The 57671-nt window shown below is 40.7% G+C and carries 58 protein-coding genes and 2 pseudogenes; 22 read left to right on the top strand and 38 right to left on the bottom strand.

The window, feature by feature from the left end; all coding sequences use genetic code 11:
- Nucleotides 1–279: 279 nt before the first annotated feature.
- The 6 genes from D2910_RS16970 (at nt 280) to D2910_RS16965 (ending at nt 2904) form a co-directional block, all read left to right on the top strand.
- A complete protein-coding gene (locus D2910_RS16970) occupies nt 280–438 on the top strand; it encodes a hypothetical protein (protein WP_165850195.1) in 159 nt (52 codons plus the stop codon).
- 705 nt (nt 439–1143) lie between these two features.
- Nucleotides 1144–1596 carry a JAB domain-containing protein gene (locus D2910_RS14885; RefSeq protein WP_117314069.1) on the top strand — a complete coding sequence of 151 codons (453 nt, stop codon included), beginning with the start codon at nt 1144–1146 and terminating at the stop codon, nt 1594–1596.
- 248 nt (nt 1597–1844) lie between these two features.
- Nucleotides 1845–2129: a hypothetical protein gene (locus D2910_RS14880; RefSeq protein ID WP_117314068.1), complete on the top strand. Its 285-nt coding sequence runs from the start codon at nt 1845–1847 to the stop codon at nt 2127–2129.
- A gap of 31 nt (nt 2130–2160) precedes the next feature.
- Nucleotides 2161–2349 (top strand): hypothetical protein, encoded by a 189-nt coding sequence (locus D2910_RS14875; protein WP_117314067.1) that lies wholly within the window; start codon nt 2161–2163, stop codon nt 2347–2349.
- On the top strand, nt 2350–2712 hold the full coding sequence (locus D2910_RS14870) for a hypothetical protein (RefSeq protein ID WP_117314066.1): 363 nt from the start codon (nt 2350–2352) through the stop codon (nt 2710–2712).
- A gap of 33 nt (nt 2713–2745) precedes the next feature.
- Nucleotides 2746–2904: a hypothetical protein gene (locus D2910_RS16965; RefSeq protein WP_165850194.1), complete on the top strand. Its 159-nt coding sequence runs from the start codon at nt 2746–2748 to the stop codon at nt 2902–2904.
- An 87-nt stretch (nt 2905–2991) separates the two neighbouring features.
- On the opposite strand, the gene D2910_RS14865 is transcribed toward D2910_RS16965, so the two are convergent.
- Both D2910_RS14865 and D2910_RS14860 read right to left on the bottom strand, forming a co-directional pair.
- Complete coding sequence (locus D2910_RS14865) at nt 2992–3579, bottom strand: hypothetical protein (protein WP_117314065.1); 588 nt, start codon at nt 3577–3579, stop codon at nt 2992–2994.
- 170 nt (nt 3580–3749) lie between these two features.
- Nucleotides 3750–4347 (bottom strand): annotated as a pseudogene (locus tag D2910_RS14860) (LuxR C-terminal-related transcriptional regulator).
- 148 nt (nt 4348–4495) lie between these two features.
- Between D2910_RS14860 and ctaG the strand changes: the two are divergent.
- Complete coding sequence (gene ctaG, locus D2910_RS14855) at nt 4496–5419, top strand: cytochrome c oxidase assembly factor CtaG (protein ID WP_117314064.1); 924 nt, start codon at nt 4496–4498, stop codon at nt 5417–5419.
- Between the two features lie 547 nt (nt 5420–5966).
- Here the strand turns inward: ctaG and D2910_RS14850 are convergent.
- Nucleotides 5967–6539 (bottom strand): class F sortase, encoded by a 573-nt coding sequence (locus D2910_RS14850; protein ID WP_240633631.1) that lies wholly within the window; start codon nt 6537–6539, stop codon nt 5967–5969.
- Nucleotides 6540–7282: 743 nt separating this feature from the next.
- On the opposite strand from D2910_RS14850, the gene D2910_RS14845 reads away from it, so the two are divergent.
- Complete coding sequence (locus D2910_RS14845; RefSeq protein WP_117314063.1) at nt 7283–9169, top strand: LTA synthase family protein; 1887 nt, start codon at nt 7283–7285, stop codon at nt 9167–9169.
- 97 nt (nt 9170–9266) lie between these two features.
- Here the strand turns inward: D2910_RS14845 and D2910_RS14840 are convergent, their stop codons facing one another.
- The 12 genes from D2910_RS14840 to D2910_RS14785 all read right to left on the bottom strand — a co-directional run bounded on the left by D2910_RS14840 (nt 9267) and on the right by D2910_RS14785 (nt 19731).
- Entirely contained in the window at nt 9267–9902 is a 636-nt protein-coding gene (locus D2910_RS14840; protein ID WP_101803423.1) for a lytic transglycosylase domain-containing protein, read from the bottom strand.
- Between the two features lie 114 nt (nt 9903–10016).
- Nucleotides 10017–10313: a redoxin domain-containing protein gene (locus tag D2910_RS14835; RefSeq protein ID WP_233208657.1), complete on the bottom strand. Its 297-nt coding sequence runs from the start codon at nt 10311–10313 to the stop codon at nt 10017–10019.
- Nucleotides 10314–10512: 199 nt separating this feature from the next.
- Nucleotides 10513–11424: a hypothetical protein gene (locus D2910_RS14830; protein ID WP_240633630.1), complete on the bottom strand. Its 912-nt coding sequence runs from the start codon at nt 11422–11424 to the stop codon at nt 10513–10515.
- A gap of 207 nt (nt 11425–11631) precedes the next feature.
- Nucleotides 11632–12816, bottom strand: a complete 1185-nt coding sequence (gene ccsB / locus D2910_RS14825; protein WP_101803394.1) for a c-type cytochrome biogenesis protein CcsB — start codon at nt 12814–12816, stop codon at nt 11632–11634.
- Nucleotides 12813–14453, bottom strand: coding sequence for a cytochrome c biogenesis protein ResB (resB, locus tag D2910_RS14820; RefSeq protein WP_101803393.1), 1641 nt, complete (start codon nt 14451–14453; stop codon nt 12813–12815). Before resB ends, ccsB begins: the two co-directional genes overlap by 4 nt.
- A gap of 13 nt (nt 14454–14466) precedes the next feature.
- Complete coding sequence (gene resA / locus D2910_RS14815; RefSeq protein ID WP_101803392.1) at nt 14467–15003, bottom strand: thiol-disulfide oxidoreductase ResA; 537 nt, start codon at nt 15001–15003, stop codon at nt 14467–14469.
- Between the two features lie 42 nt (nt 15004–15045).
- The gene (locus D2910_RS14810; protein WP_101803391.1) at nt 15046–15753 is read right to left on the bottom strand and encodes a cytochrome c biogenesis CcdA family protein; all 708 of its coding nucleotides are present in this window, start codon (nt 15751–15753) and stop codon (nt 15046–15048) included.
- Nucleotides 15754–15872: 119 nt separating this feature from the next.
- Nucleotides 15873–16787: a COX15/CtaA family protein gene (locus tag D2910_RS14805; protein WP_101803390.1), complete on the bottom strand. Its 915-nt coding sequence runs from the start codon at nt 16785–16787 to the stop codon at nt 15873–15875.
- Between the two features lie 139 nt (nt 16788–16926).
- Nucleotides 16927–17367, bottom strand: a complete 441-nt coding sequence (locus D2910_RS14800; RefSeq protein ID WP_101803389.1) for a disulfide oxidoreductase — start codon at nt 17365–17367, stop codon at nt 16927–16929.
- Nucleotides 17367–18050, bottom strand: a complete 684-nt coding sequence (locus tag D2910_RS14795; RefSeq protein WP_101803388.1) for a DsbA family protein — start codon at nt 18048–18050, stop codon at nt 17367–17369. Before D2910_RS14795 ends, D2910_RS14800 begins: the two co-directional genes overlap by 1 nt.
- 28 nt (nt 18051–18078) lie before the next feature.
- Nucleotides 18079–19173: a copper resistance D family protein gene (locus D2910_RS14790; protein WP_101803387.1), complete on the bottom strand. Its 1095-nt coding sequence runs from the start codon at nt 19171–19173 to the stop codon at nt 18079–18081.
- Nucleotides 19174–19731, bottom strand: coding sequence for a copper resistance CopC family protein (locus D2910_RS14785; RefSeq protein ID WP_117314062.1), 558 nt, complete (start codon nt 19729–19731; stop codon nt 19174–19176).
- A 196-nt stretch (nt 19732–19927) separates the two neighbouring features.
- Here D2910_RS14785 and D2910_RS14780 point away from each other — a divergent pair, with 196 nt between their 5' ends.
- Entirely contained in the window at nt 19928–20305 is a 378-nt protein-coding gene (locus D2910_RS14780) for an ArsR/SmtB family transcription factor (protein WP_101803385.1), read from the top strand.
- Complete coding sequence (locus D2910_RS14775; RefSeq protein WP_117314061.1) at nt 20302–22410, top strand: heavy metal translocating P-type ATPase; 2109 nt, start codon at nt 20302–20304, stop codon at nt 22408–22410. The genes D2910_RS14780 and D2910_RS14775 overlap by 4 nt, the downstream gene beginning before the upstream one ends.
- Nucleotides 22411–22498: 88 nt before the next feature.
- Here the strand turns inward: D2910_RS14775 and D2910_RS14770 are convergent, their stop codons facing one another.
- The 5 genes from D2910_RS14770 to D2910_RS14745 all read right to left on the bottom strand — a co-directional run bounded on the left by D2910_RS14770 (nt 22499) and on the right by D2910_RS14745 (nt 29095).
- Nucleotides 22499–23089, bottom strand: a complete 591-nt coding sequence (locus D2910_RS14770; RefSeq protein WP_338088708.1) for an SCO family protein — start codon at nt 23087–23089, stop codon at nt 22499–22501.
- 255 nt (nt 23090–23344) lie between these two features.
- The gene (locus D2910_RS14765; protein WP_117314060.1) at nt 23345–24772 is read right to left on the bottom strand and encodes a murein hydrolase activator EnvC family protein; all 1428 of its coding nucleotides are present in this window, start codon (nt 24770–24772) and stop codon (nt 23345–23347) included.
- A gap of 414 nt (nt 24773–25186) precedes the next feature.
- Nucleotides 25187–26632: an alpha-amylase family glycosyl hydrolase gene (locus D2910_RS14760; RefSeq protein ID WP_117314073.1), complete on the bottom strand. Its 1446-nt coding sequence runs from the start codon at nt 26630–26632 to the stop codon at nt 25187–25189.
- Nucleotides 26633–27287: 655 nt separating this feature from the next.
- Nucleotides 27288–28232, bottom strand: coding sequence for a cation diffusion facilitator family transporter (locus tag D2910_RS14750; RefSeq protein ID WP_117314058.1), 945 nt, complete (start codon nt 28230–28232; stop codon nt 27288–27290).
- Nucleotides 28233–28258: 26 nt separating this feature from the next.
- Entirely contained in the window at nt 28259–29095 is an 837-nt protein-coding gene (locus D2910_RS14745; protein WP_117314057.1) for a cation diffusion facilitator family transporter, read from the bottom strand.
- Between the two features lie 223 nt (nt 29096–29318).
- Here D2910_RS14745 and D2910_RS14740 point away from each other — a divergent pair, with 223 nt between their 5' ends.
- Both D2910_RS14740 and D2910_RS14735 read left to right on the top strand, forming a co-directional pair.
- Entirely contained in the window at nt 29319–29939 is a 621-nt protein-coding gene (locus tag D2910_RS14740; protein WP_117314056.1) for a class I SAM-dependent methyltransferase, read from the top strand.
- Between the two features lie 111 nt (nt 29940–30050).
- Nucleotides 30051–30470 carry a VanZ family protein gene (locus tag D2910_RS14735; RefSeq protein ID WP_101803378.1) on the top strand — a complete coding sequence of 140 codons (420 nt, stop codon included), beginning with the start codon at nt 30051–30053 and terminating at the stop codon, nt 30468–30470.
- A 212-nt stretch (nt 30471–30682) separates the two neighbouring features.
- On the opposite strand, the pseudogene D2910_RS14730 reads toward D2910_RS14735, so the two are convergent.
- Nucleotides 30683–31507: pseudogene (locus D2910_RS14730) on the bottom strand (arsenic resistance protein).
- Between the two features lie 459 nt (nt 31508–31966).
- Between D2910_RS14730 and D2910_RS14725 the strand changes: the two are divergent.
- From D2910_RS14725 to D2910_RS14715, 3 genes are all read left to right on the top strand, one after another.
- On the top strand, nt 31967–32905 hold the full coding sequence (locus D2910_RS14725) for an S-layer homology domain-containing protein (protein WP_117314055.1): 939 nt from the start codon (nt 31967–31969) through the stop codon (nt 32903–32905).
- Nucleotides 32906–32918: 13 nt separating this feature from the next.
- Entirely contained in the window at nt 32919–33776 is an 858-nt protein-coding gene (locus D2910_RS14720; protein WP_165850193.1) for a cation diffusion facilitator family transporter, read from the top strand.
- Between the two features lie 207 nt (nt 33777–33983).
- Nucleotides 33984–34730: a ZIP family metal transporter gene (locus D2910_RS14715; RefSeq protein ID WP_372869561.1), complete on the top strand. Its 747-nt coding sequence runs from the start codon at nt 33984–33986 to the stop codon at nt 34728–34730.
- 134 nt (nt 34731–34864) lie between these two features.
- Here the strand turns inward: D2910_RS14715 and D2910_RS14710 are convergent, their stop codons facing one another.
- The 4 genes from D2910_RS14710 to D2910_RS14695 form a co-directional block, all read right to left on the bottom strand.
- Nucleotides 34865–35827 carry an arsenic resistance protein gene (locus tag D2910_RS14710; RefSeq protein ID WP_117314052.1) on the bottom strand — a complete coding sequence of 321 codons (963 nt, stop codon included), beginning with the start codon at nt 35825–35827 and terminating at the stop codon, nt 34865–34867.
- A 292-nt stretch (nt 35828–36119) separates the two neighbouring features.
- Complete coding sequence (gene merA / locus D2910_RS14705; RefSeq protein WP_117314051.1) at nt 36120–37760, bottom strand: mercury(II) reductase; 1641 nt, start codon at nt 37758–37760, stop codon at nt 36120–36122.
- 3 nt (nt 37761–37763) lie between these two features.
- Nucleotides 37764–38165, bottom strand: coding sequence for an Hg(II)-responsive transcriptional regulator (merR, locus tag D2910_RS14700; RefSeq protein ID WP_117314050.1), 402 nt, complete (start codon nt 38163–38165; stop codon nt 37764–37766).
- Between the two features lie 383 nt (nt 38166–38548).
- Nucleotides 38549–39064: a hypothetical protein gene (locus D2910_RS14695; protein WP_117314049.1), complete on the bottom strand. Its 516-nt coding sequence runs from the start codon at nt 39062–39064 to the stop codon at nt 38549–38551.
- A gap of 408 nt (nt 39065–39472) precedes the next feature.
- Here D2910_RS14695 and D2910_RS14690 point away from each other — a divergent pair, with 408 nt between their 5' ends.
- Nucleotides 39473–39838 carry a hypothetical protein gene (locus D2910_RS14690; protein WP_117314048.1) on the top strand — a complete coding sequence of 122 codons (366 nt, stop codon included), beginning with the start codon at nt 39473–39475 and terminating at the stop codon, nt 39836–39838.
- 197 nt (nt 39839–40035) lie between these two features.
- Nucleotides 40036–40677 carry a recombinase family protein gene (locus D2910_RS14685; RefSeq protein ID WP_117314047.1) on the top strand — a complete coding sequence of 214 codons (642 nt, stop codon included), beginning with the start codon at nt 40036–40038 and terminating at the stop codon, nt 40675–40677.
- A 386-nt stretch (nt 40678–41063) separates the two neighbouring features.
- Here D2910_RS14685 and D2910_RS14680 read toward each other — a convergent pair whose 3' ends face one another.
- Together D2910_RS14680 and D2910_RS14675 are read right to left on the bottom strand one after the other, a co-directional pair.
- Nucleotides 41064–41513 (bottom strand): LTA synthase family protein, encoded by a 450-nt coding sequence (locus D2910_RS14680; RefSeq protein WP_117314046.1) that lies wholly within the window; start codon nt 41511–41513, stop codon nt 41064–41066.
- A 28-nt stretch (nt 41514–41541) separates the two neighbouring features.
- The gene (locus D2910_RS14675) at nt 41542–42489 is read right to left on the bottom strand and encodes a hypothetical protein (protein ID WP_117314045.1); all 948 of its coding nucleotides are present in this window, start codon (nt 42487–42489) and stop codon (nt 41542–41544) included.
- Nucleotides 42490–42817: 328 nt separating this feature from the next.
- On the opposite strand from D2910_RS14675, the gene D2910_RS14670 reads away from it, so the two are divergent.
- Together D2910_RS14670 and D2910_RS14665 are read left to right on the top strand one after the other, a co-directional pair.
- Complete coding sequence (locus D2910_RS14670) at nt 42818–43192, top strand: hypothetical protein (RefSeq protein ID WP_117314044.1); 375 nt, start codon at nt 42818–42820, stop codon at nt 43190–43192.
- 185 nt (nt 43193–43377) lie between these two features.
- Nucleotides 43378–43920, top strand: coding sequence for a hypothetical protein (locus D2910_RS14665; protein ID WP_117314043.1), 543 nt, complete (start codon nt 43378–43380; stop codon nt 43918–43920).
- Between the two features lie 62 nt (nt 43921–43982).
- On the opposite strand, the gene D2910_RS14660 is transcribed toward D2910_RS14665, so the two are convergent.
- The 3 genes from D2910_RS14660 to D2910_RS14650 all read right to left on the bottom strand — a co-directional run bounded on the left by D2910_RS14660 (nt 43983) and on the right by D2910_RS14650 (nt 48837).
- Nucleotides 43983–44927, bottom strand: a complete 945-nt coding sequence (locus D2910_RS14660) for a hypothetical protein (protein WP_117314042.1) — start codon at nt 44925–44927, stop codon at nt 43983–43985.
- A 150-nt stretch (nt 44928–45077) separates the two neighbouring features.
- Nucleotides 45078–46817: a restriction endonuclease FokI recognition domain-containing protein gene (locus D2910_RS14655; protein ID WP_205854618.1), complete on the bottom strand. Its 1740-nt coding sequence runs from the start codon at nt 46815–46817 to the stop codon at nt 45078–45080.
- Between the two features lie 76 nt (nt 46818–46893).
- Complete coding sequence (locus D2910_RS14650) at nt 46894–48837, bottom strand: Dam family site-specific DNA-(adenine-N6)-methyltransferase (protein WP_117314040.1); 1944 nt, start codon at nt 48835–48837, stop codon at nt 46894–46896.
- 250 nt (nt 48838–49087) lie between these two features.
- Here D2910_RS14650 and relB point away from each other — a divergent pair, with 250 nt between their 5' ends.
- The 3 genes from relB (at nt 49088) to D2910_RS14635 (ending at nt 50063) form a co-directional block, all read left to right on the top strand.
- Nucleotides 49088–49300: a type II toxin-antitoxin system RelB family antitoxin gene (relB, locus tag D2910_RS14645; protein ID WP_117314039.1), complete on the top strand. Its 213-nt coding sequence runs from the start codon at nt 49088–49090 to the stop codon at nt 49298–49300.
- A gap of 6 nt (nt 49301–49306) precedes the next feature.
- A complete protein-coding gene (locus D2910_RS14640; RefSeq protein ID WP_112224901.1) occupies nt 49307–49570 on the top strand; it encodes a type II toxin-antitoxin system RelE family toxin in 264 nt (87 codons plus the stop codon).
- Between the two features lie 214 nt (nt 49571–49784).
- Nucleotides 49785–50063: an AbrB/MazE/SpoVT family DNA-binding domain-containing protein gene (locus tag D2910_RS14635; RefSeq protein WP_117314038.1), complete on the top strand. Its 279-nt coding sequence runs from the start codon at nt 49785–49787 to the stop codon at nt 50061–50063.
- Nucleotides 50064–50268: 205 nt separating this feature from the next.
- On the opposite strand, the gene D2910_RS14630 is transcribed toward D2910_RS14635, so the two are convergent.
- The 8 genes from D2910_RS14630 to D2910_RS14595 form a co-directional block, all read right to left on the bottom strand.
- Nucleotides 50269–50520 carry an AbrB/MazE/SpoVT family DNA-binding domain-containing protein gene (locus D2910_RS14630; RefSeq protein ID WP_112224899.1) on the bottom strand — a complete coding sequence of 84 codons (252 nt, stop codon included), beginning with the start codon at nt 50518–50520 and terminating at the stop codon, nt 50269–50271.
- A 3-nt stretch (nt 50521–50523) separates the two neighbouring features.
- Nucleotides 50524–52089 carry a sbcc family protein gene (locus D2910_RS14625; protein WP_133299100.1) on the bottom strand — a complete coding sequence of 522 codons (1566 nt, stop codon included), beginning with the start codon at nt 52087–52089 and terminating at the stop codon, nt 50524–50526.
- 21 nt (nt 52090–52110) lie between these two features.
- The gene (locus D2910_RS14620; protein WP_117314036.1) at nt 52111–52857 is read right to left on the bottom strand and encodes a hypothetical protein; all 747 of its coding nucleotides are present in this window, start codon (nt 52855–52857) and stop codon (nt 52111–52113) included.
- 13 nt (nt 52858–52870) lie between these two features.
- Nucleotides 52871–53896 carry a conjugal transfer protein TrbL family protein gene (locus tag D2910_RS14615; RefSeq protein ID WP_117314033.1) on the bottom strand — a complete coding sequence of 342 codons (1026 nt, stop codon included), beginning with the start codon at nt 53894–53896 and terminating at the stop codon, nt 52871–52873.
- Complete coding sequence (locus D2910_RS14610) at nt 53893–54147, bottom strand: hypothetical protein (RefSeq protein ID WP_117314031.1); 255 nt, start codon at nt 54145–54147, stop codon at nt 53893–53895. Before D2910_RS14610 ends, D2910_RS14615 begins: the two co-directional genes overlap by 4 nt.
- Before the next feature lie 20 nt (nt 54148–54167).
- A complete protein-coding gene (locus D2910_RS14605; RefSeq protein ID WP_117314029.1) occupies nt 54168–54719 on the bottom strand; it encodes a hypothetical protein in 552 nt (183 codons plus the stop codon).
- 16 nt (nt 54720–54735) lie between these two features.
- Nucleotides 54736–55815: a peptidoglycan DD-metalloendopeptidase family protein gene (locus D2910_RS14600; protein WP_117314027.1), complete on the bottom strand. Its 1080-nt coding sequence runs from the start codon at nt 55813–55815 to the stop codon at nt 54736–54738.
- A 14-nt stretch (nt 55816–55829) separates the two neighbouring features.
- On the bottom strand, nt 55830–57671 hold a 1842-nt coding region (locus tag D2910_RS14595; protein ID WP_117314025.1), incomplete at its 5' end, for a VirB4 family type IV secretion system protein.

The following is a 57671-nucleotide window of genomic DNA, read 5'->3' as shown; positions in this document are numbered from 1 at the left end:
AGAAACGAAGGACAAACACTTCGTTTCTTGTTTTTTTGTTTATTTAAAAGAATATTCAAAACTTTTTACACTACTTTTGAATCAGTTCGGCTATACTAAGAAAAAAAGCCAGATTTTGGTGGAATGGAGACTCGCATGAAACTTTTACCGACTGTCAGCAAAGCGAAAGAAGAAATCGAATTTTTATAGAAATACGTTTTTCTCGCTGAAACCTATGAAGCGCAGAGTGTACAGGAACAAATCATTAAACTCTACGCTTATACGGGAAGCATCAAGCAAGTGACCGAGCAATTAAATGAAGAACGAAAAGCGGAAAGATTGATGCCGATCGACGCTGCTTACGTGTCGGAAACCATTCAAAGTCGTGTAAAAGATCCGCTTCATCGGCTGATCCGGAGGAATTACATGAACAAAACCAAACATAACCGGAATAGATAAGCGGAAAGAAGGCCTCATCCTGTTCTCTCATCCAACAAGATGGTCGTTTCCTGCTTCTATCGTCTACAAACCTCAGTTCTCGCTTGCTTTCAAGTGATGGCTGGGGGTTTTTTGTTTTCAAGACTTCGTGTATCAGCTGGTGGCATGTACAAAATATCTCTTTTTAATCCAATAGAGCGAAAAGGACTTGGGATTGCCTGAAGGTCTGCTCCTAATTTGTACGGCTCCTAAACGACGGATCCGAACAATTCAGGGCATCTCGCTGTGACCTAAACCCGCCGATAACCAGAAGCTGTAAGCCGTGCAAAACGGCCAACAGCTTCTAAGTTCCTGGCGAGTTCTTCACGGCCCCACGACAATGGAAAGTCAAAACCGAAAAATTAAAAGCCAAGAGGAAAGCAAAGCAAGCTTTGCTATTGAAATTCGATTTTTCCTTTTGGAATCCGAACCTTAATACATCACAAAGGCACTAAGCCAAAAACAGTCCGGAAACCTGCACCAGCCTGTTTTTGGCTAAGAGCCTTAAAAAACCGTCAATCGACTTTCGCGACATATTCTCACTGCGTTGCGATATTTCACGTTCGATGGACGGTTTTTTATGTGAGTCTTACGTTTCTACTACCAAAAGGGAAAAATCTTCCCCTTTGGGAAGACAATTGCTTCGGAATCCAAAACCAAAAATCAACGGAAAAGGAGACATGCAAAATGAAAAAACTAATCGAGGTCATCAGAATCAAACAAGAAGTGCTAGAGGTTGAGGAGAAATACCAGTTCATGAAGGAAGTAACCGCAAGCAGTCCACAAAGAGTCATTGAAGCCGTACGCCAGCTGATAGGGGATGAAGACAGAGAGGTGTTTCTTGTTCTCGTTCTGAACACTAAAAACAAAGTGACAGCCGTTCACCGCTGCCATACTGGCTCAATCAACGCTTCCATTGCGGCACCAAGAGAAATTTTCAAAAGCGCCATCCTGAATAACGGAAAAAGCATCATCGTTGCGCACAATCATCCGAGCTTTGACCCGTCCCCGAGCATGGAAGATATCGCAGTTTCAAAACGACTTGAGGAATGCGGCGAGATACTCGGAATCGAATTACTCGACCACGTGATTGTCGGAAATGAAGGTGGCATTTCCTTAAAAGAAAAAGGCTATTTCTAAAAAATCCATCAAGTAAGGGGCACGCCCCTTACTTGATTCAAAAGAAAGGACTGTTTTCCGCAGACTGCCGAAAACAATTGGTCGAAAACAAGAAATGGGTCCGTAAAGTCCGATTGCCTTTCCGGTTTCATTTAAAAAAATGAAAGATCCCGGAACGGATTCATTTTATTGATTTACAGAAGATGTCATCTCTGCGATTCTGAATATAAGAGAAATTCAAAAAACAAATCAGGAAAGAGTGTGAGGATATGAAAATCACCAGAAGTGCTGAAGCTGAACTGCCGCATTTTTCAAACCATGAGGAAGCACGCGACTATTTTAAAAACCAATATGGAAACCGATTCATGATGACGAACTCCCGTATTTTGGACGGCGTGAAAACGTACTTTTACCATTTGGTGCTCGATGACCAAGCTTATCAGGATGGCATAAAGAAATCCCAAAATGGGGAACGTGTTTCGGATATGGATTTCCTCTTCAGCTATCAGTCAGTCGAAATTACGGAAGATGGCCAGATCCACGTTATTCAATGAATGATTGATTCATGGAAAGAGGATGAAACCATTGATTCAATTTGAAAAAATCGAAAACCACCGAATTTTCCTCGGGTTCACTGAACAGGAACTCGACAAACTGTTGCTGGTCTTGGAAAAGTACTGTCCTGAAGATGACATGACCGGCCGTCTGGACGCCTTATCGTTTGTGCTCCGAAAAGAGGAAAAATTGAATCCCGAACATAAAGGAGGAAAATGATTGTATTTCGTTGATGAAAAACATCAGAAAAACTTTGATGCACTGGCAAATTTCTATGGAAAAAAGCAGACCGATATCCATTACCGGTCAAGCATTTACATCGCGAGTGTTCCTGACATCTATTACTTGCTTGACTTAAAAACCGCCGAATTTGGCCCTTTGATTTCACTGAGCACATACGATGAAGAGAAAAAAATGCGTGTTCCCTCTGCGGCAGGTTTGACAGGCTCTACGAGCCAATTAGTTCGGATCGGACTTAGCTTATTCAGAGGAGATCCGGTTAGTTTGGATTTTCAGTTTGGGGAAGAATTCAACCGAGTTGTTATTCAAGCGATGAAAGTGCGCCTTAAACTTGATTATTAAAGAAATCCTTATAAATCGAAAGGAGTTTTACCTATGCATATCACCGAGATGATTGAAACGAAAATCGAGCGCTTAAAAAACAATCCGGAAACCATGTATGCAGGAGTTGATTTTGAAAATCAATACAAAGAAAAGCTAAAGGATCTGGAAGTGTTAAATCAGGAAATTGATAAAGCTACTGCCGAAAATTAAAATACGTTCAAATCCTTAAGTAAAGACCTCCATGATGATAATCAAGGAGGTCTTTACCTGTTTGAAAGGCTACACGTCAGCCACCAATTATTCCGTTTCAGCTTTTCTTCTGGTTGGATCAATATACTCTTTTCGCAGGTATTCGATCAGGGCGAACGTAATCTTTTCATCGAGTGCGCTGAAACTGTCATTCATTTTAAGTTTGATCCCTTCAAAATTAAACGTGTCCAACATATACAAGACACCAGGAGCCGCATAACCCTGCTTGTGCTGCAACATTCGATTCAGAATATAAGACCGTGTTGATTTATTTGTCATCCTTTGGTGATCCAGGCATTCATTGACCCATTTCTTTTTAAATACAAAACGACCTTCCCAGATATGTCTGGCTGCCAACCGGTTCAGAACGTCATTTCTGCCCTCTTCGCGTAATCGCTCTTTCTCAGCTTCTGATATTACAACATTTGTTGCAATATATTCTGTTTTTTCTTGGATGGAGGCCGGCACCCGTTCGCTCAAGAAACGCTGCAGTTCTTCCTCGGTCACTTGCCAGCTATTCTTCTTTGGACCGGCGCCTTTGATCCCGGAGATTTTCCCTTCCCGTAGCCAGCGACGGACACTTTCCTTATTTGTGGTGACTTTATTCTCTTTTAGAATTTCAAACAGTTGTTCCAACCTATATGTCTTCATTCCGATCACCCATTTCGTAACGATTAGTAAGTATTGAACTTATTATACAACAATTGTTGTAATTAATAACAGCAAAAAAAAAGAACATCAAATCGCTTCGCCTATTTCAAAGCTCACGTTTTGAAGTCCTGCCTAGTAAAAGCATTATATTCCCTCTACTCACCCATTTTTAACGTCATTACAATTGCTTGTGTCCGATCTTGAAGCTTCATCTTCTTCAAAATAGAGGATACATGATTCTTAACCGTCTTTTCGCTGATTTCTTATGCTTCGCTTAAAGATCGGTTGCTGTGGCCATCTGCCAGCAGCTGCAAAACTCCTGATTCCCGGGCCGTGAGTAAATGATACGGACGCTGGACCTCTGCCTTAAGGAAGTTACCCCCGTTCTCATTTACGCCCAGTTTACTAAACTCGGCCAAAAAGTCCTTTGTAGCCTTTGGATGCAAGTAAAATCTTCCATTGACAACTGTTTTAATTGCAATGCCTATTGAAGTTGAATCCATTTCCTTGAGCAGGTAACCCGAGGCCACACCCTTGATCGCTTGAGCAACGCAAGAAAAATCATCAACGATCGAAAAGATGAGTACTTTTGGAAACGGAAAATGCTGAAGAAGTTCCTGCATGGATCCCATTTTCAATCGGCTGATTTACCCTCATCAGAACAGCGTCAGGTCGATCGTGATTGTACAAAGGAAGAATGTCCTCCCCACTAGTCCCCTCAGCTACAATTTGAAAATCTATATCCATTTTCAAAGCTCGCTTTAGACTTTCACGAAAAAGAGGGAATCAAAGTAGTATCTAAAAAACAGGCATCCACTGGGAACGTCATGATTCGTTCATTGATATACCGTTGCTTCCGCTTTATAATAAGGATACTTGAGGAAAAGGAGGTATGTTTGACATGCCAATCAGTATTTTCGGATTTCAGGCTTTATGGAGTCCGTCTTACTTAGGAGTCCTTGTCTTGATTACGGTCTTTTATTTTTTTATCACGATCAAATGGCGGGGGAAATTTAAAGACAGTGAACCTTTACATCAGAAAGAAGCTCTGCTGTTCGTTTCAGGGATGGTTTTGTTATATATTATAAAAGGCTCACCGATTGATCTGCTCGGCCACATCATGTTCACGATGCACATGGTTCAGATGGCGCTGTTACTGCTTCTGGTACCACCCCTATTGATTATGGGGATTCCAACGTGGCTATGGAGATGGTTTATCGATTTGCCGATTATCAAACCGCTATTTCTGTTCTTCACAAAACCGATGCTTGCTTTATTATTGTTCGGGATTTTCTTTTCGGTATATCATTTACCCCTGGTATTCGATTTTGTAAAACAGGACATATTGCTCCATTCGTTAATGAACGGGACACTTTTCATACTCGCGATTTTCTATTGGTGGCCATTGGTCAACAAATTGGAAGGCATGCACAAATTTCATGGACTGAAAAAACTCGGTTTCCTTTTCGCCTTAAGCGTTTTGATGACACCGGCGTGTGCATTGATCATCTTCAGTGATTCACCATTTTATGCAACATACAGCGATGCAGATTTATGGCTACAGGCAATGACTTTATGCGTACCAATTGGTACTTTGTCCCAATTAAACTTATCTGGTCCTGAGCTATTCTCTTCCATGTCTTTAATTGAAGATCAGCGGACCGGTGGCATTACGATGAAGATTATACAAGAGTTGGTTTTTACCGTGTTTATATGGCTGGTATTTTATGAATGGCTGCGCAATGAAAACGAAAATGCAGATGAAATTACCGCCCAAGTTTTAAAGGACCGAAAAGAGATGGCTTATCACCGACATAATGGTTGAAGCAAGAAAAGGGGGTTAAAGAGAATAAATTTCCCACTATAACCTACTAACTATCAGACATAATTGGGAAAACATAAAACCCCATTTTTAGGCTGCTTGCGCCCCAAATTTCTTGGGAGCCAAGCAGCCTATTTTTTGGTTCTACACTAAATTTAGAACCGGTATATAACATAAAAGCACCGAATCTCTAAGAATGAAATTCGATGCTTTTTCATATAGTTTTCAGTGCCCTTGCGAGATACCTTTTTTATAAACTTTCCAAAAAATGAGGCTCCGTTCACACTGTTTTGCATCTTTGTTTTTTGCCAATAGTAATTCTGCTACTTCTAATAAGCTGTTATACGTAAACTGAAAATTTTCTTAATAATTTTCCATCTCGAATGATATGCTATTAAATCAACCAGCTTTCTCATCACCACTGATAATTGAAATGAATACCTCATGTCTAAATTCGTCATCACACAACAGAATCCATCGGTAAATAAATGCATTCTTCAAATGAATATTGTTTTTAGGTGCCTTTAGAGTCTATTGGAGTTCGCCCTCGCTAACTTTCAACCAAATCTGTATAAATAACCAACCGTTCCTCGTACTCACCTGTGCTTTCATCAAAAACGCCTGTACAAGTGATTAGGTTTAAATGAGATTCTGAACTGCCGCCAAATATTTCTTGGATTGGTGCATCTTGAGGCGTATATGATTGCTTTTCCAGGACTCTAAAAATAAGCAGTCTGCCATCTGTTCCAGTGATATAGATTTCATCTCCCGGTTCTAATTTTTTCAAATCATAAAAAGTTCCAGGCTGGGAAAAGCCATCTACATGACCAGCCAAAACAGCATTGCCATTATCGCCTGGTCTTATTCCAGGCTCATACCACCCAATTTCATAAATGCTTTTCGGTGCTTCCATTTTGCCGTCTGCAGTTTGGCCGACCGGAACCACTGTTGCACGTGCATCGATTGCCGGTATTTCAATCAGTGCTGGTGTGACGCCAGGTTGTTTTTCCTCTGTATCTTCCCTTGCAGGCTGGAACGAATGAACGGAAAAGTCTTTATTCAAAGTTTCTTCTTCAAATGCAGTTTCCCGCTGAACAGTTTTTTCGGAAATTTGTTCTTTCATTTGCTGGAAAGCCAGTTCCCCTTCTGAGGGTGAAGAATCGGTCGCCAGAATTGGGCTGCCGCTGAGAGTTGTGAAAAGAAACAGGATATAAATAAGGAAAGCTTTTTTAATAAATGAGTTTATTATTTCCACTCCCCCTTCTTTATATTTTACTCCTTACCATTTCCTACCCGTAAAAAACCGGATATAACATTAGCACTCAATTTTTCTATAGAGATTTAAAGAATTCTTAAGAAGAATGAACCGCATTTTACTCAATAGATAAATCGGTTTTAATTCTAATTTTTCATCAAAGTAGAATGCAAGTTAATACTTCGGTTTTTCGTAGCGTTTGAAATAACACTAAGTTATAAAATGTAGAAGATTACCTGTGTCAATGGAAGCGTGGGGAGGTATCAACGATTCTCCTACTTCAATAGTCGATTCAAATACTTTTTCTTTATATCGTATATGAGAAGCTTATTCCGGCTGGATTTTATGATCGTCAGTTTTGAAACAGGCTCCTCCCTTTATTGCTTAGTCATTTATAAAAGTATATTAACAATAAAAATCCATTTGGCTAAGAACCTGTTGGAAACGATTTTTCGTTGTATTTATGTTACGCTAAAAACAATTTATTAAACAAGGAATGTTACCTTGAGTTACTAGTCTGGCGCAAAATGCCTGCCAGAAGTCTCAAGACTTTCATCATTAACTGAAAATCGAGAAACTCTTTCCCGGCAGAATTACAAAGGAGAATTTTCATGTTTAAAAAAGAATGGCCAAAGCATTCAATCTTGGCAATCGCTATCGTTGCAACCTGGTTCAAAACTTACACAATTTATAAAACCAGTTTTTCAATTCCAATCGATAATCCTCTTCAGGAACTCATCCTTTTTTTGAGTCCTTTAAGTTTATTGTTATTTTTTTATGGACTGTCCCTATTTTTAAAAAGTGCGAAAAATAAAAACCTTTATTTATTCATTGCAACTCTTCTTACTTCTGTTGTTTTGTATGCAAATGTCGTTTTTTATCGGTTTTTCACTGACTTTATCACATTGCCTGTGCTCTTTCAGACAGACAACTTTGGGGATCTTGGTGCAAGTACAGCAGCCAGCATTTATATTACCGATGTATTTTATTTCGTCGATGTCATCGCATTGGTGCTGGCCATCAAATTTATTCGAATAAACAGCCCGGACACAGAATCCTCTGTGGTTCAGCGTAAGGTCTATTTCATCTTATCTGCCGCTGTCCTTTTCTTGAACTTGGGCCTGGCTGAAACGGAAAGGCCACAACTTCTGACACGCAGTTTTGACAGAGAAATGCTGGTGAAGAATTTAGGGATGTACAATTATCATCTTTACGATCTTTTTATCCAGTCCCGTTCACAGGTACAGCGAACATTTGCTGAGAGTTCGGATCTGGTAGAGGTGAATAATTATATACGCAGCAATCAAATAGCTCCGTCAGCTGAAATGTCGGGTATAGCCGAAGGAAAAAACCTGATTATAGTAGCCTTGGAATCCATGCAGTCGTTTCCGATCAATAATGAAATGAACGGACAAACCATCACACCTTTCTTGAATGAATTGACCGAAGATGAAGACACTATTTATTTCCCAAACTTCTATCATCAAACTGGGCTTGGGAAAACTTCAGATTCCGAATTTCTGCTGGAAACGTCCTTGTATCCTCGAAGCGGCGGTGCCGTATTCTTCACTCATAGTGGAAATACATTTAATTCCATGGCTGAAAAGCTTGGAAGCAAGGGCTATTCCACCAGTGTGCAACACGCGAATACGAAAAGTTTCTGGAATCGTGACATGATGTATGACTCACTGAGCATCGATGAATTTTTAGATTTGGACAGCTTTACTGTAGAAAAAGGCCAAGCCGTCAACTGGGGCTTGAAGGATATTCCTTTCTTTGAACAATCTGTTGCGAATATGACTGAAATGCAGGAGCCTTTCTACAGCCGCTTAATTACCTTGACTAACCATTACCCATTTACGCTGGACGAAGAAGATAAGATGATTGATGCGTTTGACTCGAATTCGGGGACGTTGAACCGCTATTTCCAAACAGTCCGTTACTTGGATGAGGCTGTTAAGTCCTTGTTCGAGGAGTTGAAAGAAAATGGGCTTTATGAAAATTCCGTCATTGTAATGTATGGTGACCATTATGGGATTTCAGAAAATCATAACGAAGCCATGGCCCAATACATGGGCAAGGAAATTACACCTTATGAGTCTGCCAAGCTGCAACGGGTACCATTTTTCGTCCACATTCCCGGTTCAGGGAAAGGCGGTATCAATGAAGAAATTGGCGGTCAAATCGATATGCGTCCGACAATCCTTAGCTTGATGGGCATCGATACTTCGACAGATTTGCAGTTCGGCGATGATTTGTTTTCAGAAGAGCGAGAGGAATTTGTTATCTTTCGCGATGGACGCTTTGTAACTGATCAATACGTCTTTGCAGAAAATATTTGTTATGAGAATGGTACTGCTGAAGAGGTTGATAAACAGTTATGTGCGCCTTACATCGAACAGGCTCTTACAGAACTGCAGTACTCGGAATCGATTATTGCGGGAGATTTATTGCGGTTCTATGATAAAGAAAACGGTGAACTTTTGCCTGGCGATTAATATTAGCAATACAAAGAGGACAGATGGCTGGCTCCAGCACATCTGCCCTTTTTGTATTGTCCTGCATTTAACATAATTGTGAAGCTGTTTATTCTTTTTAATACTGTTCTTCGTATTTATAGTAATAGAAGAGTACGTCTTTCAAATACTCATCACTGTGATTATAGGTGGAGATCGCCTGCTCCAGATCCCCTTCAGAGGCGCCATGCTGGGATAAATAATTAGCTGCACTGTATAATGCATCTTGCAGATCATACGGATCTGCTATCCCGTCCTTATTGCCATCCACTCCGTACCCGCCATATTCCTGAATGATAGCAGGATCCGTTTTTTCACTTTCGCTTATGTTGCCCTTCCCCAAATCCTTGCAGGTCGGATGACTCCATCCGACAAATGTACATGGCATAAATTGCATATGCCCTTCCGCACCGACTGGTGACAAAAGAGGATCCATGGCAGAGAATTTGGTTTCCACGCGATGGTGTGCAGCCAATAAGGTCCAAGGGATATCGTATGCATTAGCAGCCTCCTTGTAAAGAGGGATGTTTTCCTTTGGTATTTCCGGTTCGAACATTTGTTGAGCAAACTTCTTCAAAGGACTATCGTCCGCTTTTCCGGAAACTAGCATCAATGCAAAGATTACCAATATAGATAAGATAGCAATAACCGACCCAAAAGCAACGAATTGCCTATTTGCACCGTTTCGCTTTCTTTTCCTGATTTTCGTTTTCATATTTTTCACACCTGCCATCACTATTTCTGTTAACCTATTCCATCCTCAAGAAAAATATTTTTTCTATTTTTCCCTTTGCATCAATTCTTCAAAAGCTCGGACCCCATAATGCTTTTAGGAATTCTCCTCGGAACAGCTCGGTTTTGTCTGTTCCATGTAGCTTGCAATATCCTGGTCGGACATTTCACCTGTAATGATTTTTATGATTTCCCCCTCTGAATTGGTCAAAATCATGATAGGAAGGGGGCAAATGTTGTGAGCTTCCATCACGCTTTTATCCTTATCGATGACAATGGGAAACGTCAGATTACGCTGTTCCGCATATTGCCTCACTTCATAATCCGATTGGGCAATGTTAACAGCCAGTATCTGCAAACCTTGGTCCTTGTATACTTGATACTGTTTGTCCACAGCAATTTAGTGTTCTCACCTGCTGGCACATGGATATTAATTGAATTAATTTCATAATTCCGAGCCCTTGCGGCTCTAAGGAGTTACAGGAACTCGAAAGACTTCGTAACGAATAGGAATTGATTGTTGACATCGGATGGCCAATTCATCAGTGTATAATCCAAAACCCGCTGAATTCGATACTTCAGCGGGTTTTGGATTATGGCTGCAAGTAGATTTCTGAATTCAAAATCATGGATTCAAAGAACAGGGAAGGCGAGGTTTCATTCCATTCGATGGAACTTAAATCTGCCGTCCGTTTTGTTATATAGCCATAGGCTAATTGTGTACGAGGATCGTCGGTCAATGGAAGTTTAACGAATGGCCCTTTAGGCGTCAACCAGTTTAACTGGGCCAGGCGGTTTTCAAGTGAAAACATGATCCACTCATCTTCCGCTTCTTCCGTTTCAAACAATGGTTCCTGTGCGACCATCATCCAGGTTTGGCTCTGATGTTTTGGCGGCAGCCAGTAATTTTTAGCTAAATCGCCTTCCTCTAAAGTGAATTCAGGGATTTCGTGTCGAAGTTCCTGTATCCATTCACCGTTTTCCAGCTGTAGATTACTTGAAACGAAGACATTCCCCTGCAGAATTTCTGTATTTTCTCTAGTAAAGACTCCATAAGGATTTGTTGTCGGGTCCGGGCCGTAGATTTCCTCGTCCAGGCTTGCCGCAGTTTCCGGATTCCATGACTTGAAGTCTGCCTCAGCCAGATTTTTGACATTCAAGGATAGCACGTATGGAATCCATCCGGTATTTTCAATTTCTTCAAAAATGAGAGATGTGCCGTTTTCAAGTGTCCGCTCGACAAGTCTATAAGTTCCGATATTCAAGCCAAGCAAAGATAAATCATAGACAGCCGTCTTATCACTGCCTTTTTCATTAACTGCTGGCTCGCTTAAGTTGATGAACATAGGCTTTTCAATTGCTAAGGTCACATCTTCATTCGAAAAAACTTCGATTTCATTTTGCAAAAACATGACGGCTGTAAAAATAAGCAGCACCATGAAAAATACGACAAATAATAAAATCACAAACTTTCTGAACACGTTTTTCACCTCGGTTTTCTGCATGGTTACTAGTTCTCGACTATAGCATGCGAAAGAAGAGAGAAACCTCCTTATATTTGAGCATTGAATGAACAAATATAAGGAGAGATTTCTGCTGCTTGATCACTTTCCTTTAAGAATTGCTCGTAAACCAATGAAAGCTTCTCGAACCGACCCCAAAGTCGTTCTTAACTCATAAATCACAGCAAAAAGAACTCTTAGGATGCCTTTTTATGCGTAGGAGTGCAATCCAGCAATGATTAAGTTGACAACTATTAAATTGAACATAATAATCGCAAAACCGATTACACCCAACCAGGCTGATTTTTCACCTTGCCATCCTTTCCCGAGACGTAAATGCAGATATGCTGCATAGAATAACCAAGTAACCAACGCCCAGACTTCTTTCGGATCCCACCCCCAGAATCGAGACCAGGTGATTTGGGCCCAAATCATCGCAAAGACCAGCGCCCCTAAAGTAAATATCGGAAAGCCGATAATCACTGCGCGGTAATTAATTTCATCCATCAATTGAATATTAACACTTTTCATTAGTGGTTGAATGAGCTGCACTATTCTCCGGCGGACAATCAATCTAATTAACACATATAAAACAGTTCCAACTAATAAAGACCAAGTGACGGTCGTCAGTTTACTAGCATCTACTAACGGTGGGGTTTCAGCTAGTGGTGTCATGGTGTCTTCTGTCAATGGAACCGATTCATTCATACCAAAAATAGGGGGCATGTTATAAATGATTGTGGCTTCTTGTCCATCTTTGTTGACATATTGAAAGGTGGTTTCATAATTTGTCAGGGTGAAGTAAGAACTTGAAATCACAAATCCAACTACTAGCACTAAAAAATACAGAATCCCTTCCAGCCAAAATCGCTGCTTTGACTTTTTCGACAAATCAACCACTTTAAGCAAGTAAATTAACCCCGCTGCTGCACTCATCGCCAATATCCCTTCCGCAATGACAACCGTGCTGACATGAATCGCCAGCCAGTTTGTTTGAAGCGCGGGAATCAAAGGACTGATCTCATTCGGGAACATGCTTGCATACGCAATAATCAGCAAGGCAACCGGCAATACAACCATTCCTAAAACGGGTGTTTTATAAAGGGAATAAAGAATGATGAATCCTCCTACAAGCGTCATGCCGAACGCTGTCGTAAATTCAAACATATTGCTGAGAGGTGCATGTCCAGACACCACCCAGCGGGTGAAAAAATAACCTAAATGTGCAAGAAAGCCGATCACGGTGATGGTAATCGCTACTTTTCCCCAGCGCTGTTCCGAGTTGAACGACCCTTTTTTATTGCCTTTAACAGCTCCTCCAAATACGAATGTGGCAATCAAATACGCAAAGAAAGCGATATACAGTAAATTCGAACTGATGGCGGTTAATGTCATGATTGCGGTTCACCTTCCTTTTCCGTTTCTTCCTGCTGGTCGGTATAAGCAGGGAGTGATGCATATGCAGAAACTTGATCGAGATCTTTCTTCAAGCCGAACCAGTTTTTGTTAGTATGTCCAGCAAGCAGAATGTCGCCGCTGTCGGTTTGTTGCAACCAGAAACGTCGGTGGTTAAAGTACATCCCCTGTGCTACCCCTATCATAAAAATCAAGCCTCCAAGACCCAGGATTGGGAGAGTGCTGTCTTTACGGACCGTCAATCCTGAAACGTTGCGCATCTCAGCGTTTTGAAAAGTCAATTTATATTGATTGGGTCCGAAAGGCTCGATGGTGTTTTGGATGGTGATGAAACTGGTTTCCCCTTGCGGCGTTGCTGGTGTGGTCATCTTCACAAGAAAACCTGGATTGTCTGGCAGCGGGCTTGCCGTTTGCGGCTCACCGTTTTCAAATCCGGAGAAATTCGGATAATAACCGAGCAGTTTTACTGTCGATCCATTCTTCAATTCGTAGCTTTCATTTGGATCGATCAAATCAATGGTCAACTCACCCAGCGATTCCTCCGTTTCTTGGTCTGTCAGCGCGAACGTCATGGTTTTTAGTTCATTCAGTTTGTAATCCATTTGATATATGGCATAGCCATCAAACTTTAATGGCTGGTTTACACGGATAGGATACTCCTTGACAACTTCCAAGTTATCAGTTTCCCCTGGCAAACTGTTATTCGGCGCTTGATACAGCACGATATCTGTCTGGTAGTTTTTCGCGACCGTTCCCACACGGTCGAGGGCTTCACCGAATCTGGCTTCTTCGCCTTCACCCGTATACGTTTCCAGTGCAAACTTTACATTTTCCAAGCTGTATCCCGGCACTTCGGGAATGGCTCGTGTTTCCCCTTCCCGGATCCATAGTGTTTCATCGACATAAAAACCGGGGATCATCCGCAACATGACGCCGACGAGAAAAATGATCAAACCGATATGATTGACATATGGTCCCCATCTGGAGAAACGCCCTTTTTCTGCTAAAAGCCCGTTTTTATCCGTTCGGACTTTGTACTTCAATTCCTTCAATTTTGCCTCGGTTTTTTGCAGTGTATCGTCAGCTCCAGGCCCCTGCGCATAGACGCGCTGTTTTTCCATAAAGCTGGGATGGCGCAGAACTCGTTGATTTTTCAACGAGTTATAAAGAGGAACAAAACGGTCTAAGCTGGCAATCACCAACGAAATCGCCAACATCCCGACTAATGCGATAAACCAATAGGAACTGTATAAGTCGTGAAAACCGAGAAAATGATAGACGCGGCCAACGCTGCCATAAGTATCGGCATAATATGCTTTGATAGTCGCTTCTGTATTTGCTGGAACAAAAGCTTGTTGCGGGAGGATTGTGCCAAGGGCCGCTGCAACCAGCAGGATAACAATAATACTGACGCCCACTTTCACGCTTGAAAAGAAGTTCCAGATTTTGTCGATGATGGATTTGTTATAGGTTTGTGAACGTCTAGCCGTTCCTTCATAGCGCATATCCACCAATTTGCTGTTTTGTTCTTTATCAGTCAAAGACCGCCCGCACGATTCGCAAAGCTTTGTACCCAGCGGATTTACATGACCACATTGGCACTGCAAGTTTTCCATCCTAAAAATCTCCTTATTCGGGTTTGATTTCTTCCATGTAGCTGACAATATCCTCTTCAGACATCTCCCCGGTAATGATTTTCGTTATCTTCCCTTCGGGATTAACCAGAATCGTAGTAGGAAGAGGGCGAATGTTGTAAGCTTCCATCACGCTTTTATCCTTATCGATGACAATGGGAAACGTCAGATTCCGCTGTTCCGCATATTGCCTTACTTCATAATCCGACTGAGCAATGTTGACGGCCAGTATCTGTACACCTTGATCTTTGTAAACTTGATACTGTCTGTCCATCAGTGGAAACTCTTTCTCACACGGTTTGCACCAAGTCCCCCAAAAGTTCACAAACACCCCTTGGCCTTTATAATCAGACAGCTGATGCCGATCCCCGTTCAAATCAGTCAGTGCAAAATCTGGTGCCTGATCGCCAACTTGCAGCAATTCATTTTTCTCCTTTATCACCCCGTTATAGATGGTAAAAGCAATAGCGCCTACCATGACAAGCAGAATGGCTGTCCTCATGAATAAACGATTCTTCTTTTTTGTAGCCATGTATTCGAAACCTCCTTTTTCTTAATTAATCTTGCTGATTTATTAGAACCCAGTGAATCCACCCGTAAACTGCGATAGGAAATTAATAATTTCAGTCATCATATCAAAGTAGAGTAAAACACCCATTAGAATCATCAGTGCCCCGCCAACTGACATGAAAAGAGCACTTCTTTTCTTTAAGAAGCTCATTTTCTCAATAAATAATGACATCAGGAGAAAAGGGATCGAAAACCCGAGGACATAAAATAGCATGTAGAGAAGTCCCCGGTCCGGATCTGCGACACCTAGCGCAATCACGCCCGCCAGTATGGGACCGGTACACGGCGTCCATCCAGCTGCGAAACCGATGCCGATCAAGACAGAACCCACGTATCCGGATGGCCTTTTCTGAAATTGAAACTTCTTATCCGAAAGCAGAAAATCGAATTTTAAAATCCCGGTTAAGACCAAACCGAAAAACACCATCAAAATGGCGCCAAGCTGTCGTAAAAGGACTTGATATTCCAAGAAAAAGTTTCCAATAAGTGACGTTGACAAGCCCAATGCTAAAAAAATGATGGAAAACCCGAATAAAAATAAAATAGTGTGAATCAAAGCCGTGCTCCTCATCATTCCCTTTCCAGCTTTTAGGTCATTGACTGACACCCCGGTAATATAGGATAGAAAAGCCGGGTACAAGGGAAGGGAACAAGGAGAGATGAACGATAAAAGTCCTGCGCCGAAAGCGAGGAGTAAACTGACTTCTGCCATGCGGACACCTCCAGTGTATTAATTGTGCCTATCGTTCCACATTGAGCTGGATAGGATTGATGACGGTGCCGAAACGTATGCTCTACTGTTACTTGCAAATAAATATGTTAATTGCACTCTTAAATTCCGTCCGCCGCTAACTTAGCTATATAATAGGGACCAAAATAAGATTTTGAAAGTAGATATGCCCCTTGAAACACGGTTACAATGACAATAATCATATGCAAAGAAGAAGTCCATTCTTCAAGTCCTGAGATTTGTGTTAAGTAGCCTGTTACCCCATTTAAAACCAGGAGCACAAAAAATGAAACCGACTCTTTAACAAGTACTCGGCGACGGACGGACCAGAACAGCAAATACGCTGCGCTAATCAGGATGATTGCATTGCTTATTCCATGGACATTGTAAATGAATTGCGAGAGGGAAGCCGAACTTATCAGTAATTCGTTGGCAGCGATGTTGTGCAAAATTTTGCTGGCTCCACTGTGTTTGAAGAAAGCTCCTACAATGATTTCCAGGAAAAACAGACTGAACGCCAAAAACGCCGGTGTAATTAGGATGCGATAGCGGCTGTTTTCTGCTCGGGCTTTTTCATCTGAGCGGATGCGCGTACGCTGTAACGCTGTTGTTAAAAAAACAGTGCTCATTAACAGAAACAGACTGATGGTCACGTCTATTGTGGTAAAACCGGGTGGCGTTCCCCACACTACATTCAGCGCGCCAACCAGTGACTGGACTAGCAGTAGGATCATTGTGAGTAGCGCCCATACTTTAACTGAAGATTCTTTTGGGTGTCTTCTTTTCCATGCAACTATAAAATTAAGCAGGATTACGAAACCCAATAAGCTGGTAAATACGCGATGGGAATATTCAATCAGTACTTTATATTGGGTAAAATCGGGAATAATTTTTCCGTTGCATATCGGCCAGTCTGTTCCACATGCATCACCAGCATTTGTTGCCACAACTAAATTCCCTAAAATTAGGGCGAATACGGTCATGTAAGCCGTATATAAAGCAAAACGGTGTCTCATATCTCTCCTCCAAGCAGTAAATTGTACTTTTCCTGCCTCCTTCCATATTAACCCTAGGATATTTTTTTATAAGTTTGGCTAATCGTCCCTTGTTCACCAACACAGTTAAACGAAACAATGATTTAAAGCAATTGAAAAATCAAGCATCTGTTTTTTTAAGCGCCAGTATCAGCATAGCAATCGTGATTAATACAAACGCAATCAGAGCCAAAAATGGAATAGTAATGAAACCCATCCAGTTGATATATTCGGAACTGCACGGAACGCCATTAACACAAGGTTTGATCCCTCCAAATCCAGGGACCTTTTGTTCCAAATAATGCAGGACAGAGATACTTCCCCCTAAAAGAGACAAAGGCAAAACATATCGCGGCACTTGCAAATCGTTTTTAAATGTGGCGATACCTAGAATTAAAACTAATGGATACATGGAAATCCGTTGATACCAACAAAGTTCACAAGGGATAAAGCCCTCGATTTCACTGAAATACAGACTGCCAAGCATGGCAATCAGTGAGACAAACCATGCCCCGTAAAGCAACAGACTACTTATTCGAGATTCCGTCTGTGTTTCTTCCATTATTCTTCACCCGCCAATTCCTGCTCAATTAAGGCTTTTATGGCGTCGTAGTCGAACGGATCTTCGAGTTGTTGACCATTGATCACAATGGTGGGGGTTTGAGTAACTCCAGCTTCCTCCACTAACGCTTCATCCGCTTCAAGTTCTTCTTGCTGCGCAACTTGTTTCATGTCTTCTTGCAGCTGTGTTTGATCAATGGCAGGAAATGCAGATGCCACTTCCAACACTTTTTCTGGCGTGATCCAAGCGGCGTCATGGTCCACGACCGGTTGTGCTTCGTATAATGCTTTATGGAACTCCCAATATGCTTCCGGACTATGCTCGAAAACAGATTCCGCAGCCAAAGAACCTAAAATTGATTCATTTCCGTGGAAGAAGACGTTGATATAAGCAAATTTCACTTCTCCTGTATTGACATAGTCCTCTACTAGTTGGGGATAAACTGTTTCTCCCCAAGCTTTGCAGGATGGACATTTAAAGTCGCCAAATTCAACAACAGTCACAGGTGCATCACTTTCACCAAGAGTTGGCTGGCTGCTTATATCAATCTGCGCTGTTTCCAAAGCTGGTGTTTCTTGCTGATTCATTACAACTACGATTACAGCAATAATTCCTAAAACTAAAACGGTCGCCAGAACCGCCAATTTCATCCCTGATGTCTTGTTATTATTTTTCTTTTCCATTTTCATCCTCTTTTCTGTAGTTGGTTACTTATTGAATGCTCGTCATTAAACCTACATGGAACGCTAAAACACAGAATAACCCCATCAACACCGAAAGATAGGCAGGCGCTTTTTGCTTAAAACAATAAATGACAAGCGCACCGAAAGCAAACCCCAGCATCAAAAAAAACAGTCCCAGCAAATTGAAATCGAATTGCAGGTGCATGGCAGGATCAATTGGACCTCCATGTAAATATTCAAAAAGCTTAGATGCCCCGTTCCCTTTCAAATATGCTTCGATAGAGTGAGGAGGCTCTTGTTGGCCCAATACTCCTGTTGCTGCAAAGATAAAGAGAAGGGTCAGGCTTTCCGCTTTTGCCCATGGTATTGGATTTATTTCGTCACCACGCTGCAACTTCCGTCTGATTAGGATACCGTTTATAAAAGCAAACAGCAAAAGTGGGATGACCAACAAATGTTTAATCAAAATTGCTTGACCATAAGGCATCATCCAAGCATCCTGGTACTCCACTACCTCAACGGCCAATGTCATAATGAAAATTCCGCTTGCGCCGATGACCGTCAGGCAAATAAGAGCGACTGGTGTAAACCACTTAAGAAACGGCAGCCAGTTCTGGGACGAAATTGAAAACCAACTCACTGTAAGCAGAATTCCCATCCACACAGTCACGGCTGTAAAATGCAATGTATGAAAAACAAACCCACTCCAGTCTGTTAAGGAAGCGGCATGGCTTCCCCATCCCAAAGCCATAAGAAGTCCTAAAGTGAAAAGAAGAGAGATTCCGATGAAACCTTTCTTTTCAAATACAGGAGTAACAGATATAAAAAGATAGAAGAAGATTGAAAGAATCAACGTGATCGACCAGGCTTGTCCTACCTCGAACTCCCCGATGACATTTTGAATGGTCAGCATTAATCCTATATCTTCATATAAAAATAAAATCAGTCGGATGACAGGCGCCACTGACAAGAAAACGATTCCCAAAATGGAAATCTGCAGAACACGTTTGCTGATTTTCAGTTCCGGTTTCTGGTGGTCAGGAACCAGGTGAATCAGCAAAGAACCCATTAAAATCGAAAAACAAAGGTAGAGAAGCATTTCGGTTGTATAAATCCAAATCATTTAATTCCCTCTTCTCTTCGCTGCCCACATCAATGTCCCCCCGGCAATCACCGCCAATACCATTAGCACAATCACCATCACATACGGCGCTTCAGAGGACTCTTCTTGATCAATTGACTGTTCCTCAAACAGAGACGTAGTTTCTTTCACCGGATCTTCAGAGCCAGACTCTACTGTCTCCTCATTCTCTTCCGCAGGAAACGTTTCTTCCGCCGTCTTCACCGTAAAAGCATATGCCCCTTCAATCGGATGTCCGTCAGCTCCAATGATTTTCCAGTTAACGGTATACTCACCATCTGCCATGGCAGCCCCTAGTGTTCCGATCATTTTTTGTTCCTCAAGCGTAATGCCAAAAGGAATTTCCTCTCCTTCAGCATTTTCTACTGTAAAAGAGCTCGCTTCCTCCAGAGGGGTGTTGAATTCCAGTATAATTTCTCGCGGTTCCTCAGTCATTACCTCTCCGTCAGCGGGTGAACTCGCTTCCAATGCTGTGTGGGCGGAAACGACAGTAGACGATAGCAATAAAACAAATAGCGTTAACAATAGGATTTTCTTCATTTTCGTACTCCCTTCTCTAATGATTACGCACCAGACTATAACGTCATTCAATGTTCACAGTAATTTCTTTGCCTCATTCATTTTAACAAGTATCGATTAACATTAAAACAATGCTTTGAATATTAGAATTGACAAAGCAATGAATTTTTCCTACACTGAATATAATCAAATGACCATTTGAATGAGGTGGATACTAATGAATGAAATTGAAATTAATAAGTCTCCAGAAACTTGCCAAACCTTTTGTTATGACGAAGAAGTAATTGAAAGAGTTCAGCCTAAACTTGTCGGTATTCGAGGGGCAGAACTAATTTTCAAGGCCCTTTCCGATGCAACACGTTTAAAAATCGCTTACGCGCTAACACTGGAACCGGAACTATGTGTGTGCGATGTAGCAAATATTTTGGGAACGACCACCGCTACTGCTTCTCATCATCTTCGCTACTTGCGGAATATGGGGTTGGCGGACTATGAGAAGAGAGGCAAGCTGGTTTTCTATTCGCTTACCGACGAACACGTACATCAATTAGTCCGAATTGCATTTGAACACGCTGAGGAGGATCGGTACAAATGAGCGAAAATCAAAATGTTTATCAACTGCAAAACCTGTCCTGTACAAACTGTGCCGCTAAATTCGAAAAAAACATCCGTGAAATTCCGACAGTCGAAGATGTAAAACTGAACTTTGGTGCTTCAAAAATCACAGTTGCCGGTGAAGCTTCAATCGAACAATTGGAACGAGCAGGATCTTTCGACGGCATTCGGGTGTATCCCGAAAAACAACGAATTATCGAAAAAAAAGACCCTTTTTGGAAAAAGAGAGAAAATCAAACAACATTCGTTTCGCTTCTTTTTCTCATATTCGGATATATTTCTTCCGTTCAAGTTGGTGAAGAGCATGCAATGACCATCGGACTTTTCGCTTTGGCGATTCTAATTGGAGGCTTCAGCCTTTTTAAAGAAGGGTTCAAAAATCTGGCAACACTCCAATTCGACATGACCACGTTGATGACTATCGCCGTGATCGGGGCAGCCGCAATTGGCGAATGGGGCGAAGGTGCAGTAGTTGTTTTTTTGTTTGCCATCAGCGAAGCTTTGGAAACATATTCGATGGACAAGGCAAGGAATTCTATCCGCTCACTCATGGACATCGCCCCCAATACAGCCATCATTAGACGCGGGGCACAAGAATTGGAAGTTGATGTGGACGATATTCAAATCGGCGACATTATGGTCATCAAACCCGGCCAGAAACTGGCGATGGATGGAGAAGTGGCCAAAGGCGCTTCCTCGATCAATCAAGCAGCCATCACCGGGGAGTCCGTTCCTGTCCATAAAGCAATCGGCGATGAAGTGTTTGCCGGCACGCTCAATGAAGAAGGCGCATTGGAAGTACGGGTAACGAAAAAATCTGAAGATACTACTATCGCCAAGATTATTCATTTAGTGGAGGAAGCACAGGCAGAACGTGCACCTTCCCAACAATTCGTGGATAAATTCGCAAAATATTATACACCTGCTATATTAGTAATTTCGATGTTGGTTGCCGTGCTCCCTCCTCTTCTTTTTGGCGGTGAATGGAGTGAATGGATTTACCGTGGTCTTGCGGTGTTGGTAGTAGGCTGCCCTTGTGCTCTCGTCATTTCGACGCCTGTAGCGATTGTAACAGCGATCGGAAATGCTGCAAGAAATGGTGTTTTGATCAAAGGCGGCATTCATTTGGAAGAAACCGGCCGTTTAAATGTCATTGCTTTTGATAAAACCGGGACACTTACACAAGGAACACCTGAAGTCACTGACATCATCTCCTTGTCGGATATGAGTGTTGATGAAGTTTTGGAAACCGCAGCATCTATCGAAAAATTGTCTCAGCACCCCTTAGCTTCTGCTATCTTGCGCAAAGCAGAAAAATCCAATATCAATTTAACCGAAGTGGAGAATTTCCAATCGATTACCGGAAAAGGTGCAAAAGCAGAGATTCATAATCAAACTTACTATATCGGCAGTCCGAATCTTTTTACAGAAACCTTGAAGATGTCCAGTGACATTCAAAAAGAAGTGGAAGCTCTTCAGGCTGTCGGCAAAACAGTTATGCTGTTGGGATCAAGAGATGAAGTTAAGGGCTATATTGCAGTAGCAGACCAAATCAGGTCAAGCAGTTCCACAATCATTCAAAAACTTTACGATTTGGGTATTCAAAAGACAGTCATGTTGACAGGCGACAATCAACTTGCTGCAAACGCCATCGGAAAACAGCTCAATTTAACAGATGTCAAATCAGATTTGATGCCGGAAGATAAATTGGCAACCATCAAATCACTCCGTGAGCAGTTCGGCAAAGTCGCGATGGTCGGTGATGGAGTGAATGACGCCCCTGCATTAGCTAGTTCTACGGTAGGCATTGCCATGGGAGGCGCCGGCACGGATACAGCACTCGAAACCGCTGATATTGCCCTTATGGCAGATGACTTGAATAAACTGCCTTACACCATCGGCCTCAGCAGAAAAACATTGAAAATTATTTATCAGAACGTTGCCTTTGCATTAGGGTTAAAAGTACTGGCATTATTGTTAATCATTCCAGGCTGGCTGACACTTTGGATGGCCATCTTTGCGGACATGGGAGCTACGTTAATCGTCGTGCTCAATTCCCTTCGCCTGATGAAAAGCAGATATTAACCTAAGCCGAGTGAAATTTTTTTGAAGTTCACAATAACATGAATGAAAAGCCGCCGATTCGCGTATCACTGAATCGGCGGCTTTTATATTACTCATCAATCAAATTTTCAAGGTCTTTACGTATCTCTTCCACCGGTACATCTTTAAAACCGTCGTAATTGTTTGTTACTTTTCCTTCCCGGTCAATCAAATAAAAAGACGTTCCATGGATAACTTGGTTGCTGTTAGGATCCTTTTTGACAAATGACTCGAAATTTTCACTGGCAAATTCCGTTATTTGTTCCGGTGTATACCCCGTCAGCATGTGCCATTTCGATTCATCCGGAACCGAGAATTGTGTCAAATATTCCTTCAGTTTTTCGGGCGTGTCTACGGTAGGATCTACGCTGAAGGCGACAATTTTGTAATCTTCAATACCACTAGCCTTCAATTCTTCTTGGATCTCGGTCATATTGAACATCATCGGCGGGCAAACCGTCTCACAACTAGTGAAAGCGAACGTGGCAATCCAAGGCGTTCCTTTTAACTTTTCCATAGATATCGTTTCATTTCGATGATCGGTATATGAAAAATCCTTAACCCCAGAGCTGCCGCACGCAGAGAGAATCAATATTGCACTCAATCCTATTACTGCCAGAAAAAAAAACCTCAACTCAGTTCCCCCATTCGTCTGTCTCACTTCATCTTATGGAAAAGACCATTTCATTACAACAGATGCAAAGGTGATATTGTTACAAATACTTGAAGATTATATATCTTTAAGCGAGTGAACTTTATAGATATAGCCACTGCATTTATACTCGTCCAATACGCAGAGAAGAGAGTAATTGTACAATCGGAAATTCAGCTTCCCGGATAACTTAAATACCTTTACTTTTCAATCAGTTAATCAAAATAAAAGCCGGCACCTCGAAGGTTGCCGACTTTTTATAAATTATCCACCGATGTAATTAAAAGGGTTTACAGCATTTGAACGTGCGCCGTTCCACGATCCAATGTGGATTTCGAAATGAAGATGCGGACCTGTAGATCGCCCTGTGTTTCCGGATGCCGCAATTTTTTGTCCTTGAGAAACGGATTGTCCCTGAGAAACACTGATGGAGTTCAAGTGAGCATAAACAGTTGTAAACGTTTGGCCATTGATCGAATGGGTCAGCATGACGACATTCCCGTATGTTCCCATTGGTCCTGCATACGATACGTAACCTGAAGCAGATGCTGAGACTTGTGTTCCAGTTGGAACCGCCGCATCTATACCTTTATGGCTCTCTAGACCAGCTCCAATATTCCGTCCGCCAAAACTGGACGTCAGGCGACCAGTTAAAGGTGCAATGAACCCAGAATTACTTGCCGGTGCCGTATAAGAAGCTACAGCAGAGCTCGTTGATTTTTGTGGAGCTGCTTTTTGAGCAGTTGATTTCTGGCTTTCAGATTTCTCACTAGCTATTTTTTCTTGAGCTGCTTTTTCTTGAGCCGCTTTTTCTTGAGCTGCTTTTTGTGCAGCTGCCGCTCTTTCTGCCGCTGCTGCCCTTTCTGCTGCTAACTTGCGTTGTCGCTCTTCTTCAGCTTTCCTGGCTAATTCAGCGAGACGCGCTTGCTCTTTGCTAATTTCTTTTTCCAATTCTGCACTGATATCTACAGTTTCGGCCTGTTCACTTTCCAGACTTGTTTTTTCTTTAGCCAAACGGGTTTGTTCAGCTTCTAACTCTTTTTGCAGACCCGCCTGCTCTTTCTTCTGGCCATTAAGAGATTCTTTTAATGTCACAAGTTCTGACCGGCGTTTTTCCTGCTCAGCAAGCTTGGTTTCCACTTCTGCCTTTTGTTCCGACAGCAACTGCTTGTCATCTGCTTGTTCTTGCATGATTTCCCGGTCTGCTTCAATTAAGGTGTTAACCGCCGAAAAGCGATCGATAAAATCAATAAAACTGTTTGCGCCCAGTAAAACGTCTATATAGTCAACGGATCCGCCGCTCAACTGAATGGCACGGGCACGCTCCTGCAGCAACTCTGTCCGCTCAGCAATTTTGCGTTCCAGTTCCCCAATTGAACCTTTCAATTCCTCAATTTCCACTTTCGTTTGATCAATTTCAAGTTGGACACCATTAACTTTGCCTTCTGTTTCTTGTATTTTAGTACTTAACTCTGTAATTTTAGCCATAATTTTTTCTAAATCAGACTGATTTATGCTGATTTCATTCGATTTTTCCTGAATTCCGGAATTCAATTCGTTTTGTCTTTGTTCAATTTCCTGTTTCTTTTGTTCAAGTTCAGTCAGTTTATCCGCGTTGGCTGCCGGCACTAAAATCGACAAAGCCAAGACTGACGATAAACCCGTCATTATTATTTTTGATTTCAAGTTCATATTCCCCTCTCAGTTTTCATCTCTATCTCTCTATTCAAACTTCTCTATTTGTATACTTTAGAATAACAATATTCCGCACTAAGGTTCGCTTAATTTGATAGTTTCGTTAAAATTCAACTATTGTATTGTAACACTTGAAACGCTGTGCTCTATTACAATAACTTTACAATTTGACTTTGATATTGAAATTATTTTGGATATAATATCCATTTACTTGCGAATGCAGTTCTCTTCCTCCTAATTCTCAAGTTTCGTCTATTAGCCAGACATCACATTCCCCAAAATAAAAGCCCGAATATGCAGATGCATATCCAGGCTATGTTCTCCAGAAATGTTGAAGGGGGGACAATCCAATTGTTGACCATTGTAGTTTTGGCGATTAACAATTTTGTAGCAGTAAGTCTTATCACTACTTCAAAGTTTCTTCTTCTCCGTCATCGGTCTTTTCTTGCCTTTCCGCCATGCGAACCACAAGAAAATCATAAACGTGACATACAAAACGACTAATGCTGCTATATAACCTTTATTCAAACCTCTTTGTTCAATAATAGTGAACGCTTCGCCGACTTCTCTATCCAATGTAAGTTGGTATTTGCCCTCATCATTTTCTCGGATAATGTCATTTTCAAATAACCCGCGCATCTCTTTCCCTGAACCAATTACATCGGCTGGAATGGCGAAATTTTTAGTGGAAGAAGAATTATTGATCGCAATTATCCACGTGTCCTTTTCATCGGAACGCTTATAGACGAGCCACCCTTCCTCATCATGCAATATCTCCATTTCACCTGTGCGGAGCGCTTCCGATTCGTTTCGAAGAGAGGTTAAATTGGTAATATGATCAATTAATTCTTCCCCCACACCCATATCCAGAATTGGGTGGGAATCTGGGGCCGCAGCTCCATTCACCGCAATTTCGGAACCGTATTGAATAACGGGGGTACCCGGCATCGTCAATAATTGAAACATCAGTAAATTCCATCTTGTTGGGGGGAACCCTCTTTCCTCAATTACATCAGATGTAAAACGAGAACTTAACAGGGAATCCACTTGAGTCAGATTGCCCTTCGCCTCCGCCCAATAGTCGGAAGGAACGCTTGAATCGGGATCAAAATTTTTATAGCTGTTCCGGAGTGCTTCTTCAATCCCCGGCAGTACAACTGCATCCAATCCCGAAACAGAATCCATTGCACCGTCACTCAATATGTACATACTACGAATATCTTTCATGCTTTTTGAAAAGCGATCGATAAAAGAGGGATCTAATTCATCAGTGGTTTGCAACCGAATTCCATCCACCTCAAATTCAGTGACAAACGAGCTGAAACGTTCAATCAACTTATTTTGCACTTCTGGAATGCTGGTATCCAGCGAAACCGTTCCATCTTCATTTTCAGTAAACCATCCAGGATTACTTGCCCGCCATACATGATTGTTGCTGATTCTCTGAGTGGGAATGTCGACAATAATTTTCATCTCCAGCTCATGTGCTTTTGCAATTACTTCCTGCCATTCTTCCTCTGTTCCAAAACTTGGTTCAAGCTCCTCGTAGTCCAACACTTCTTTTCCGTCATAAGTCGCACTGGAAAAAATAGGACCTACGGAGAGTGCTGTAAAACCCATGTCTTTTAGATACTGCATTTCACTGCTGAGACCTGCGAAGTCCCCACCATTAAATGCAGTGGAATCCACAGAATTCACCTTACTATCATTTTGGATTACTTTATTAAAATAGCGGTCTACCAGCAGATCATATATTATTTCGTCTTGTAAAGATTGTTTTTCTGCAGCCATGCTGGGGGTAATCAAACTAATGGATAATAATCCAGTTAACACAGCTGAAATCAATTTCCGTTTCACTTCGGCTTCCTCCTTCAGAATGCCGAATTCCATTCCTGCATTCGATTCAGTTTATCAGAATCATTGCTTTACTTCTATGTGATTCCGCATCAATTCAGGAATCTGTCGTAAATTTTCAACGATATTGTGAATGCTGAACAATAAAACCTCCTGATTTAATAAAGACAAGCTCTTACAAAAATTAACTTTTTCTTTCTTTAAAAAGACATAAAAATTGGTTGATTTTCAATTTCTGTAGATTAAAGTTAAGAAGTATGCAGAAAGAAAGTATCCATGGAACTGCAGGCAGCTGTTTATTACAGCTGCAATACTTGGTGCAAAATTAAATACATATCAATCACTTAATTTGAAAGGAGAACCACATGAATCAAAAAAAGAAAATACTGAGGGATAACTCTTTTACTTATGGATTCCTTTTTTATAGTGTGGCGTTGCTCGCTTGGTTTATATACGATTTCTTCGTTAATGACATAATCGGTTTGCAACTGCCGATTCTGTTCATAGGCTTTGCTCTTTTGTTATGGACAAAGTTCTTTTATATGCAAAAAAAAGCAAAAGAATCTTCATGATTTCGTCAATCAATAAATAGGCAAAACAAAACGAGGCACGGACTTTTCCGTTCCTCTTTTTTGCTACTAAATTAAATCGGTCTTACCTAGTGATGATTGTGTTCTATAGCACCAGTATCCATCTCATTTTGGCATAATCGCGATTCTGGATGCAGATGATCCAGGCTTTCAAGCTGGACGGTGACATGCCCGATTTTGTGAGCTGCAACTGTTTTCTCAATTTCTTTTAAAATGTACTGACTTTCTTTAAATGAGATTCCTTCTTCAATGACTGCGTGCGTCGATAATGCATTTTTTCCACTGGTAATACTCCAAATATGCAAGTCGTGAATATTTTTTACGCCTGGTATTGCTTCGATAGCTGCTGTTACTTCATCCATGCTTACATTTTTAGGTGTACCTTCCATTAAGACATGGAGGGCCTCTTTTGTAACCCGCCATCCACTGATTAATACCAGTATTGCTACAACTACACTCGCTAATGGATCGGCCCATGCCCAACCAAAAAACATAATGAGAAGTGCTGCTGTAATAGCTCCGACAGAACCAAGAAGATCACTCATGACATGGAGAAATGCGGCTCGAAGATTTAAATTATCCTTGGTATCGCCGCCCCGCATCAATATCCACGCAACCAGGATATTCACTAATAAACCGATGACTGCTATGATCAGCATACCAGTGGTTGCTACTTCTGGGGGATCAGAAAAACGATGGTAAGCTTCATAGAAAATATATATGGCTATCAAGACGAGGGTTACCCCATTAAATACTGCCGCCAATATTTCAAATCGCTTATAACCGTAGGTTTTAAATTGATCGGCTGCTCTTTCCCCAATTGTAAAAGCTAAAAATCCTATGCCTAATGATAGAGAATCACTTAACATATGTCCTGCATCAGCGATTAGTGCCAGACTGTTTGTCAGAAAACCGCCAATCGCTTCCACAAACATATAACTGGTAATAATCACAAATGCGATTAACAATGTCTTCTTATTACTGCCGTTAGAATGGTTGTGTTCGCTTCCCACATGACATCTCTCCTTCGCTGTACCCACTATTCCAATTCGATGGTAGAATGTTTAATTTTCAGACCGGATGTGGCCTCTTTCACTTTCTCTTTGATGGTATTTGTCTCGCCAAGACTTTTTGCTTCAACAGAAAGATGCAAGTTCAATGCATTTTCTTCACCATCGATTGACCAGATATTCAATTGCCGGACCGACTGCACACCTGAAATTCCCTCAATCTTCGATTGGACTTCCTTAATGTCTATCCCTTCTGGAACGCCTTCTAATAGTATCTTCATCGTTTTGATAAGATTTCGGATTACATTGAACAGGATAAATAATGCAATCGCAAGGGAAAGAATGGGATCCAAGATATGAATATCCTTAAAAAGCAATACGATGCCGACAATCAGTACAGCTACCCACCCTAATACATCCTCTAGCATATGCCAGGAAAGGACCCCTTCATTCACCGACTTGCCTTTGTGCAGTTTAAATGCCGCATAGCCGTTTATTACCACTCCTGCAAGTGCAAACCAGATCATCCCTTGTGCATTCGAGTGTTCAGGATTAAACAATAATGGAATCGCCTGGAAAAAGATATAGATAGAACCAGCTATTAATACAGCAGCATTCAATAAGGCCCCCAAGAGTGAAAACCGCTGATAACCAAAGGAAAATTTTTTGTCCCGATCTTTGTTGGAAATCTTTTGAAGAAACCAAGAAGCTCCCAAAGCAATCGCATCTCCCAAGTCATGAACAGCATCAGACATAATTGCCACACTGTTGATTAGAAATCCGCCAATAAATTCTCCGATTGAAAACAGCAGATTGATTACAAATGCCAGTTTAATATTTTTTGAAGAACGGTCGACTTTTCCCATAAGTACACCCCTTTCTTTGGTAGTTTTCAATGTAGATAATTAGTTCTCTATTCCCCGTCAACAGATGAGATACACGTCTGTCGCTTTATTTGAGGTTTGTTTCTGCAAAAACATTTCTTTATTTCTTAAAGAATCTTTTAGGCTAAGCTGCCTATTGCTATTATAAAGATACTTAAAGAATAGAATTGGGACACGTCCTAACAAAGTGCGGGAGGCTGAAATTTTGAACAATACCTGGAATAAAATCATTTATAAAATATGGTCTCCTGTTTATGATATCTTTTTTAATGCCAGCTATTTTTGGGGGGCACGAAAAAAACTATTCCAGGAGATAAAGTTTAATCCTAATCAAAAGATATTGTTTGTAGGAATCGGTACAGGTGCTGATCTTGAGCATTTTGATTATACCGGCTTAGATATTATCGCTATTGACCTTTCGTCAGATATGCTTAAAATAGCGAAAAAGAAAACCACCGGATCTTCTATTCTTTTTTTGGAGATGGATGCGCAAAAAATGAGTTTCGAAGATGAGCAATTTGATGTTATCGTCGCAAACTTAGTTCTCTCAGTGGTACCAGAACCACATGCCTGTTTTCGTGAGATGTTCAGGGTATTGAAAAAAAGCGGGGAAATAATAATTTTTGATAAATTTAATTCAATTTCCAAAAAACCTTCTATTCCGAAAGAAGTATGCAGGAATATTATCAAGTTTCTTGGCACAGACATTGACGTGAAATTTGAAGATTTATATGAAGAATTCCGAACTGAACTATTCATTAAAGAGGAAACTCCAATTCTTTTCGGCGAAATGTACAAAAAAATCATCCTCAGCAAAAGAGAATAGTTCGGAACCATTAACTGCAGCCCACTTAACTGTCCCTGTAAGATGCCAGTACTGTTTGTCTTGTAGTTAACAGCTTCATACAGGAGCATCTAGGGAAGAAAGGAGTATAAAATGCATTTTAAAATTTTTTTAGTCATCTTTTGGGCAGCAGGAATTTTGGTGGTGATGACTACCAGTAATGCAGAAGCTTTTCTATATAATCAGATTCTGCATTATGAACTGGACCTCTCTCCAAATTTTATTGATTTATTTCGATTAAATGATGTAGCACTTACTGACAATTTTTATCTCATACAGAAATTAGGCCATCTTTTGTCGTTCGGAATTCTGTACATGCTCCTCTATAACTGGCTCCATACACATAGCAAAGCCTTATGGTATTGTATAGCCTTTGCAATCTCATCAGAGATCATTCAGTTATTTTTTGAAAGGAACGGCCGTATTTTTGACATGGGAGTAGACTTTATAGGCATTCTCTTAGCTTATATAATCACCGTCATAGTTACCGCACGTAAAACAAAAGTACAATGAAACTATGCGAAATAACTATTTAATTGTTGCTCTTTGAACATTTTGTGAAAGAGAAAAGGTTGGCTAAATCGAGCTAGAGATCCGTTTTTTGACTGTTTAATCTTTCTGGGTTATTAGACAGTTGGGGATCCAAATCAATCTGGAAAATTTTTTTGAAACCAGCTAAATCTTTGATCAAGGTCTATTGATAAAATGTATATTAGAAAACTTGCTTAATTTTCATCTTTTTTAAACATAAGCAATAATTGCGATACAATTTCAAGTAAAGGCAATTCAATCAATGGGCCAATAACCAGAGCTAAGGCAGTCAGCGGTTGATCTGGAAAAGCGATGATCGCAATTGCTAAAGAAACGAGCGAATTCCGGGCAATAATGGTCAAACTCAAGCTTACTTTGCCCCATAAGGAAATTTCAAGGCTTTTTCTATAGTGTGAGCCACCACAAAGTTAACGATGAAGAAAAGCCCACTTGGCAGGATCAATACCGCAATAACGATTAGGTTGTTTAGTAGGTATTTCCCTTGTGAAGCAAACATCGCCAAAATGGCCAGAGATAAAAAGAGGGTTTGCATCATCTCGAAAAAAGGGACAACTTTCTCATTCAGCAGGGTTCTGTTTTTTTATATCACACCGTGTCACATGTGGCAGGACGAACGGAATCACTAACGCCAATAAAATATTTTCTCCAACGACCGATAGTGGCACAGGTTCAATGGTTCCTGCGAAAATGAACAGATAAACGGTCAGAAGCAGGACCTGCAGAAGTACATTAACGGGCAAGACGGAGGTGGATAAAAGAAGATTTCCCTTAGCTAAAGAAGAAAACATTAAATACCAGTCCGTACAAGTAGGAACCATTAACATGAGGAACCCAATCCATAACGCCGGATAATCGGTTAAAAAGACAGCACCCAGCAGCCAAGCGAAAAGAGGTGTTCAGGTAAAATTGATTAAGACATTAGTAGTTAAAAACGTTCGATTGTTAAAGGCACCTTTTAAATCCATCAATGGAATTGATAGAAATAATCCGTACAGCATAAGCAATAAAAATGGAATGATGAAAAATTCACCATAGCGTTCAAAAAAGGAAATTTGACCGAATACAAACCCCACCCCTACTGCTGCTAAAATGATTATTGTTTGAACCTTTCAACTCTGCTCATTAAAAAACTCCTTGTTTAATAACAATAAAATTTAAAACTTACTCACCGGTTAGCAAGAGATTTTCAAAATTTCTCTATACTTGTTTTCACCCAACACATTATTTAAAAAGATACTAGTTCTTTCTATATGATAATAACAGTATGATTAAAAAGGGAAAATCCAGAGTCTATTTACACATAAAATAGGTAGACACATTGTCACTTTTTTTATTTTGACTTTTAAATCAGACTTATTGCTTATTTTATAAAAAAATACATAAAATAGCATAAAAAAGTGCTAATATCATCAGAGATAGAAAAATTACAAGAACCGGAAGGGGAAAATGAAAGACAAATGAATAGTTTTTTTAGCAAGGTTACATTATTTCTAGTCGCTGCTGTTTTAGTGATTTCCAGTATAGGGATGAGCCCCGCATCCGCTTGGACACCATTTAAGGATGTATCGTCAAATGATGTTGAAATTGATTACTTATATGATAAAGGGCTCATCAAAGGAATCTCCAGCAACCAATTTGGACCTGACTATTCAGTAACACGCGAACAGGCGGCTACATTGATCGGCCGCGCACTCGGATTAAGTGGAACAGAGAGAAAAACCAAGTTCTCCGACGTAAGCTCGACAAGCTACAGTTCCGGCTACATTCAATCAGCTGTAGATAAAGGGATCATCACCGGTTATCCTGATGGTACATTCAAACCGAAACAGACCATGACCCGCGGTGAGATGGCTTACTTATTAAGCCGTGCCTTCAACCTCACGAAGACAAGCGCTGTGTTTTTTACCGACATCAAACAAGATTCAAGCAACACAAGCCTTTATACTGCCGTAAATAAAATCGCGACAGCTGGCATCTCCAACGGAACCGGCGGCGGGAGCTACTCCCCGGATAAAGATTTGGTTCGTGAAGAATTTGCAATCTTCCTGGCACGCGCATTGGAACCGAAATTCAAAGTCGCTTTTCAGAATGCGACGATCGCCAAATTATATTCAACTACTGACAACCTAAACGTTCGTTCAGGTCCATCCACAAGCTATAAAGTGGTCGGCCAGATCCACACAAACAATGAAGTTCAAGTCTATGGCTACAGCGGCAACTGGGTTTATGGCAAATCTGGAAACCTTACAGGTTATTTCAGCCTCTCTTATTTAGCTAAATCCGCTGCTAAAGCATCTCGTGTTATGGTAATTGATGCCGGACACGGTGGTAGTGATCCAGGTGCTTCCGGATATGGTTTAGTTGAAAAAGAAGTGAACCTTGATGTATCTTACTAAAGGAGTGGGTGAAATGGGAGCTTTAAACGCCAGCACCGGGGCATGGATCAGCACGGTTGCCTATTTGATTGTTTCCCTTGTCAAAATCCTCGTTGCCTGGCAAGTGGATTCTGTTGCTTTAATGGCCGATGGTTTCAACAATTTTACTGATATCATTACATCGGTCGCTCTTCTGATTGGACTTTGGGTAGCTAAAAAAGACAAAGATGCAAACCATCCTTACGGTCATTTAAGGGCAGAAAATATCGCTTCGCTGGTGGCAGCATTTGTGATTGCGGCCATCGGATTGCAAATTTTAGTGAATACAATTTCTTCTATTGTTAACCAAGACTTCGTTACACCTGATCAGCTGGCGATATGGGTGGGAATGGGCAGCGGTCTGTTCATGATTTTAATCTATTTTATCAATCGAACCATTGCAGTAAAAGCAAATAGCCAGGGCTTGCGTTCCATTGCAAAAGATAATTTATCGGATGCAATTGTCAGTTTTGGGACCGTGATCGGCATCACGGGAGCGCAGTTCGGAATGGCGTGGCTTGACCCTGTCACCGGTCTAGTTGTCGGACTCATCATCCTTTGGGCTGCCTGGGGTATCTTCAAAGAGACAGCCTTAATCTTAACTGATGGCATCGATCCGAAAAAAATCATAGAATACAAAGAAACACTTGCCGAGGTTCAGGAGATTATGCAAGTTCATGACGTAAAAGCCAGGGTCTCCGGCAATCAGGTAATCATTGATGTGAGTGTCACGCTACAGAGCGGGTTAAACGGAAAAGAGAACATACACGCGATTGAGAAGGTTAAGGAATTAATGAAACAGCGCCATAATAGTCTAATGACCCTTGTCGAAACCAAACCTCCAGTGAGATAAAATTTGCGATGAAGCATTTGTTTTTCAATTCTAGCTTTACTAAAAATGATACAAGGATATGGAGGAAAGAAATAACTTTGTTCGCCATTAACAAACGCTGTTCATTCATTCTAAATTTATTGAAAGAGGTGATATGAAGTGCTGGAATCGTTTGGAAATTTGAATCCGACTATTCAAGCGTTCATAGGTACATTATTCACTTGGGGAATGACCGCCCTGGGAGCAGCACTAGTATTTACTACCAAAAGTATCAATCAACGATTTCTCGATAGTATGCTGGGATTTGCTGGAGGAGTGATGATTGCAGCAAGTTATTGGTCGCTTCTTGCTCCTGCCATTGACATGGGAGAAAGTGGCTCTTTACCAGCTTGGATGCCTGCGGCCATCGGATTTTTACTGGGTGGCATATTTTTATGGGCGGTAGATAAAATCCTCCCACACCTTCATCCCAATACATCCTTAGAAAAGGCAGAAGGATTCCACTCAGCTAAAAGAAAGAAGAGCTCTTTGCTTGTATTTGCCATTACACTTCACAACATTCCTGAAGGGCTAGCAATCGGCGTTGCATTTGGAGCCGTAGCTGCTGGATTTCCGTCGGCCTCTCTAGCAGGTGCTATAGCATTGGCAATCGGCATCGGTATCCAGAACTTCCCAGAGGGTCTAGCTGTCTCCATGCCTCTTCGACGAGATGGATTTTCGCGGCGAAAAAGCTTTCTTTACGGTCAATTTTCAGGAATGGTTGAACCGGTCGCCGCCATCATCGGTGCATTAGCAGTAGTGTTTATAGAACCTTTACTGCCTTATGCATTAAGCTTTGCAGCAGGTGCAATGATTTTTGTAGTCGTCGAAGAAGTAATTCCCAGCTCCCAAGAAAAAGGCAACTCTGATTTGGCTTCGATGAGCTTAATGGTCGGGTTTACAATCATGATGATTCTTGACGTTGCCCTCGGCTAATTTCAAGTAGCCTTCGAACCAAGGCTTACTATATGGATATCCTATTGGTCGACATTACCAGCCCATTTTAGAGATTGTGTAAATTTATTGCTTTTGCCCTTCCAATCAATATGCTTTTTCAATGAGTTACTAGTTCAGATTTCTCCTATGCTAGCTTTCCTTAAAGAAAGCAACAGCTGGGAGACGAGTGCTAGAATGGGTAATTCAATCAATGGGCCAATAACCAAGGCCAAAGCGATTAAAGGCCGGTCTGGAAAGGCGACAACTGCAATGGCCAGCGAAACAGGCGAATTGCGTGCGATAGTCATCAGGCTTAAGCTCACCGTGTCTTCATAGGAAAATTTCAGGACTTTCCCCATCGTTTGCGCCACGATAAAGTTGATGCCAAAGAACAGCAGGACTGGCAGCAGCAAGGTGGAAATGACTTCAAGATTATCGAGTAGGTACTTCCCTTGCGAAGCAAACATCGCCATAATCGCCAAAGATAAAAAGAAAATTTGTGCTGTAGCGAAAAAAGGGACGAGTTTCTCATTCAAGAAGGCTTTTCTCTTCCGCAAGGGAAAGCGCGTCAAATGCGCCAGGGCAAATGGAATGACCAGTACCAGGACAATGCTTTCGCCGATGATCGACAACGGAATCGGTTCAATCGTGCCAGCGAAAATGAACAGGTAGACCGGCAACAGCACGACCTGCAAAATCAAATTAATCGGCAAAACGGACATGGATAAGGGCACATTCCCTTTGGCAATGGAAGTGAACAGTAAGTACCAGTCGGTACAAGGGGTCACCATCAGCATGATAAAACCAATCCATAACGCTGGATGATCAGCGAGAAAAATAGCCCCCAGCCCCCACGCCACCAGAGGCGTCCAGACAAAGTTGATAAGGGTGCTGGTATTCAAGAACTTGCGATTTTTAAAAGCATCCTTCAGGTGCTGCAATGGAATGGTTAGAAACAACCCATAGAGCATCAGCAGTAAAAATGGAACGATAAAAGACTCTGCGTACGTTTCAAAAAAAACAAACTGTCCCAGTAAAAGTCCGATACCTACTGCCGATAAAATGATAACAGTTTGAAACTTTTCGAATACGTTCATGATGGCACTCCTTTATGGAAAGAGAAAACTAAATATATGAGCGACTCCCTATTAAGATTAACTAACTCCAAAATTTTTAGCCAGCACTTTTGCACACAAAAAAGAGAGAAGATAAGCTTCGATGAGCCTCTTGGCTCCCATAACATGATAGAGACTCTAATCAAGCAAGTACTTGCTCCAATCCAGTCAAATAATTGAACGGCTGTCGCAATGTGACTGATCTATTCTTCTGCTTCCCAGTTGTTCAAATGGGTTCCCAATCAACAGCTTGAATCTCCATCAATGGGCTTTTTTATCCGGCACAACATGACAACTGGGAAACATCGTTGTCGAACGTTAGCGCAGCCAGTTTTACACCTTCGGCCATGGTTAGATACGGCGCGAGGGTGTCGCTAAGGTTTTCAATGGTCAAACCGAATTTTACGGCAAGCGTCACCGCATAGATGACATCTCCAGCATTTTCCGCTACGATATGCCCGCCCAGCAGCTGGCGTGTTTTCGCGTCCGCCACCAGTTTGAATACCCCGGTCGTTTCCCGGTTCACTTGCGCTCGCGGAACAGCCTCCAATGGCAGGATGGATGTGAGGACGTCATAGCCGTTTTCTTTCGCCTGTTGCTCCGTCAAGCCAACCGTGGCAACCGCCGGGGCTGTAAACGTGACGCCCGGCACGACCGCCAAATCCAGTTTTTCACTCCGTCCACCGACCGCGTTTCCTGCCGCCACTCGCCCTTGATAAGCCGCGACATAGACAAACTGGGGACCTAATGTGACATCGCCCGCTGCGTATATTCGTGCATTGGTGGTCTTGGCATAGTCATCAATCCGAATTTCCCCAAAGCGTCCTGTTTCGACACCCGCCGCCTGCAGATTCAAGCTTTCCGTATTGGGTTTTCGGCCAGCTGCAATCAGCAATTGTTCGGATTCGATGATCCGCTTCTGGCCATCCACCTCGACATAAACTTTTTTCAGCTCTCCGACCTGTTCAATTCGCTCGTACGTGGCACCGGTCACTAACCGAATGCCTTGCTCGGTCAACGCTTTCGTGAGGGCTTCCGAGATTTCCGGATCGTATTCCTTGAACAAACGTGAACTTCTTTGCATCAGTGTGACTTCGGATCCGAGATGGTGAAATAACTGACCCAATTCCACGCCAATATAGCCGGACCCGATGATTGTCAGGCGCTTCGGCACTTTCTTTAGCTCCAATAAAGTCGTGCTGGTCAGGTAATCCACTTCTTCCAGACCGGGAATGGCTGGCACAGCAGGAGCTGCCCCCGTCGCAATCAGAAACCGTGTGGCAGAAATCTTTTTGCCGTTCACTTCAATGGTGTGTTCGTCTATAAACCTGGCTTCCCCTTTGATCAACTCAAAACCGTAGTCTTCAATCAAATCGACATATTTCTTGTTCCGGAGATCCGTCACCAATTCCTTTTTCTGTTTGACCAGCGGAGCCAAATCCACTTCCCCCGCTGAGGTATGCAGCCCGATAAACGGGTTGTTCCTGGCCAAGTGATTGATTTCTCCCGCCCGCAACAAGGTTTTGGAAGGAACACAGCCAATGTTCACACAGGTACCGCCTACCGTTCCCCGTTCAATCATCGCCACTTTCGCCCCATGTTTCACAGCTTCGATGGCGGAAGAAAAGGCAGCCCCCCCGGAACCGATGATGATGTAGTCATACTCGCCTTCTTCATCCGGACGGACTGCTTCTTGGGCTCGGACTTCTTCTGCTTCCCCCGGCTGATACTTCGCTTCAGCAATTGCTTTTTTTGCCTTTTCAACCTCCATGTCTTCCGGCAGTTCAAACACAGCTTCACCTTTTCGGAAATCGGCTTGGATTTCTTTTGCGCCAATCGCTTCAAGCGCGACTGCAATGTATGCTTCGCACCCTGTACAGGTCATCCCCTGGACATCCACTCGGTATTTGTTCATGTTCTACTCCTCCTCCATCAATACATCAATAATCGGGCATTCATGCAGCGCTTTTTCATTTGGACACCGTTCTTTCAACTCACTCAGCATCCGTTCCGCACGCTTTAAATCCTCAATCTGCTTTCGGACTTCCACTTCTTTTCCGGAAACAAAATCGAACATATCTTCACAGCGCACATCGTCTTTGTCGACCACCCCTAACAATTTATAAACCTCATTCAACGAAAATCCCAGTTCCTGCAGCCGCCGGATAAAGCCTACCCGTTTGACCGTTTCCTTTGAATAAATCCGATACCCCGAATTATTCCTGACCGGTTCTTGCAATAGCTCTTTTCGTTCATAGTATCGGATGGTTTCCTTATTCACTTCACACAGGGTTGCAAGTTCACTGATTCGATAGCTCAATTTTCTTCACCTCAGAAAAAGTATAAACCATGTACTTAGGTACATGGTCAAACATCTACACTTCAATGCTTTCTTTTTATATATAAAATCTCAAGTTACTAAAACTAGATTCAAAATAGTCGTTTATTAAAAATAAAGCGTTCGTAAAAGTACACTTTCACACACAAAAAGAGAGAAAATAAGCTTTAATCAGCCTCTTCTCTCCCCTTGTATACATGCAGCTTCCGATAATCCCTCATATGTTAACTGATTATTGAACCTGATATCTTTTAGTAATCATCAATTGCTACGCCCAAATTCATTAATAAAAGGGATATAGAAAGAAGCGGAATCGAGCTGAAGATAATGTTAAAGTCAAAACTCATTAGTAAAGAATTTACCTCCTATGATTTGTTTTCTTCAATTGGAGTTAGTTCAAGCGAGTGAAATGGCGCTTCATGAGTTGTAAAAAATAGTCGGGAACCTTCGAACACTTGCAGCTCTTTTTCAGCACCATCACCAGACAATCGCATTTTTGAAATATTATCATCAGAGGCTTTTCCAACTAATACTGAAATTTCATTTCCAGACTCGGTTTCAAACGAAAAGCCCATCGTAACATATGGACCTTCACCAGAGAATCCAACATAGTTAGTGCTCCGGTACCACGCATAACCTTCATCGCTCTCAGCAATACTCGCAACTCCAAAAGAACCCTTAAATGTATAAAACACAATGGTTTCTTCATTTATTTCCTCTATTGATAAAATGGATGAATCCTCAATCCCTTCTTCAGCTGTTCCATGTGCTATTGCTTCTTCCTTGGTATCGTGCCATTCCAGCTTGTATTCGTTTCCGTTGCACCCTATTAGAAAGATCAACAAGAAGCCACTAATCAAAAATCCAACTGTTTTTCTCAAATTATCATCCCTTTCTTATTTCTAGAAGTTCTCATCTTTTAGAATAAATTTTCAAATATTACCGATTTTTTTCTATCCTAATTTTAAGTTTTACGCTAGAAAAGAAACCCAAAATAACTAGAGTCTTCTCGATTTATCCCTATAATTCTTAATTCTTCCTTTTACTTTAAAACCCTTTTTCAGAAGAAAACTATATCGAAAATATTCTCTACTTGTTATAACCTTTCGCTAAAGTACACTTATGCAAAAAACAGGAAAGAAGTTAGATTTCTGCCTTCTTTCCTTCCGATAATTCTTGATATGTAAACTCATATCTATTCAAAATATGATCCAATATGTTATATATGTTCTATCATTCTAAAAGGGATACTCCCTTACTCTCTATAATTATTGAAAGGAGATTTATTTATGACTTATTTTTATTACATTGCCTCCGATATCGAGTTGACCACTGAAACCTATAAAGAACATGAATTATATTTTGAAAGATCTAATGAACGAATTAATGGATTCGACTTTCCTATCCAGCTTGAAATTGATAATGGTATTAATACAAAAGAAGAAGTAGATGTTCTGTTTGAGTACATTCATAAAAAAGCTGAAAATCACAAAAGATGTACCTTTCAAGTTGCCAAGCTGGTTAATTCTAATAGAGTGCCATTCAAAGTCTTAGAGAAAAAACAAGTACTTTTACATAAACTCAAGTCTTCAGAAGAATTATTTTTGCCTGAAGGCCATTTGCTCACTATCAAAAAAGTTCCAGTTGTGTATTAAAAATAGATAGATGTAATTCAGCTAACAACCGTTCGTAAAAGTACACTTTTACGAACGCTTTGAAAACAGCCGAAAATAGTCAAAAAGAGCGTTCGTAAACGTATCAAATCACTTTACGAACGTTCGCAGAATTGCATACACTTTTACGAACGGTTTTCAGGTATAATTAAAGGAAACAATCGTTTAAGAGGTGAATTATGGAACATCGCAAATTTGGTTACATACGCGTCAGCAGCAAAGACCAAAATGAAGGCCGTCAGTTAGAAGCCATGAAAAAAATGGGCATCACTGATCGCGACATTTATTTGGACAAGCAAAGCGGAAAAAACTTTGAACGGGCGAACTATCAATTACTGAAACGAATCATCCGAAAAGGCGATATCTTGTATATCCACTCACTGGATCGGTTCGGCCGAAACAAAGAAGAGATTCTCCAGGAATGGAATGATCTCACGAAAAACATTGAAGCGGATATCGTGGTACTGGATATGCCGTTACTCGATACGACACAATACAAAGACAGCATGGGGACATTCATTGCGGATTTGGTTTTGCAGATCCTTTCCTGGATGGCAGAAGAGGAACGGGAACGCATCCGGAAACGGCAGCGTGAAGGAATCGACTTGGCGTTACAAAATGGCATCCAGTTTGGCAGACCGACCGTTTTTGTTTCAGAGGAGTTCAAAGAGGTTTATAGAAAGTGGAAAGCTAGGGAGCTAACGGCCGTACAAGCTATGCAAGAAGCTGGGGTTAAAAAGACCAGTTTTTATAAATTGGTGAAAGCACTCGAAGAAGAAACAGCCAACACACTATATATAGAAGAAACTCGTCAATTTTAAAATACAAAAACAGCCATTCTCTTGGAATAACTACCTCGAGAATGGCTGTTTCTTTAGTTAAATTATTATAATTTATTAAATGCGACTCCTTCTTCATAAAAAGCAAGAAGGTGTCGCATTGGTATTTTAGTCAAAAGTATTCTTAATTGATGTAGTCTAAAACAAATACAAAGAGGCAAGAACCATGATTACTTTGTTAGTAACAGTATACTTAAAAATGAAGCTTTTAAATGAAATCTCAAGATTCAAGATTTTACCTCCTTACTTACCAAGAGGCGACTATATTCATTGTACTAGAAATAATAGCACCTGGAAATAAGAAAGTACTGGCTTCTCAAACTCTTTATAAATTTATAAATCTCGTACCAAAACTTATAATTTACTAATTAAAGATTACTTCGCACTTTCTTTATCACTTTTATTAAATTGTACAAGGCTTTAATAAAAAATAGTAATCCTCCAAAAAGAAAAATCTGTTCAAAAGTGTAAATAGAGATATTGGTTGTAAAAGCCTTAAAGAATACCGCTAGAATACCGAAAAATGCTGAAGCGATAAAAAAGAAAAGCCCAAAATAAATCGTATAATAATATTCATCTAAGTATCCAGAGCGATCCATATTAGAAATCTTAGTGTTACCAAGGAAGCCAACCATTACTCCTAAGGTAGTATAAAGAAAACCAATAAATATTGTATTAATCGTTAAAATTTCAACGTGATGGCTTCTATCTACTGCTTCAATTGAAAGCCAATTAAATGTCAAAGCAAAATAAACGAAAATACTAAACACTATTAGTAAGAGCAGATTCGGTATATTTCTACGCATGAATTTTTTCATACATCATTTACTCCCTCTTTTATCTCTTCTATACTTTACAGTACTTTAATACTTCCTCTTTGTTTTGCAGATAGACTCTCTTCATTTGATCGAATATATCCATTTGAATAGCTCGATAATCTTGTAAGTTTTGGTTAAAATCGAAGCTAACTTTCTTAGTAAGTGGATTGTTTTCAAGTAAGTGCTCTTGAGAAAGTTCACCCTCATTTTTGGCCATGACTTTTATTTTTTTCCCTGTTGCAGATATCTTTTCCATAACCTTACTAAACAATCCTTTAGTAGGGAAAATACTTTTATTCCTTTCAGCCACTAACTTTACGGTTATTTCTACGTTCTTTAGATTTTCTATACTTTCATATGTAGCACGATCTAGACCGGTGATCTCTTCGTTCCATAATCTTGAGTCTGAGGGAGGTAACGTGGTCTTATACGTAATATTGCCGATTACGTCCTTTCCGCCGAGAAAAGGTATTGCATCTTCTACGCTTACTGAAGAGACTTCACCAAATAGCTCCTCAGTTTTGTATATATTTGAAATAAGTTCGCCCAACTTTAAAATCGATGGGGCAGATGTTTCTTGTAAATAACACACAATATAAGTTTTTCTATCAATCAGAAGATAAGTAAACACTTCAAAAATCTGGTTTTCTTTTTTCGCAATTTGTTCTGATTTATATGTTTCCGTTTCTCTTAGATGAAAAGCTCGCATGTCTCTTTCTTTTCCCATTCTGCCAAAGATGAAGTCAGCATTAGAATCCAAAACTTCTAATGTAGTATGGTCTGGATCAAACTCCTTTTGAATTTTTAAACATCCATTGATTAAATGATTTTGAAGAATATCTTGGAACCTTAAATCAATTTGTTCAATTGTCTTGTAATCTTTGATTTGTTCATCGGCTTGATCTTTACTTTTCACAAATCTTCTTTCATACATTGATAATTGATGGAAATGAAGCGATTTATACGTTCTGGCCATATTCTCTATCCCCTTTTTCTTTGTGATTCTAAGTTTATCAGAATCGCTTCTAAATATGTATAAAAGTTCCATCTAATTGTCGCTGTTGATTCTAGTCATCCCTTTTGAAACCTTGATTTTGAAAAGGGTTTCGATACAAAATTAAAATAAAAAAGAAGAAGACTATAGTCCTCTTCTCTCCCTTTTATAAACCATCGTTTTTGATAGGAAAAATATCACTTTATCTGATATTTAAATTGCAGCTTCGTCTTTACAAAAAATTGCTAAACCACGGCTGCAATTCTATATGCTATTCTTTAAGCATTAGGAATATGAAAGGGGAACTCATATGGAACGAGCTATTCAACGTAAGCAAATTAGTAACCATGCAATAGAACTTTCTTACACAGTTGCTAAAAAAGTTCATCACAACGAATTAGAGAAGGACTTTGCGACAGAGTTCTTAGTAAACACTGCATACATGAATAAAACTTCTGCTAAAGATTATATCTATGTATTTAACAAAATGATGGAAGGAACAGAATATAAGCGGACTATTAACCAAAAAGCCACGAAATTTTATTTGGATGGAATTAAAAGAGATTATGGAATTGAACAATTAAATATTGCATTACAATCCGTTGAAAAACATGTGACTTATTATGAAGCATTGGGCTATGGTTCCTTAAAAAGCATCTCAAAGTTAGTAGCTGATTATAAATAATATATCTTTAATTTCATTTGATTAAGACTACCGATTCTTCAAATTTTTTTAGAAGATTTCACCTCAAGAATTTCACGCATGAAATCTACCAAGTAATTTCTTGAATATTTATAATTCTTTTTACTTATTAAATGCTATTATTATTGAGTATAAAGAATTAACTAAACGTGAAAAGGGGGAGTAACATGAGTAATCAAAAAGTATATAATTTAAATGAAGTGTTTATTAAAGAAGCCGCTGCATATGCAGAACTCTCAAAAGCATATACTGCTGATCGGCATGATTTTCATCAAGGTGGGCTAGAAAATAAAAGAAGAAAAATGTACGAGGGTAAGCTTGGAGAGAAAATTTTCAAAACTTTTTTAGTTGAAAATTCAATTCCGTTTGCAGAAGATCAAAGCAGTCATACAGAAGCAGACAGTTTTGATTTTATATTGCCAAATGGCGTTACAATCGATGTGAAAACCAGAACCAAAAGCTTTCATACTAGAACGCTAGAATTGGTCCACCAATTTGCAAGAAAACCGAAAGATATTTATGTGTCTGTTAGACTATTTGATGACTTATCTTCTGGAAAGATTATTGGCTGGTGTACTAAAGAAGACATCTTAAACATCAATAGGGTTGAAAACAACGGATATCTTGATAATTATGTAATTTTCGATAATGAACTACGAGATATAAAAGACTTTCTAAAAATTCCGTCAGTAAAAAATGAAGTGGTTTAATAATATTTAATATAAGGAGTACGAAGAAGAGTTATCTCTTCTTCGTCATTTACTTAGTATTCTTAAGGTAATTTTTCAGATTTATTATGTTCGGCTTCGTAGTAGTCTAATTCAAGAGTATACCCTTTGAGAAAATCATCAAAATTAATAAGCGTTTGAACTTCTTTAGAAAGTTTATAATTTTCTTCTTCTACTTTGATCAACATAGCTTCTAACTTAGCTTCTTCTTCTAGATTACTCTTCTCTAACCTTCTTAATTCTTCATTTAAAGGAATTCCTTTAATTTCTTTATTTGTTATTACGTCATACACTAAAGATGAAATAGTCTGAGGGATTATTACAGAGACCATTATAGGAGATACAATAACCTTCCAGTACCAAGCTACATGGAAGTTTATTTCGTCATCAATTTGTTTTAAACAATTTTCTATTAAGTAACGTTTTAAATGTAATAAACGTACATTGGCTAATTCGTACTCGTTGTGCCACATATATGAACGAACAATTCCTAGTTCTGCTTGGATAATAGTACTTAAATAGTGCATTCGTTTTTCTTTATAGTTTTTTTCCTTTTTATTTATACTAGCAAAAATATTTTGCAGTCTATTACTTCCTTCTTCTAATAAGGTTCTAGCTTTGAGGATTTGATCTTTGGCCAGAAATATATCTTTCATTTTTTCTGCTTCTGCAGCTAATTTCAAACCACTTTGTACTTTTGAAAAGTTTTGACTATCGATTTTCAATGTAATGTCATCGAGCTTCTTATTTATTCTTTGAAAGTTTTCGTACAAATAAAAATAGTCAGCGGCTGATAATGCTGCTTTTCCTAACGAAGTGACTTTAACAAGTAAAGTTCCACTCGATGCTTTTGCCTTAGGAATCTCTTTTAACCAAGTAACAATTTCAGCTTTTCCTTCTGACTTTACAATCACCCCACCAATTCTTTTATATACTCCTGACTCTAAACCTTTCTTAATATCAATGGGAATTTCGAATAAAACCTCCAAGTACTATCACGCCCTTAAATTGGTTTGTGTCCATTGGATCTTAAAATATAGTTTACACTTAACTTTTAAGCTCAGGTCCCTGGTCATTTCAAAAAAGAAAAAACTTAACATACCAAATACGCTTTTAGGTATGCTAAGTTTCAAAAGAATTTAAAAGTTTATCTCGCCGTTATTAAATTTCCGTCTCACTTCCTCTAAGGTTAATGTGCCGGCTTTAATCATTTCTCCACCAATTAAAAGCTCTTCTACACTAAGAACAGCTCCATTACAATTAGTGATATGATTTAATCGTGTAAGCTGAGCTTTGTAGTTTCCTTTAAAGTGACCACTCACAAATAAAAACTTAAATTCCGTTACAGAAGATGGATAGACTTTCCACCATTCATTAGGGTTGATATGTTTGTTTCGTGTTTGATTTTCTTCGACATATCGTTGCATTTCATCTGCTTGGCCAATTGGCAGATTATAACCTCCGCTATAAGCTTTAGTATCCACGATCACACCGTAATCAATAGGAGATCCGACAGTATAAATTGCTCCGTCCGGTTTCCTTGATCCACCCAAATGTTTACCTCTATATCCATAAACTTTCATAAAAAATTCCATTACCTTCATTTCAAGAATTCTATCCTGAGTGGAATTTCTGGCAATTTCAATTAATTCAATATATTCATGAGGCACATATTTCAATTTATGACGAAGTTCAGATTTCTTCTCCTCCAGTTCACTTTTGACTAGTTGCTTAGTCACACCACGATTAGGTATTACAAATTGAAGAATATGGTCTTTCAATTGATAAAATCGCCCTTTGATTTCTATAAATATACCTGTGTTAATTAAGCCTTTGATATCATTTTCAATAGTTTCTATAACTTCATCAAATCCTAATTTCTTCAAGTTGTCTTGTATTTGTTCTATTTTTAATGATCCAGCTTTGATTAATATTTCTAAAATCAAAGCTCTTCTTGTTCTTACATACTCTTTATCGGTTAGGTTTGTAGCAAGCATTTCCCAATATACTCTTTTAGGTACACGTGTAAATTTTGTAGAGCCTTTTGCTCGACGCAGTACTTTCAAACCTTCTCCAGTAATTTTAAAAGCGTGGGATATAAACTCTTTATTGTCCGGCTTACCCAAAGTAGGAATGATAAATTCTTTTTTTCCTTGCTTTACTAATCCTAGTTTATCCAGCCAACCACCTATCATTCTTGCGTACTTATCTGAAGATCCTTCCCAATTATTACGAATTTCGCCTTTATCTTTAGGCATAGCATTAGCTAGAGTATCTAAAAGAATTCCTTCCGGTAGAGAAGTAAATCCACTTTCTCCACTAAAACCTAAATTCTTGCCAAGATCAAACTTTGTCAAATGTTGTCCATCTTCTAGCAAAGTTAAAATACGAATCGCTGGAGGATAAGATGATATCGCTTCAATCAAAATCTCTTTTTCAATGGCGCTGCCGTCAGCTGATTTAGAGTAAGCAAGTCCAACATCAGTTATTACAAAAGAATCACTTTTATTTATATATTCAATAAATCCTAAAGCATGTGCCCAACGCAAAAAACCGTCAGATGACCAATTATCGATATAGCCTTTTTTATTTCCTTGATCTGCTATTGTTGCTTGAATAATTGCATCGCATGGTGCTTCTGAACGTATTGAAGTTCCTGTTCCTACTAACTCTTTATATGTATAAATCAAATCATGTTGATTCATAATAGCAACTAGTTCTTTTTGGATCTTACTTTCTTTGACTAGGGTTGGTATCTTTATATTTTTCACTTCATTATGTACTTTAGAATTTCTATCAAATACTTGAACTACTCGTTTTAAATTCTCAAATTTACCTGGATTTTGAACCCAACCGAAAGTTCTTATTTTAGAAACCATACTCAAAAACATCCCTTTTTTCCTTTAATATTACCACGAAAAGGAAGAAAAAAGGGATGAATTAAATGACACAGCATCACTTTGTATAGTTTGTATAGTTAGTAATAAGGACTTCTTGGCTTTCGCCCCTTGTCGTATTATGACTTGAGTTAGAGTAACTATGTTGCAAATGATGAATATTATATTTCTTTGACCACTCTAATAAAAGTTCGTTCTCTAGTCCTTTATGTGACAAGACATTAGAAAGCGCAAAATAAACTCCTTTACTATTTAAATGATCTAAAATATCCAACAACTTTATTTCTTGTAATCTATTCCAGTCTTTAAAACCTCTATTCCCATCATTATAAGAACCAGTAGTAATTAAATAGGGTGGATCACAGTATACTAAATCATTTTGGTCCAGCTGAGAAAAATTGAAGTGTTCAAATTCGCTACAAACGAATTGAACATTTTTTTCGTGCAGTGCTTCTATAAAAAGAACAAGCTTTTTTTTCAAAGCAGGAGAAAACTGACTTCTTTCTCTCCCGAAAGGATTGTTATATTCCTGATTATTATTAAACCGGAATTGGTAATTAAATGAATAACAAATAAGTGTGTATAAATCTAAAGGTTTTTTTGTCTTGTTATAATAGTTTCTAAAAGCTTTAAAACCTTCTTCATTCGATTTCGATAAACCATATTCTTCAATTCTTCTTTCAATATGAGCAATTACTTCTTCGACGCTTGTTTTTTTCATTGTGTCCAAGACTTCTACCACATACGTATTGATATCGGTAGCTATAATTTTATTTGCATTTACGTTTATTCCGACATTAAACCCACCGGAAAATAAATCAACAAATGTATCTATTTTATCTGGAAACAAAGGAACAATTTGATTCAATAATTTGTGTTTACCGCCAACATAATTTAACGGGCTTTTTATATACGAATTAGTTTTATGTTTCCCTACTTCTATTTTCTTATTGCTCTTCACAGAGTTAGTCAAAGCAATATCTTTTTGTATATAAAAAATATATTCATGTAATTCTGATGCTTCTTGCTTATGTTTACTTTTATACTTTCGATAAGGCATTTTATAAATACGATATGTTTCGGGTAATCCATGACTCTTAAGGATACTTTCTATTTCTTCTTCTAACAAAAGCCCTTCAGAACTATAACTCACCAAAATATGTCTAAAATTAGCCTTCTCTATCAAATGATTGAAAGCATTACCTACTTCTTTTTTTTGACAATACAAAGATTTACTCTCTACATAAGGTCGTAACCCGGTTTTCCCATAAATTTCTGGATAATCATAAAGAGCAATTGTTTCAAGCAAATGATAATTAGATATATACTGACGCCCATTATAAGGAGGATCTATGTATAAAATATCCCCGTACACCTTTTCAATTAACGAGTTAGCGTCTTCATTATAAGTTTTATTTGCATAATGGTTATTAACAATGTCTAATGTTCGTAGCTTTAATTTGCCTAAAGCTCTTTTATCCCAATGTTTAAGGTAAGCTCCGTAAGTTCCAGAAATATTTGAGATAAAAGGTACTGCTTCAATCAAAATGGCCAATAAATAAGCAAATTCTAATTCATTAATTAAGCTTTCATTTTTCCAACGATTAAGTGTGAGTCGAATAAAGTCGATTCTACTTGCATTTTCTACTGTAAAATACATTCGCTCACACCCCATGTAAGGAGAATAATTGTGAGTAAGAAAGAATTCATGAGATATTTCGAATTCTTCATTTTCTAAATAATGAAGAGGTTCTTTAATTCCAATCTTCTTAAGCTCCGAAAAATTAGGAATACTATTATTTTCGATTTTAGCTTTTAATAGAATATACGAAAAGTATAAACTGTCGTTTGATAAGACTTGATAATCCTTTTTAAAATTCTCTCCCACAATGCCCGTTCCTGAAAAAAGATCCATGAACACATGAGCATCGTCCTTAACGTTTTCTTCAATAACTTCTTGTATATTGTCTAATAGATTAACTTTGCTGCCAATAAATCTCATATTTTCACATCCTATAACATCCTTATTTCATTTTGCCTTAAATCAAAGGATTTATCAAGCTTTAATTTATTTAATTTACTTCATAAAAAAATAGAGAATTATTTTAGACAATCCTCTATTATTTTCAATAATTTACTCGTATGCACAGAACCTCTAAATTCTTTATACAAAGAGATTCAGAACCTATCATTTTACAAACAGCCAATTTTGTAATACAATGTATTACAAATGACTATGGGAGGTTTTATCTATGGCTACCATTTCCTTGCGTGTGGATGAACGCGACAGCAAACTCATCCGCGACTACGCCAAACTGAAAAACACATCCGTTTCGGATTTGATGCGGAATGCCATCATCGAGAAGATTGAAGATGAACTGGATGTAGAAAACTTCGACCGGGTCCTTGCCACGATGGAAAAAACCCATTCCTTGGATGACGTCAAAAAAGAATTGGGTTTATAACCGACGATGTATGCCGTTCATTTCTCAGATGTCGCGTTGAAGAAATTAAAAAAGATGGACCGGTACCAAGCCTCTCTCCTGATTGGCTGGATTGAAAAGAACTTGCAGGATACCGACGATCCACGAACACAGGGCAAGGCATTAGTTGCAAATCACAAAGGCAAGTGGCGTTACCGGGTCGGTGATTACCGCATTCTGGCATTAATCGAAGACGAAAAAATCATTATTACCATTATCGATGTTGGACACCGAAAAGATATTTACGAATAAGCAAACAGGTGCACGCTCTTCAAGGGGCTGCACCTGTTTTTTCGTATTCCAAAGTGAGCATTTGACTGGAATGACCGTCGTGGAAATCTTTAAATCAATCGATTTCTCCTCTGACTATAACCTCTTCCAAGCAGTTCATAAATTGGACGCGTTGCTTCACGAATAGGTAGAATGAGTAAGAGTATGATGAATACAGAAATGAAGGAGTCTTATGATGAAAAGTACCGGTATTGTGAGGAAAGTTGATCAGTTAGGCCGCATTGTCACGCCAATCGAGTTGAGAAGATCCCTGGGCGTTTCGGTGGGTGATCCGATGGAAATTTTTCTTGAAGACGATAAAATCATTCTCAAAAAATACGAGACCGATCGCACTTGTGCCGTAACTGGGGAAATCCTGAACGAAAACGTTGAATCCACTTACGTGAAAGGCTTGTATTTAAGTCCAAGAGGGGCTGAGATCCTGCTGAAGGACCTGCAGAGCCATACACAATAATATGGGTTCACATACCTCCGAGAGGATGGATGAAAAATGAATGAAAACCAATTTTTTGAGGAATTGATTATTAGCTTAGAACAAGCCATTGAAAATGCTATGGACAATCCAGCAACATCAAAATCTTAGTTTCACCAAACTATTTTCAAAGAAATTAATGCATTAGAAAAAGACTGCCGGGTTTAGATGCCTGACAGTCTTTTCGTTATTCACTACCCATATATTTGACGATTTCAGTCATGCCCTCTTTGCTGATCCAGGCTTCGCCAATCCGGATTGCTTCGCTCGTCACCTTACCGGTCACGGCACAAACATAGCGCTGCTTATGCGGCTCGATGATAATCTGTCGTTCGTTATGCATAATATCGACGGAATCTCCTTCTTTTAACTGAAAGATTTCGAGGATCTCTTTCGGAATCACAATCCGGCCCAGTCGATTGATTCGTTTGGTGTGCACAGCTCAACCCCCTTTAATCACTTCTATACCCTTTTCCAGTTCTGTAATCTGCTGATCAATCTGTTTTATGCGCTCTTTGGCTGCCTTGATTTTCTTTTCATCGGTATCGGTATCAATCAGCTTCTGCTTTTCTGCCTTTTCTATTTTCAAGGCTTCCAGTTCATTTTGCTGTTTCTCAACTTCCAGCAGCCGGTCCAATACTTCCTCATTCTCCGGCGCCTTTTCATTTACAAAGGCTTTGGCCGTCTGCAAATCACCGTTTTGGATAAAGGCAGAAACAATGGTTGGAATCCGTTCGTCCATCAATTCAACTTGGTTGCGCAGGTCAATCACGGTTTGCCATTCTTCACTGGCTGCAGCCAGTTCAAATGCCACTTCCGGACTCATTCCCTCGAGGGAGGCTTCAAGAGCCTGCAATTCCTCAACCTTGCCTTCTTCCATCAACTTGGCCGCAACTTCACCAGCAAGTTCCGGATCGGCTTCAATCGCCTTGTTGTAGTCCCCATTTTCCATATACAAGGTCGCCAGGACTTCTTTGTCTTTTTCTTTCAAGGAATCCTGCCCGATCGCTTCAAGCGCTTCGATTACGGCCATATCGTCCCCGAGAAGTCCTTGCCGATAAACTTCTTCTAAGCTTATTTCTTCGCTCACTTCCGTTTTCCCTGCATCGGTGGCCTGTGCATTTTCATTGGCATTCGTCAAAACGATATTCAGCAATACTGCCACTACCAATATGCCGGCTGTCCCAAGCAGGAAACGTTTATTACTGTCTTTGGCAGCCACTCTTTTCTTCGGCTGCTTCCCTTCGTTTTTAGCTAGCGTAAGCTGGGGTGTGGTTTTAGCCGGGGTTTCTTTTCTGCCTTTTATCAGATCGCTTAATGAAAACGAAAACCGGCCTTTATCAGCTGCTTGCTGGGCCAGTGCTTCTGCTTCCAGCCGTATCCGTTCGTTCACTTCTTCCTGAATGCCCAATAGGTAGGATTCCATTTCATCCAATGTTTTGAGACGCAGGAAAATGGTTTCCGCAAACCGGATCACGTCTTCGCTTTGCTCAAAGAAATCACTTCTTCTTGGCCGACCGAGTACGCGGTTCAAGCTGGTCAATGAAATAATGATCAGTTCCTTCACCGCATCCTCCCGGCTTTTCGGGTTCTGCAGGTGCAATTCATCGTTTTCGATAACGGCAGCTTTCACCAGTTTCTCTTCCGGATCGATGACGAAGTTCTCTTTTTGCCACAGGACCGTAACGCTGGAATCCTTGGCCATCCGGACGAGCGAAAGGTAATAGGGCAGCTTGTCTTCGAAATAGAGGGATTTCAAGTGATCAAACGCTTTGAAACCAGTCAAATCGTATTCAAACTGCACTTGGCCGGACTGAAAGGTGAGGTCTTTTGCGGTCAGATAATAAGGCTGTTCCGTTAACGCAGCCATTCGTTTCTCATATGCCTGCTGGATCTGATCCATCTGGTCTGTCTTGAATGTAGAAAGGGGCTGAAGAAAATAGAACGTATTGCCCTCCACTTGAATGGTGCCGACTTTATTGGCAATCGTACGCATCACCATTACCATCACATTCCTTTCTTTCAAAAACTATTGAAGTTCCGGAAATTTCGAAAGCGTTTCTTCCACTTCCTCTTTGTATTCCGCTTGTTCTCCTTCTACTTCACTTTCGGGGACACTTGTCTTAATAGATTCAAATTCTTGATCGTACTCGTCTAAATACAATGTTTGAACCTGCAGATGCGGAATCGAAGTAATAACTAAATCATTATCTTCTGTTTTTACAAATCGGATTTCGGTTTCTTCTCGTTCTTCGGTAATTTTAGAAACGGTCTCGATATTCTCCACTATTAATTGAGTTATCTCGAAGATATCAGAATGATATTCTTGGCGATCTTTAAAATCGTAATTTAATTCAAGCACTTTTATTTCTTCGTAAGTGCAATTTCCTAGGGCACATGATTCGCTACTATCAGTTTCAATAGTTATAGGTATAAGATTTTCACTTTCATTTCGAGGAATCATGCTATTGGGATACTTATCAAGAAAAGGTTGTACAACGATTTCTTGACCTAGGTTTTGAACTTCTTCAATCAGTCGGTCATTATCTCCAACTTTAATATCTCCATTTTCTATAGAAGTATTAGCTGTAAATTCGAACTCTTCCATTCTCGTTTCTAAAAACTCTATCATTTCTTCTGCTTTTTCAATATCTTCTTCAGTAAAAACATCCTCTTCTTTCGACTCTGATTCGCTTACTGTTCCTCCGTCTGAACCACATGCCACCAAAATTGCTATTAATGTTAAAAGAAGGCTACAAAGCATCCACTTTTTCATTTGATCACTCCTATTATCGTTTCGCATAACGCGCGACGTATTTAACCGATGACCCCACTGCTTTTGCAGATCCGGTTGAAGCTCCGAACTGACTCAATAAGGTTGGTATAGACAAGCCAACTATAAAGAAAACCATTCCGATAATCATATTTCCGCTTTCAAGACTGACCAAAGTCTTTATCCCCAACACGAAACAAAGAAGCTGTATGGTAAGCGTAAGAATATTACTCACAACCGTTTTTAACCAGAGATTAAAAAAATTGTATTGATCATTCACGATGGTTGGAACCGCCAGTACTCCGGTTATATATAGGATAACAAAGAGGACCGTGCGATACAGAATGGATAGAAAGAAGACAAACAAAATGGCTGAAACCACTATCATCAAAATCAATCCATAACCGACAGAGTTTACGGCCATCACTTGCATGACATCGTAATGGGTAACTGGTGAGGTCAGCATCGTTTCCGTCAATAAATGGGTCAACTCTAACAACCAGTCAAAAAATTGAGCATAGACCCCCAGCAGAATTCCCCCTGCGATGACTGCAACCAGCTTATCGTATAGCGAGTTCATGCCCTCTTCTCCGTTTCCGCTATATAGAATGATAATTTTAAGCGTTTGCCATAAGATAAAAATCGCTGCAATGGTCCATGCCAGGGATTTAAAGTTCAACATATACCCTTCATATATAGGGTTTCCCGTAATGAAATCAGGATCCAACTGGAACTTACTAAAACTATCAATCGCTCCAAAGACGAACCCGCTTACAGTGGTAAAGAGAAAACTGTTTGTGTGACAACCGATTTCATGCCACTTGCAGTCAAATTGGTTTGTCTCATAATTGTATTTTTCTAAGTAAAGTACATTCTTCATATAGGACTCTGTATTCTTAATATCCTGCTCTTTCACACCTTCAGTCTTACTATATTCTTGTATCGTTTCTTCCATGAAATCGCCTTCTTCAGCAAACACAAAAACAGGAGATAAACCAACCAGCAGCACCAACAAAACCAAAGCTCCAACCCAGCGCTTCATCCCATCACCCCCCGGTTCATCAGCGTCAACACCAGCACCAACACCGGCACCGCCAACAAAAACGCATACCGGACAACGACGCCTTTTTTGATTTCAATCCGTTCCTTCTCGCTCAAGGGTTTGCCGTACAACAGCTCGTATTTCCGTTCTTCCTGCTCAATGGCGTTTCGGGATAACTGATCAATCAATCGATCTATCTTTTTTTGGGCCGCTTGCTGGAAGGCAGCCACCCGTTTCAGTTTTTCGTTCATGTCTGCACATCCTTTCCGCATCATCCGTTCGAGATGGCTTCCGTGACTTCTTCTCCGGATACCAGCGGCTGCAGCGCGTGTGCATCCACTTTCCATTCTCCGTCCTCTTCAATCCACGTGATTCGGGATGTCAGGTACAACAAAGGCTGATCCCCGGGATGCTCCAGTTCGCCGTCCACACCCGTCAAAGCGACTTTGTAGATGGCATAGACCTGGTACGCTTCCTCTTTTTGCTGAACGGAGATATTGAAGATCTCGAAATCTTCCATCTGGCTCCGGCTGCCGTCGTACAGGTGATGGTCTTCATCCAGCTCGTCTTCCGTTTTTTCAGTCAAGTCCGCTGAGAAATAGTCGATGGAGCCGCCTTCCAGCGTGGCCTGCAAGAAATCTTCCGTGCGGTAATAAATGGCCTGTTCCTGGGACTGCACCGTTTTCAGCCGTTCCACTTCTTTTGTGAGCTGTTCATTTTCCGTTCGTTCATCCTTCAGGCTCAAGGTTTGGTTAAAGCTGATAATGCCGAGCACCAGCACGGCCAGCCCCAGCAGGATGGTCCGTAAATCCAATTTCGCCAACCGTCTCCCCCCTTCCCTATTCTTCCGGCTCCCCTTCGAGGTACGGCATCGGGTTGACCCGCGTCCCGAACATGTTGCCAGTTTGGATCTCAAAATGCAGATGATCTCCGGTCGATCGGCCGGTGGTGCCGCACTCGCCCACCGGTTCCAGCTGGCTGACTTCCTGTCCGACTGCTACATCAATCTGGCTGAGATGGGCATACAGGCTGAAGAGCTTGTTTTCGTGTTCAATGACGACGACATTGCCATACGTATTCATTCCGCTTTGGGTCGGGTATTCGGCAAACACCACACGCCCTTCTTTTGCCGCATAGATCAGATCCGGCTGACTGCAGGCAAAGTCGACACCGGCATGATTCGAGATGACGCCGGTCAATGGATCGATTCGGACGCCGTAATTGGAATTCACGGTCACATTCGGCACGGGCTGGGCGAATTCGCCGGTCGAGGTCGTGCAGTTCATCGTTAATCCACCTAACGAGCTAACAACTTTGGTGACGTTTGGAACCCAGTGGGCATTCAGGTTCGTCGGATCGTTACCAGCTCCTATCGGTGCATAGACGGAACCTAAGTCGGCGATGGTCACCAGTCCGTCCTGGATGATTCGGTTGTGAAGGGTCAGGCCCATCGAGGCAATGCCTGCTTCAAGCGAATCGAACACCATCAATCCATCAGCCCCCATCAAGCCGCCGGGGTTGTTCTTGTTCACGACCGCGGACGACGTGCCGCGTGCCGTCTCGTGCAGCGCAATGGCGGCCATCAAAACGGGATCGATGCCCCGTTCCGCGGCCACTTCCCGGAACACATCGCCCATTCCGCTGAAAACGCCCGCAGAAGCGAGCTGTTCGTTCCAAAGGGCTTCGTTCAATTCGCCGTCCGGCGCGCAATACGCACCGCCTGCAGCGCCGGAGAGCGCGCTGAGATTGCTGTCGGGATCTTCTAGGTTGAAGTTCTCGCCTTTACTGGCCATCGACATGAAAACAGGCAGGACAATCATCAGAAGGACGATGCCGGCCGCCACCAGTCCCAGCGGACTGAAGAGGACTTTTGTCAGCAGTATGGATCCTATGGTTTTGACCGTTTCTTTCGGATTCATGCCCTCATCCCTTTTCAAATCGTGATATCGTTGATGCTCTTCTGTTCAAACCACAGCTTCTCGGTCACTTCGTTCAGCTGCACTTCCAGTTTGATTTTCTTGGAACCGGTGTAGAAGATGCCCTTTCCGGCCTGTTCCTTTTTCTTGCCGTCTTTCAAAATCAGCGTGGACCGTTCCTCTTTCGAGAACGAATTGCCCAGTTCTTCTTCCAGGTACTTCAGCTCTTCTTCGCTCATCGGCAAATACAGCCGCTGCACCGATTGGGTGATGATCGCTTTTCCGTAATTCCGGTTTTCGTCCCGGGCCGACAGGAAATCCTCCACCGACTGGGAAGCCGTCGTAATGCCACAGTTGAACGAACGCAGCACTTTCATCATGAAATAAATGAATTCCATCGCTTTCGGCACTTTCGGATCGGCAATGACATGCGCCTCATCAATGAAGATTTCGCTCGGTTCCCGGTCGCCACTCATGATTTCATAAGTCGTGTGGGAAAGAATGTTGTAGAAAAGAATCCGCTGAATCTTTTCGTTATTGCTCATCTCTTTCAAGTCGTAACAGATCAAATCGTTGGCGATATTGACGTTTGTCGCGCCGTTAAAGAGTTCTGAATAGATGCCGTAGACATAGGTTTCGAGTGTGGTGTGAAAATCACGTATGCGCTCATACAACGGCGGATCGTCCTGTTTGTCGCGTTCGATCATGTTGTACAAATCCTCCAGCACCGGATAATCGTCCGCGTTCAGCCGGTTGACATCCGTTGTCTCATCAATCCCTTTTTCTTCGTACACTTTCTGGATGTACCGGCTGAGTATGTCTTCCTGCAGCTCATTCATCGAGTTGTACATCAGCTTGAACATGACGAGCAGGTTCGATATTTTCGTCAGCAAAATGTTGCCAAGCTCTTTTTCCTCCAGCTGGATTTTCTCGCTGATTTTCGGCAGGTCCATCGGGTTGATGCGGTTTCCGCCTTTCAGCTGAAACTTGACCCAAGCGCCGCCGAGGTCTTTGTAGTTCCGGCCGAATTCCCCTTTCGGATCCACCGTGATGATTTTCCGACCGAGCATGTGCTTGTTCGTCATGTTGGCAAACAGGTACGTCGATTTGCCGATGCCGGAAATCCCGATGACGAACTCGTGCCGGTTCAACAGCGTCGTGTCGTCCACGATGACCACATTGCCGGTGGTCATGTTGCGCCCCTTGATCAACCCGGTCTGAGAGAACATTTCGTTTTCGTGAAACGGGAAGAAATATGAAATCGCTTCGGAGTTGGTCATCTTATACGTCAATTCGTCCACTTTATTGTTATTGAGGGGAAGGAACGAACGGAACGCATCAATGGCCCGGTCGGTCGGGTTGTGAATGATGCCGATTTTCGAGAACTTGCTTTTGACGGTGGTCGTCAGCTGGTCCAGTTCGTCCATCGAACTCGCCACCAGATGGATCAAGGTATGGAACAAATAAATCTTGTCGTTTCGGTAGGACAGGTTCCGCAGCATCTCCGACGCACTTTCAATCTGGCCTTCGGATTCGATGATCGTCTGTTCATCGGCGAACCGGGTGTTCATCTTCATCCGGTTCTGCTTGATGCTTTTGACGAGCTGCGTCCGCACTTCGCCCATGTTGTATTCCTGCAGGTAATTGACGATTGAGACGTTTTCCGGAATTTCAGTGACTTGCTGAATCTTGTTCTGGTCCTGAATCGGATCGTAATCGACGATGAGCAGCGTCCGCGTGTAGTTGGAGCCGATCCGCACGGCCGAGTCGTATTCCGTCAGATTATCCGGTGCAATCGCCGTCAGCAGCGTTTCGTTCATGCCGCTGATCGTTTCTTCGAAGGTCGTCTCTTCTTTCGG

The sequence above is a fragment of the Planomicrobium okeanokoites genome (assembly GCF_003428875.1).
GTDB lineage: Bacteria > Bacillota > Bacilli > Bacillales_A > Planococcaceae > Planococcus > Planococcus okeanokoites.
This window is presented reverse-complemented; position numbering and strand designations above follow the sequence as displayed.

Coding starts and splice junctions, on each gene's coding strand:
- D2910_RS14800 (WP_101803389.1), bottom strand. CDS start 17,367: ATGGAAGAAACACAGACGGAATCTCGAATAAGTAGTCTGTTGCTTTAC.
- D2910_RS14635 (WP_117314038.1), top strand. CDS start 49,785: ATGAAAAGTACCGGTATTGTGAGGAAAGTTGATCAGTTAGGCCGCATT.
- merA (WP_117314051.1), bottom strand. CDS start 37,760: ATGAACAAATACCGAGTGGATGTCCAGGGGATGACCTGTACAGGGTGC.
- D2910_RS14880 (WP_117314068.1), top strand. CDS start 1,845: ATGAAAATCACCAGAAGTGCTGAAGCTGAACTGCCGCATTTTTCAAAC.
- D2910_RS14795 (WP_101803388.1), bottom strand. CDS start 18,050: ATGGAAAAGAAAAATAATAACAAGACATCAGGGATGAAATTGGCGGTT.
- D2910_RS14710 (WP_117314052.1), bottom strand. CDS start 35,827: ATGAACGTATTCGAAAAGTTTCAAACTGTTATCATTTTATCGGCAGTA.
- ctaG (WP_117314064.1), top strand. CDS start 4,496: ATGCCAATCAGTATTTTCGGATTTCAGGCTTTATGGAGTCCGTCTTAC.
- D2910_RS14785 (WP_117314062.1), bottom strand. CDS start 19,731: ATGAAGAAAATCCTATTGTTAACGCTATTTGTTTTATTGCTATCGTCT.
- D2910_RS14685 (WP_117314047.1), top strand. CDS start 40,036: ATGGAACATCGCAAATTTGGTTACATACGCGTCAGCAGCAAAGACCAA.
- D2910_RS14845 (WP_117314063.1), top strand. CDS start 7,283: ATGTTTAAAAAAGAATGGCCAAAGCATTCAATCTTGGCAATCGCTATC.
- D2910_RS14830 (WP_240633630.1), bottom strand. CDS start 11,424: ATGCAGAAAACCGAGGTGAAAAACGTGTTCAGAAAGTTTGTGATTTTA.
- D2910_RS14680 (WP_117314046.1), bottom strand. CDS start 41,513: ATGAAAAAATTCATGCGTAGAAATATACCGAATCTGCTCTTACTAATA.
- D2910_RS14655 (WP_205854618.1), bottom strand. CDS start 46,817: ATGGTTTCTAAAATAAGAACTTTCGGTTGGGTTCAAAATCCAGGTAAA.
- D2910_RS14775 (WP_117314061.1), top strand. CDS start 20,302: ATGAGCGAAAATCAAAATGTTTATCAACTGCAAAACCTGTCCTGTACA.
- D2910_RS16965 (WP_165850194.1), top strand. CDS start 2,746: ATGCATATCACCGAGATGATTGAAACGAAAATCGAGCGCTTAAAAAAC.
- D2910_RS14805 (WP_101803390.1), bottom strand. CDS start 16,787: ATGAGACACCGTTTTGCTTTATATACGGCTTACATGACCGTATTCGCC.
- D2910_RS14620 (WP_117314036.1), bottom strand. CDS start 52,857: ATGAAAAAGTGGATGCTTTGTAGCCTTCTTTTAACATTAATAGCAATT.
- relB (WP_117314039.1), top strand. CDS start 49,088: ATGGCTACCATTTCCTTGCGTGTGGATGAACGCGACAGCAAACTCATC.
- D2910_RS14725 (WP_117314055.1), top strand. CDS start 31,967: ATGAATAGTTTTTTTAGCAAGGTTACATTATTTCTAGTCGCTGCTGTT.
- D2910_RS14810 (WP_101803391.1), bottom strand. CDS start 15,753: ATGGCAGAAGTCAGTTTACTCCTCGCTTTCGGCGCAGGACTTTTATCG.
- D2910_RS14675 (WP_117314045.1), bottom strand. CDS start 42,489: ATGGCCAGAACGTATAAATCGCTTCATTTCCATCAATTATCAATGTAT.
- D2910_RS14610 (WP_117314031.1), bottom strand. CDS start 54,147: ATGAACGAAAAACTGAAACGGGTGGCTGCCTTCCAGCAAGCGGCCCAA.
- D2910_RS14625 (WP_133299100.1), bottom strand. CDS start 52,089: ATGGTAATGGTGATGCGTACGATTGCCAATAAAGTCGGCACCATTCAA.
- D2910_RS14790 (WP_101803387.1), bottom strand. CDS start 19,173: ATGATTTGGATTTATACAACCGAAATGCTTCTCTACCTTTGTTTTTCG.
- D2910_RS14615 (WP_117314033.1), bottom strand. CDS start 53,896: ATGAAGCGCTGGGTTGGAGCTTTGGTTTTGTTGGTGCTGCTGGTTGGT.
- resA (WP_101803392.1), bottom strand. CDS start 15,003: ATGGCTACAAAAAAGAAGAATCGTTTATTCATGAGGACAGCCATTCTG.
- D2910_RS14650 (WP_117314040.1), bottom strand. CDS start 48,837: ATGAGATTTATTGGCAGCAAAGTTAATCTATTAGACAATATACAAGAA.
- D2910_RS14720 (WP_165850193.1), top strand. CDS start 32,919: ATGGGAGCTTTAAACGCCAGCACCGGGGCATGGATCAGCACGGTTGCC.
- D2910_RS14715 (WP_372869561.1), top strand. CDS start 33,984: ATGACCGCCCTGGGAGCAGCACTAGTATTTACTACCAAAAGTATCAAT.
- D2910_RS14640 (WP_112224901.1), top strand. CDS start 49,307: ATGTATGCCGTTCATTTCTCAGATGTCGCGTTGAAGAAATTAAAAAAG.
- D2910_RS14665 (WP_117314043.1), top strand. CDS start 43,378: ATGAGTAATCAAAAAGTATATAATTTAAATGAAGTGTTTATTAAAGAA.
- D2910_RS14670 (WP_117314044.1), top strand. CDS start 42,818: ATGGAACGAGCTATTCAACGTAAGCAAATTAGTAACCATGCAATAGAA.
- D2910_RS14765 (WP_117314060.1), bottom strand. CDS start 24,772: ATGAACTTGAAATCAAAAATAATAATGACGGGTTTATCGTCAGTCTTG.
- ccsB (WP_101803394.1), bottom strand. CDS start 12,816: ATGACATTAACCGCCATCAGTTCGAATTTACTGTATATCGCTTTCTTT.
- D2910_RS14780 (WP_101803385.1), top strand. CDS start 19,928: ATGAATGAAATTGAAATTAATAAGTCTCCAGAAACTTGCCAAACCTTT.
- D2910_RS14600 (WP_117314027.1), bottom strand. CDS start 55,815: ATGAATCCGAAAGAAACGGTCAAAACCATAGGATCCATACTGCTGACA.
- D2910_RS14690 (WP_117314048.1), top strand. CDS start 39,473: ATGACTTATTTTTATTACATTGCCTCCGATATCGAGTTGACCACTGAA.
- D2910_RS14885 (WP_117314069.1), top strand. CDS start 1,144: ATGAAAAAACTAATCGAGGTCATCAGAATCAAACAAGAAGTGCTAGAG.
- D2910_RS14850 (WP_240633631.1), bottom strand. CDS start 6,539: ATGAAAGAACAAATTTCCGAAAAAACTGTTCAGCGGGAAACTGCATTT.
- D2910_RS14735 (WP_101803378.1), top strand. CDS start 30,051: ATGCATTTTAAAATTTTTTTAGTCATCTTTTGGGCAGCAGGAATTTTG.
- resB (WP_101803393.1), bottom strand. CDS start 14,453: ATGGAAAACTTGCAGTGCCAATGTGGTCATGTAAATCCGCTGGGTACA.
- D2910_RS14745 (WP_117314057.1), bottom strand. CDS start 29,095: ATGGGAAAAGTCGACCGTTCTTCAAAAAATATTAAACTGGCATTTGTA.
- D2910_RS14840 (WP_101803423.1), bottom strand. CDS start 9,902: ATGAAAACGAAAATCAGGAAAAGAAAGCGAAACGGTGCAAATAGGCAA.